Genomic DNA, 46,057 nt, shown 5'->3' with positions numbered 1-46,057 from the left:
TCAGGGAATATGTCAAAAGAAGAAAAATCAGCGGTACGACCCGGAGCGATTTAGGCCGCCAGTGTCGGGATACATTTCTCAGCCTCAAGAAAACCTGCCAGAAACATGGCCTCTCTTTCTGGGATTTCCTCTATGATCGGATCCATGACCTTGGAGCCATCTCCTGTCTGCCACGCCTTGTCGCTGACTCGATCCCTCGCTGAACCTGTTTCTCTGTTTCTATTCACGCTGCCCGGACTTTTGGAGTAGTTACAAGAAACTTCAGTAAGCCACCATAATTATAGCCTAAAATAATTATTAATGATTTTCCTTTCAGATTATCCACTGTTTTTGGAAGTGAGGCTTCATCTCCAAGCGTATAAACTTCAAGATAAATTTCAGCTAAAGGTTTCGGACTTACGATGGTTTTTCCCTCATATTCAGGGACTCCCAGTGTTCCCATAAGTACCTCAATTGTTCCGTCTCCTGCACTCACATAAAGTCTTCTGGGTGGATATCCCCGTAAAGTATATTCTATTCCTGCCTTTTCAAACATCATTTTAAGCATATCAACGTGAATACCACCGTTGACATGTGTGTGGTTTTCAAGGATGAAATATGGTGGAAAATTAAGTACTCCGATTTTAAGAGGAGCTGCATTAACAGAAACAGCAAAAAAAAGTAGAAAAACAGTAAAAATAATATAGATTTCTTTTTTCATAAGAGACTCCTTGGCTAGATGTGATTGTATTAACAGAAAAGAGGTCATACCTCTTTTCTGTTGTCGCTGATGGGCGGAGTATTTATGCAGCAGCTTCTGGAAGGGTGGTTAGGTTTTTTTGTCTTTTTTGTCCAATTTTGCTGCGGTGCGGAACAATGTTTTTTTATACCGCGCACATCCGAACCTGACAAGACGCGTTTCTATTTTCCGTAACTTTTCTTCTATCCGAATCAGTGTCCTGATATTCCATTCTGGGCTGATGTCGGCAGCAATATTAGTAGGTTAAAATATGGTTTCGGGCAGAAAAGGGGGCTGATTCCTCTGAAGGGGATCCTATGAACATCATCATCACCGCTCCGGAGTTTGGTATGGACGGCTCAGGGCGGGAGCATCGGCCCTGCTGCGGGGGCCATGGTGATGCAGTACAACGAGGGCCAGCCCGGAGACAGCAGGAGCAGCGGGCATATCGTCTTTGGGGAGAATGTCACCGTGACGGAAGGGGAGATGTTTCAGCTTAAAAACATGGGCTTTGACCTGAGGCAGGGGGGATAAATGGCCTTGCAGCGATGGGGCGGGGGGGTGCTCTCCTGTTTCGCCGGGGTATTACGCTGGACGGCGGACTCCCCCTTTCGCTGGCTGCGGGGGAGCCTTACTGTGGCCTCCACCCGGAACGAGGTGGCTGTGCTGGCTGATGGGCTTTTTCTGCTTTTCGGAGCGCATTTTAAAGCTTCAGGTTTTTCCCTGTGGCCAGTTCAGGAAAAGGTCAGCCCCGTTGATGGAAAAAAAGGGGGGCTGGTGTGATGGATATCCCATGCCCCCGGTGTTTCTTTCTAAAAATCTGTAACGGATGTTTTTTCTACAGAGGGGATATGTGACCTGACAAAGGATTCAATCGTACCGCAGGGAAGGAAGAATGATTTGTCTGTAATCTGGATGGTACAGGTTTGACCCGCTACGGAAAATGTGCCTGCAACTGTTCCGAATACGGGAACCGGAACAGAAAAGGCACCACCGGTAGGGCCACCCGAAATTGTTCCTTCATGCTGATGAATCAGTGCTGAAATTTTGACAAAAAGGTCATTGGCATTTCCGGAAAACGGAACAGAAAACGCTGAACATGAAGCCATAACATTCTCCTTTAACATATGGGTGGGATAGATATAGAAAAGGGATTACCCCTTGTTCTCAATTATTTGCACTTTGGTTTCAGCATAACGCCATCCTGTCCGTTCACGACTTCTACAGAACATTCTTTTGGACACGACGCATTCCCCAATGGTGCTATGGATGCCTTGTCATTACTGAGCTTACAATCCACATGGTAATAATAATTGTTGGTAGGAGGCCCCATGGTCTGTAGCTGGTAGTGGCATTTCACGCCCTTTGCGTTTAAGGAAAAGCCCTTAGTGCTATCGTTTCTGAAAAGCACCCTGGCTGCAAAGTCGTAATAGAAATCCCCCCGAACATCCTGATCGCTGCCCTTATACGTACAGGAGCCGATGGTTTTATCTTTGCCATCATGTTTATACTTGACTTCAGGCGTACAGTTTTTGGTATTCATAACCTGCATACTGTTTTGATCAATCGTCCAGTTATCATCCGACAGATAGATCTGGGCCGACCCTTCAGCATTCAGGGTTCCTGCGTTTACATGCGGCAGGGTAAAAACAGCTATAATACCGATACAATACATTACGATCCTTCTGGTAGCCATTCTGTTCTCCTTTGAAATACAACCTGTTGGTTTTATAGGATAATGCTCTATATCTGGACAAAAGAATGCCCAGAATAAATTTTTTATAAACGGCGATACTATCGTAAAGTACCTTTGAATCTGCATGTTTCAACCAGAATAATCTGGCAAAAACAACAGATATCCATACTGAAATGAAAGCTTCGCCCCAAAAAGGCGCAGATCCGTATAGCACACATGAAACTCTGTTTGATTTTTGATAAGACGTTTTTGCTTATCATATGCTGATTATGAATTTCAAGTTTTTTTTATAGTCAGAAAAATAAATTGAAAAGGCAGAGGATGAAATGGGGAAAGAGAGGGGGGGGCTGATACCTTTACGTAAAAAATAAGGACAGACCGTGTGAAAAACGAATCATGATCTGTCCTTATCTGCTGGGCTTTTACCATGTTAAATGGCAATAAAACAGACTGATCGCCTTTTCCATGTTAAAAAATGTCGGCACTGTACGGATCCGCATTGCAGAAACCCTGGCAGACGGATTTTTATGCAAACTTACCTGCGGCTTGTTTTTTCTGCGAGACCCAGTATTCGTAATCCGTCTGGATGTTTTCTATCATTTCTGTCCAGTTTGCAGTCTGCTGGGTGATAAGAGCACTCCACTGCCCTATGATGTTGCACTCCTGTTCAACGTATTTGGAGAGGGTGTTTGCTTTTTTCATCTCCTGATATTCCTGGATGATTGCAGCATTTTCCGTGAACCAGCTTTTTTGATTCTCAAGGATGCGGTTGAAAACTGCCTGCTGACTGCTCATGGCTACACCTCCCTTTTTTTGTTATCCACCCAGGCACTCCAGCATTGAGTGGATTGCCTTTATCTGAATAGCATTTTTTGTGTAGTAGTCCGGCTGTTCGGGGTTCAGGCACGAATAGCCCCACCAGTCCCAGCAACCTTCCGGATTTTGTGTCACGCCATCATCTGTACCTTCGGCCTGAGGATAAAGAACGATGATATCATTCGTGTCTGCAATATGATTGTAGCCCGTGGTGGTAAAATACCGGTTGCCATAGGGCGGACAATTCTGAACATCCGCCTTCCCGTTGATATACTGTATGTAGTTATCCCCCTGTTTGCAGCCGTGAAGGGCAATGTCCTGGCAGGCGCTCCTTCTTTTTCTACAGAGTGGGGAATATGTGCATACCCGAAGCGGCTCATGCTGGCGCATTCTTCGTTATTGAAAAATTCTCTTTGGTCAAACCGGACGATGGATCCGCTCAGTTTCTTTGCAGGAGGTTTTAAATCGGGGTAGATATGGCGCAGGATATCATAGGGCTGTATGAAACCGCCCTGGTTGATATATGGGGGCTGATTGGACTCCAGAGGTAAGTCTTCGGGGTTATCCGTAATGATTGAGTGTCCCGCCGGTACGTCATCGTGATAGGCGATATTCTTTTGCTGGACACCGAGCAGTTCATAAAATTGTCTTGTCCGCAAGACCACATCCGAAAACACGACCTTGTCCCTGCTGCCCGTAAAGATATAAAGCCGGTCATCTGCAAGGTTCTCAACCGGATCGATTTTGCCTTCTTTCGCCGTTTTGACAGCAAGCTGGACGAGCTGGTCTGTCTTGGGCGTGGTCTCAGGGATCAGGGGACTCATGCAGATGAAAAGAGAATTCAGCACATTGGAATCTTCCTTCTCCATTGCCGCAGCCCTGTAGGATTCGGCGCACCGGTAACCGCAAAGCCGGAGGCGAGCTTTCTTGCAGAAGGATGTGTCTGCTGAATCCGTATGATAGCCGCATGATGACCGGCGCGGAGCACCTGGGATCAGGCTGCATAACACATGAACCCGTCGTTTGGATAAACGAGCTCTATGCCAGTCCAAAAATCTCAGGTTCTTTTCGGGTGCTGCAATTTTCATTTAACCAACTGGCAATATTTTTCATCGTGCTGTCTTCCCAATACCTTGAATCTGTGGGACAGCTTTTGATACAGGCACAGCAGCGAATGCATCGTTCAATCTGGGTGGCCACACTTCCGTTAATTGAAATGGCGGCTGTCGGACATACATCTGCACAGGTTCCGCAGAGTGTGCAGGAATCTTTATTTGTCAAAGGTGAAGCAGCCAGAGTCCGTACCCCGCCTTCATATGGAAATCTGCCGGGAATTTTTAAATCTGTCTGTGCCTCATCAGATGACTGCATCGCTTTAATCTTATCTTTAATTTTAACACCGAAATCTGTTGCTTTCTGAACATCCAGGCTGTCAGGCCGTCCGTTTGCAATGGGGACACTCTTTGTTGCAAAAGAATGTTCGGCGATGAATGCACCGCCTGCAACCGGAGTAAAGCCTAACTCAATTGCAAGATTTTTTAATTCCAGCAAAGCATCTTCAAATTCTCTGTTCCCGTATACCACTACAATAATTGCCAGAGTTTTTTCAGCTTTCAGTTGCCTGAACCGTTTGACAGCATCAGCAGGCAGACGTCCTCCGTAAACAGGCGCACCTAAAAAAACAATTTCATCTGAAAAAGGCGGAACTGTTTTTTGAACCCCTTCGGGAAGTGTCAGGTTGATATGCTCAATGTCTTCAGCACCCATGCCTCCGGCTATACTTTCCAGTACTTTCTGAGTGGTTCCGGTGGGTGAAAAATAGATCAGTTTTAACTTTTTAATTTCCATTGCTGTTTCCCTCTGGTTCAATTCAGTTTGAATTTTGGTATTCATTATTAAATCTGATTACCATTCCGACTCAGCCATGCCGTCACAGATTTACCTGTGTCAGCTTGCGCCTGCTGCTGGTTTAACCATATCAATATGGGCTATTCCGTCTTCATCATATGGCTTGCCCACTGGCTCAAAGCCCAGAGATTCATAGAATTTTTGCAAGTAAACCTGCGCACCAATCTTGATTCCCATATCTGGAAACTGGTGCTCTGTGAATCTGACAGCTTCACCCATCAAAGAGCGTCCAATTTTCAGTTTTCTGAATTTTACCAGGGTCATGACACGGCCAATGGAAGGGCGGTCATATTTAATACCCGGATCAACAACTCTGGCATAAGCGGCAAACTCACCCTTCAAAGAAACCGTCAGATGCCACGAATGGAGATCCATATCATCGGTTTCCTGATAGGGGCATTTTTGCTCAACAACGAAAACCGACTCACGGGCCCTGATGATTTCGTATAATTCTAAAGCCGTAAAAGTGTCCAGCCGTGACCACCTGAAATTCAGTTCCATTGCCTTTTTTCTGTTTTATGCAGTTAATCAGTATGAAGGGCTTTTATCCACAACACCTGTACGCAGGCCCCTGCGGAGCGTGGTTATGTGAATTACACTTTGACCAGATGATTTAATGGAGCCCACGCCAGTGCATCTGATTCACCGGACTTTCTGCACCAGATCCAGCCATTTAGCTCGTGCTCGCTGATTAAGGTTTCGCCTACAGTCAGGGTGTGTTCCTTTGCAACATAATCCTTAAGTACTGTTGCCTTACCTTCTCTGACAGAAAGTATTTGCTTTGGAATCCAGCCTTCTTTGCCCATACCCTTGCAGAATATCCAATTTGCCCAATCTCCGTCAGGGTCAGACTCTTCGATAAATTGCAGCACTTCACCTTTTGTAACTCTTATCGGTGATTCTGGCACATCTGTATAATCTTTGATTACCTTGTACATCATTGGGTATACTGCTCCATTCAGATAGCGTTACGTTACCCGGCGCAAAAGGGTAGGGGACGTAAAAGACCGGAAGCCTTTTGCGCCGGATTCAGCGAGTACTCAGGTTTATTCTGCACTGTATTGTTTTTTAAGTATAAGAAAATATTATGTTATATTTCCTCAATACATACTTCCAGTTTTGAATGTCTGTTTTCAGCAATAAAGTCTCTGATTTTTTCAAGTTCAGCATATGGATCTATGAGAGGAGATACATTTGTAAAAGAATCATCAATATCTGACGAATCATATAATTTTTCAATAAAGTTATTTACATCTGATTCTGTAAGCTCTTTTTTTCCTGGTATAAGCAGGCCTGTTGACTCCGTTCTGAATACTTCGCCCGTTTCAAGATTGATTAATTGATAAAAACAATTTTTATATTCAGATTTGGGAGAAGGATTAAAATCGGTCAGATTGTCCCAGTCAACATTTTCTTCTTCTGGATCATCTCCTCCCTCAATAAATGTACAGATATTATTGTCTGAATGGGTTTCAAGAAACTCTTTAAAGTCTTCAATTTCCTTTGTTATCAGGCTGATAGATTTTAATCCGCTGTAAATCCAGCCAAAGGTATAGAAATTTGCACCCCATTCTTCGTTATAAATGTGTTCAATTTCAGCATTAGCAACGCCAATATAGCCGGAATCGCCAATTTCGGGCCCCCTGGTATTTGATTTTACTGCAACTGTTATTGTAGAAATACTCAAAAGTTCCTCCAGTTAACTCAAAATAATTAACGGCGAATGCACCTGTGTGCGGACAGGAGCGTCATGTGAAGACTGGTAGGGTGATTTATTATCAGTGATATTATAGCCATATAGACCAGTCACCGTAATTGAATGTTCCGCTTCCATGGTGTAATTTCCCTTCTTTTTTTAACTCCTGAAGGGCATTACACATTCGTGGTAATATTTCTGGCTGAATATCAAGAGTGTGGTGTGCAGAAAAAACACGCTTTACTGGCAATGATGTTATTCGTTTCAGAGAGTTGAGATATGCTTCTGGGTCGGTTGATGGAAAATAGGCAAATAGTGTACCTTTATAAACCAGATCACCCGTAAAAAGAAAACCGCTTTCTTTTTCCCAGAAACACATATGCCCTGGAGAATGGCCAGGAGTATGCAGCACCTGAATACTGCGTCCTCCTATATGAATACTTTCGTTGTCTTTTAACAGTTTTTCAGGTGTACCCTGAAAGAATTTATATTCTTCAACATTGTAGCCTTCCGGCAGATCACAGCGATCGACAACCATTTCTTTTATTTGATGAATCGTTAACGGGAATTCTCCTTTAAGCCAGTTTACTTCAGCTTCATGAGCATAAAAATTTGGAAAATACTCATGTCCGCCAATGTGATCCCAATGAATGTGAGTGGCTACAGCGATGATTGGTTTGTCTGTCAGTTTGATGATTTCATTGTAGATATTGCAAATTCCAAGACCTGTATCGATTAGTAGGCTGTATTCATCACCATTCAAAAGGTAGCAGTGGTTTTCTTCCCAGTGTCGATATTCACTGACAATATATGTGTCTTTATTGATTTGATCTATTGTAAACCAGTCACTCATTTTTAATGGCTTTCTGTCTTTTTAAGCCAGGTTTTTCATTTTTATAAGCATTAAAAGACTCTGATGATGAACAAAAAGAGCGATCATAAATTAAAAAATGGATCGCAATATCAATGCATTCTAAGTTAAGATTACAGCCACAAACACTTTCTCTTTGTTCTGCAAGAAAAAGAGTATCATCAATGTCTTTAACTTTATTTCTGTCTCTGATTTTAAGATCACAACTTTTGCAAAAAAAATTAATAAGTAAGTTAAATTTTGTAACAAATTTTTATTGTAAAAACCCAGCCCCTCTGCTCTTACTGGCATATTTCACTATATGCGCCATTCACCAGCCTGACTAAATCGTTTGGATCCAGCTCAATTTCTAAGCCCCGGCGTCCTGCGCTGACAAAGACAGACTGAAAGTTTTTAGCGGAAGAATCAATTACAGTCTTTAACCGCTTTTTCTGACCCAACGGGCTTATACCACCAAGCACATATCCTGTGGCTCTTTCAACGTCCTGTCTGGCTGCCATTTCAGCCTTTTTTGACCCCGTGGCTTTTGCCATGCTTTTCATATTCAGCCTGGATGAGACAGGTATCACCCCAACAGCCAGCTGCTTATCAGACAGCTCAACAACCAGTGTTTTAAATACGCGGTCCGCTTTTACTCCAAGCTTTTCAGCAGCCTCTGATCCATATGACTCAGCAGACGCATCATGCTGATATTCGTGTACCTGATACCATATTTTACTTTTCTTTGCTGCGTTGATAGCTGGAGTCATGTTATTTTCTCTTTACTGAAAAGTGGGGCAGGCCCGATCCTTTTTTCTTAATGTTCGCTAACATTAACTGCACACCGTTACCGGTGTGGACGAATCTGTCAAAGCTTTCAGCAGAACATTGAAAGCGCCTGTTACGTCCCGGTCTGCCCAAGACCCGTTGAGCAGGGGGATACGTTTTGCACCACCGATATTCCGGACTTCTCCGGTCTGCGGGTGGGTTTTACTGGTGTATTCTTCCGTGACATCCAGAACCGTCTTTCCACGCTGAGACGCTTTCCATTTCAGGAACATTTTAAAGCGGTAATGGGCAAAGGTCAGCATGGAACGCACAGTTTTGGAGCGGATTTTTCGCCTGGCCTTAGAAGCCATGTCCTTTGTTTCAAAGGTCGGAAGGAGGATGCAGTCAAAATTGTCCGTCAGGAAACGGGCTGTTTTGTGATGCAGCTCGTCAATGAGGTTTTTGATTTTCTGCTGCATTCTGCGGATGGCCTTGGTCAGACTGCGCTTCTTCTGGCTGTTGCTGGAGAGGCTACGTTTTGAGAACAGTTTGTCCAGGTGAAAGCACAGTCTCTGGATTCTGCCAAGGTCTCCTTCTCCGATCTTTCCGGAGAACTCGGGAGAGTAAAAGGCCATGAAGGTTCGGACTCCGGGGTCTAGGGCAACAATGCGTCCTTGGTTCTCGGATTGCGTTGTGCTGCACTTGTGCGGAGTCGAAAGCCACCAGGCGTTGAACCGCCAGATCAGGCGGGAGTCCATGGGGTTTTCCGGAAGGGGTTCTGTGAAACGAAGTCCTTTTCCGGAGATTCTTGGGTAAATGCCTTTTTCGGAAAGGGCGGATTTCGGGATGAAGCAGGATTGTTCCGGTGCTTTCCGGGAGCGGAATTTCGGCTCCTGGTTGTCCGCTGCCCAGAAGGCTCCGCAGGCCTCTTTCACGGCCATACCCTTGATCTGGAAGGGTACGACATCGCACCAGGCGGGTAGCTGTTTGAGCAGGTCTTTTTTGACATCCATCCAGGAGGGCGTGAAGTTCACGCAGGATCTGAGGTAGTCAAAGGTCTTGTTGAAGACATAGCGGCTCGCATCCGTCCAGGTCTTGAAGAGCTTCTTCTGTTCCGGGGATGGCTGGATCTTCTGCAATCTGGCTTCGGTATTTTCTAAGTCCGTGCATCCGGCAGGCGAAGACGTGCAGGATGGCTTGGAGATCCTGAGTAAGTTCCTGTTCGGGTGAGAGTTGAGTTTCGTCAAGAACCACGACTTCACCGCCGCCCGAACGGATAATCCACTCAATGAGATCGAATCCAAATCGGCATAGTCGGTCACGGTGGGCAGATACAACCGTGAGCTTATCTCCCCGCATTGCGCGTTCCAGAATGGAACGCAGACCTTTTCGTTTGAAATTGATTCCGCTTCCGATGTCTTTGATGATTTCCGCTTCGGGGTATTTTTTCTGCATGAACTCGACCTGTCTTTGCAGGTCGTTTTTTTGTTTCGGGCTGGAGACCCGGCAATAACAGATGGTTTCATGCTTTTCTCCTTCCCCGACAAAACCCCTGACATCGTAACGCCTCTGGCCTGATTCTGACTTGATGAACCGGATCTTGCCGCTGTCTGCCCATTTTCTCAAGGTGTTGGGATGAACTCCCAGCATCTTTGCAGCAATCCGGCTTGGGAAAAATTCCATTGCGCCTCTTTGTTTGTGTTTATAAATAAAACTAAACAAAGATTAGTATTCTAGGTACTATGTGTCAACCTTCCTGTTTTTACCTCTTTTGAAAAAATGATGTATTGTCCATATCTGATCCCGTTTCCCATGACAAGCCTTTTACTTCCGTTTACCGCATGAGATGGTTCCGGGGATTTTCCCAGAACCAATCATGCGGGCGCACGGGCGGCGCTGCGGACTGGGAAAGGATTCTGGAACAGGGGGGAGAGAAAGCGCAAGGGAAAAGGATCTGGTGGTGGAGAGGGGGAAGGCGGGGCAGGGGAGGGGTGAGGCGGAGCAGGGGGGCGGCTCCTGATGGAAGGATCCGGTTTTTTCATTCCTCAGCATAAAACCGGGAGAAGTCCGGGCTTACAGGCCATCGATGGAGACCCCGACAGCCTGATCCCTTTTATCTTAATTTTTGCCTTTAGTTTTTTGAATTTTCACAGTTCCTGACCATTTTGCCTTCACCCCGACTTAATCCAGTTTTCGAAACGTGCCCTGGATCGCTGGTATAAAATTTTATCGAAAATTTCCGTGTCGTACAGATAAAGGCAGTGCCGAATGGACGTGTAAGGACTGAATGTTCTGTTTGGATTGTTTGCCAGAAAATAATCACGGTATTTCTGGACGGTTTTCAAATATTCTGCCAGGCATTTGTGAAGATGCGACTTATGAAACCGACTGTCCAGTTTCAGGATATCTTGGACAAAATCGTCGACTTTACGGTCTTCAAATTCGAACCCCCTGAAGTAATGGCCCGCAACGCGCAGAAAACTGAATGCGTTAAGCGGTTTTTCACCGGCTCCGATAGCAGAGCGAGCAGGAAAAGTTGTGATTTCTTCCGTCGGTTCAATGGATGATGCCTCCGTTTCTTGTTGAATGAGCGCCTGTGTTGCATTGCGAATCTCTTTGAACTCGCGGTCGGCCAACTCAAACAAGGCGGACAGCGCATTAATACGCCTTTTCAGGTCGTTGGGAATTGATTTTTTATATTTGATTTGGTGATCAAGAACGCTCCAGGCATCCTGAATCAAGGTTCTGATCTGCACTTCGAAGGGAAAATTGGCATAAGGTTTTTCCGACAGGCTTCTCGTCCGGTCACTAATGGCAAGATCCATGTGAAGGCCTTTGTAACCGAATGCAGACTCCGTACTTTCCATTGCTGAAATTTTGTCTGTGACGTCTATAATTTCAAAGTGCTGTTTCAGTTCCTCGGATACTCGTTCGATCTGGTCTTCATAAAGGCAGATGACTCTGATGCCGAGCAGATCCGTGATATAATCCTTTATCTCGTATGCCTGTTCGCGCTCTTCGAGATCATTACGGTACTTGCGCCTGAATTTACGGAGGCACTCGTCTTTGTCTTTAACCCGTTCTTCTATTTTCCTGACAACACCGACATCGGATTTTTTTAGCAATGATCTTATGATGTTGCTGTAAGTCCTTAAGGTTTTTGATAAAAGTTCTTTGTTGCTATCGTAATAGTTCTCAAAGGCGCGCTTTTCTTTTTCAAAATCAAGCGAGGACAATTTGAACTCCTTTTATATAAACAACTCCCCGTTCACTTATTTTATTTTTCGAAATCATACAGTTAACGTTGAAGCTGACCGGCGCGCGGTTGTCTGCGCGTCCGTATTGAGCGTGTTGCTGGCATAATTATTCATTTTTAACAGCGACCTTGATAATGACTTTATGGATTTTGGCGGGTGAAAACATAGCCATATGTGCATCCTCCGGGAAAAAGATTGCATACGAATCTGGCTGGACGGAAATCCAGGTATCTGGATCATCTTTGAAAAATTGTGCATCATTTTCCTGGTCAAAATCACCCGTTGGGCGAACACATAGTTTCCTGGGTTTCCATCCCATTTCATCAGTACCTGACAAAACAAATTGTATGTCAATGTATCTGCGATGTACTTCCAGAAGCCCTTCTTCTTTTTTCTGGCCAAAATCATTTACAATTATGGCAAAAACATGTTCTCCGTCAATTTCATATTTTGCAGGCAGCAAATCTTTCAGATCTGGCCGGGTGAGAAAATCAAACGCTTTTTTGAAATTACTATTCAAGAAAAAATAGGAACTGAGTTTTTCAAGATTATCAAGAATCATAGATTCACCCCAAGATCGAACGATTTAACTGCAACTCTAATAAATGCCTGCTTCATCACAATCGGGGCCGTATGTACATTCAGCCCACCTGACTTTACCCTTTTTGGGTCCGTCTCCTTTATCGATTTGTTTGTCTTTTGCAATGCATTTGGTAGTTGGTTTTCGAGTATATAGAAGCGATTCAGAATGCTTCAGCCAAACGCCTGTGAAATCTTTTTCATTATTTACAATGACACAGTTTGAAATGCCAGATTTTGCAAAAAACTTTCCTCCTGTAAGAAAGAAGACCATTGCAAATGAGAATATAGCGATTGCCAATACCAATTTGAGTAACCTTTTAACCCACTTGTCAAGTTTCATTTCATCCTGTCAATGCTTGAGGTCTGACGGTGAGCCAAGCCTCGCCGCCGCTGCCTTGCTGGTGAAACCGGTGCGTGTCGGCGTCGGCTTGGGCGGCTTGTTGAACGCAGCCGCTTGGCAGCAGAAAAGAGTCAGGCAAGGTACACTCCTTCTATTGCAGCCCAACAGCGCGTTGGAGAAGGGGGGTACCATGAACCAGCAGGAACAGGAGCCATTCAGGGAGTGCCGCAGCGGAAGTTGCGGAGAGCTTTTTATCCAGTGTACCGACTGTGGACATCAGGAATGGCGGCTCCTTTCCTGTGGGCATCGGAATTGCCCCCAGTGCCAGCACCATGAAGCCAGTCAGTGGATCGAACGTCAACAGGAAAAACTGGTTCCGGTTGATTATTTCATGGTGACTTTCACACTTCCCTCACACTTCCCTATGAACTGAGAGAGCTTGCATACCGGCATCAGAAAACGGTGTACAGCCTCTTTTTTCATGTGTGTCCAGTGTACTGAAAGATTTTGGCCTTAATCCGGAAAACCCTGGAGCAGACATTGGCATGACCATGGTGCTTCATACCCATTCGAGAAAGCCTGAGTATCATCCCCACCTGCATGGGGTAATTCCAGGAGGGGGAATTGATAAAAACAGGAAACAGTGGAAGAAAAAAGAGCGGAAGTATCTTTTCACTGAAAAGGCCCTTGCAAAGGTTTTTCATGCCCGCTTCCCTGATGCTCTGAGCAAAGAAAGTCTGACGGTACCGACAGGGATCCGGCCGGAATGGGTGGTACACTGCACGCGGGTTGGGAAGGGCCTTCCCGCCATCCGATATCTCTCACGCTATCTCTGCCGGGGAGTGATAGCGGAAAAAAATATCCTTTCCAGCAAAGAGGGGAGGGGAACCTTCCGGTACACCGAAAACACGGGGAACATTCAGTACAGGACGCTGAAGGGTGAGGATTTTCTTCGTCTTATCCTTAAGCATGTACTGCCAAAGGGCTTTCGAAGGATCAGGGATTATGGATTTTTCCATAGCAATGCCAAAAAGCTCCTTTTTCTCGTTCAGCCTGTCCTGCATGTCCAGCTTGAGAGCTTGAAACCTGTACCAGGAGCTTCTTTCACCTGTCCCCGCTGCAAGGCTCCCATGAAGGTTCTTTTCTTCCTTCTGAAGCCCGGATGAAACAGGCATCAACTAAATAGAAGAGGTGGCAAAAACATGAAAATACAGTGCTTTTTTGAAGTCTTGTAACAGGCATTGCCCCTCTGCGTCCTCAGAAAATTTTTCATTTCAGACAGACCCCGGACACGCCACTTCCTCAAAAAGCTATTTTCTTATCATAGAGACCTGTCGGATGCCGCTGCGGGAGGCTGGTTCAACACGGGATGAGATCGTGGTTCGTTCCATACACGATCTATCCTTATTTGTTAGCTTTACAATGGTATAAGTTCATTGTGCTGTTTTAAAAACCTTTTCAAACTTTGTTTTACGATTATCTTATGAAAAGGTTTAACTGGAAAGAAATAGATTCTTCCCCACATATTATGAAATTGAACTATTGTTGTCATATAAACAGAATATATGTCTGAACCTTGACCGTTGTGCGCCAATAAAGAAACTCGAAATCTCAAATGTTTATCATTAAGCGCCATCACAATTTCTGATTCTGAACGATCAATCACAGGGAAAAAACCAATCTTATCACCTGGCATATACTGAGTTAACTCGCGTCTTGCCTTTTGGGAATCCGAAGACATACCTGTTTTTAAGCCGAAAATTCCAACAATGGAATCTCGCAAACGCGACAAAACCTTTTCCCATTTAGGTGGATCTGAAGATAGTATCATGTAGGCTAAATCATCAATTGATATGTCATTGGTCTTTATAATATCAAATTGATATGAATCGATATAGTGAACATCTCCGATCCAATCATCTAAAATTATTGAGTTGTCAGGCTGATTTGTATATTTATTAATTTTCATTAAAAACCTATAAACCTATGAAAGCTACGTGGCCTTCATCGGTGGCAATGGAGCGCAGCGGAATCGAATTGCCATCCGAGTGCAAGGCATGGTTGGCAGTCCTATTTCAACTCAACACCCAAGAACTTTCCCATTGCACGAAGAACGATCTCAGGTGACTCGTCAAATGCCACATGTTCAGCAAGAGGAACGTTCAAGAAGTTCACTTTTTCGGTCATGGATTTCAATCGTGCCATACTCTCAAGATTGGTAAGGAAGTCGTTGTCCCCGCGAATCACTAACATATCTGCGGCAATATCTCGCATGCTCTCCTCGGGATGCCCATTCGTAGACAGGTCTGTCCACATGGTGACAACACTCCTGGAAAACGTATCGAAATCTGGTTTAGGATTCAGATGCATATAGGTATCGTAGCTTGCTGGGAACATGCCCTTCCATGCCTCGCCGGTCATGCTGGAGATCATCTCCCAGCAGGGTTCGTTCTCGTTCATTTCCCAGCTTGCACCCACCGTTACTACTTTCTGGAGCCTATTATCCTTCCCTGCCGCATACCGATACGCCACCACGCCGCCGTCGCTGAATCCAAATATGCTAAATTTCTGAAGATCAAGAACATTGATTACCGCCATAAGATCATCTGTCAGCGTTTTGTAGGAAAGTTTGGTGCTTCCCAAGCTTGACCGTCCGTGTCCACGGCTGTCGATCCCGATCAGTCTGAAATGACGAGAAAGGGTGGGCGTAATAGTGTTGAAGTCCTCAATGGTTCCGAAACCCCCATGTAGCATGAGCAAGACGGGGCCATCGGAGTTCCCGATTTCCTCGACGTAAATCTCGGCGTCGGCGCTCATGACGAGGCGACCTGTTGTGTGGTTAAACGTGGTATGACTGTTCATTTCAGCATTCTCCTTGTGTACGATGCTTGCGCATCCAGCTAATATCAATGCGCATACTCCCATCAATACTTTTGCAAAACTTTTTCGGGTGTTCATTCCAATTCCTCCTGCCAACGTTTTAGCTGGAATAACCCGACTCCTCGTGCTGCTCATTTTCAGAACGCATATCTGCTTGCTTGTCCGTCAATTACCATCTCACTCCGCTGTAGCATCCACCACTTCCATGACCGCTTTCAAGAGATCGATCACGACAAATTTCGGAGCAAAAGTAATTTCACGATTCACGAGATCCGTACCCCGAAGAAGATATGCCAGCACTTCCGATGCGAGAAGGGCTCCTGATAGAGCTCCCCCGATACTTGTAGTAGCCATCTTACCCATTGTTGCAGCGTTCTCTATCCGCTTTATGATATTGGGCTCGAACTTATCCATAATGAAGGACGGAAAAAGCCCTTCTCCGTCAGATTTCTTCTTCAAAAGCCCCCAGAATTCATCAGGCATCATGCTTTTAGGGTGATGGGCAACCAAGAGGGCGCCGAATCCAAACGCCCCGGCCGTAAAAAGGGGGATGTTAAACCGTCTGAGCAACTCCGGAGTCATGGCTTTAACATCGGCGCCCTTTTCGACGTCAATCACACCCACATGGACATCACAGCCGTTGAGGAATCGCTCAAGATTATCGACCAGTGTTCCTTCGGGAAACAACTCGAGCTCAACATCTGGATTGATCTCGCGAGCAAGCCGTTCGTAGACTGTTATTTTGGGCTGGCCGAGGGTAGAGGCGAAAGCTGCCGCCTGCCTATTCATATCGGGTGGATCAAAGACGCCGTTTTCAGACAATCGAAACCGCTTCACCCCACAGCGGACTAAATTCAAAAAAGCGCCTCCGCCGACCCCACCGAGTCCGGCAAAGGCGATCAGAGGGCTCGAAAGCGCATCGATTCCTTCCTGTCCCAATATTGGTAGTGTCCGATCAAGAAATGTTTGCATGGTTGCGTTTCCTTCTCAGCTAACGCCTAAAATCAGGGGCGCGGCTTTTTGCGTCCCCTGCATTTTTTTGTTAGCGCGAGGCGCTGGCTGACGAAACACTTCGCAGTCCGTTTGCCCCGTCTTTTTTTATTGGCAAAGGTCTTAGTCATACTGATATTTATACCTATTCAACAGGTTAGAAGTTTCATAAGGGTTTCCTGTCTGAGTTCTGCGGCCATATTCCGAAAACAAATATAATTTCTCCTTGGCTCTGGAAGCGATTACATAGAGCATTTTTGATTCTGCATCATGGCCAATTTGAACTGGTTGATTAATGATATCGCTCCAGTGAGGAATGAAGCCTTTGAGTAGACCAAAGGCTATAACAGTTTTATATTCCTCACCTTTAACACCGTGACAAGAGTTAACAACAATCCCTGTCGACTCCTTAAAGAAGCTTTTTAATGCGACTATAGTGTTTTCATACTGACCACTGTTATTTTCAATATTTGAAGTAGATTTTTCGAAAAATATTTCAAATTGTTCTTGAAGTAATTTATCGTCATCTAAATCAATGTTCAACTCGTCCAACATAAACTCAAAACATTCTTTTAGATATTCAGTTCCAACCAATGTATCACTTTGAAATGAGTTGATAATTCTAAGAAGCTTTTTAGGTGATATTTCAGTAATTTTATGATGAGCATCCGATAAGTAACCTAATATTTCACTTGCCCATCTAATTCGGACACTAAGCAATCGTCCTGACGGTTCAGTTAAAGCTATCTTTGAAACAATTAGCCAAAAATTATCTTGCTGACCATAAAAGGGGGATAAAGCTGGGGCGTCAAACATTACATTTGGAAGAAGCGTAATAAGCTTTTTAGTCATTGACCTTATTGGTGCCCACTGAGGTGCAATTACACAAATATCACTTTCACTTGAGCCATCGTTTAACTCGTTCCTTATTAAGTTCGCTATCTCTTGTGCTAAGTTATCTTTATCAACGTTTTGGTTGTAAAAACTAATTATCCCTAGGTCATTTTTGTGTGGTGCTTTTGAAACACCACCATGAACACCTCGAAAAGCAGAGAAGTAGTCTATAAGCCGCTGTGTTGAACGATAATTATCACTGAATGTATAGTGATTAATGTTGCCACCTATAAATTCACTGTTTAACTCCACAAGAGATAGTGATTTTCCTCCAATTCCTCCGTAGATAGCTTGGTTAGAGTCACCAACGATAAACAACTTAGGTTTGTGTTGAGCTCCGTTGAATATTTTAGACAAAATCGCATACTGAAGGTCTTGGGTATCTTGAACTTCATCAACACAAATCAGCTTAAATATAGCACTTAGTGTTTTTGCGATTTCAGGGTTAGAATCCAATAACTGAAAGGCAAAATATAGCGACTGGTCAAAATCAATTTTCTTCTGGGAACTGAGTATCTTTCGGTATTCTTTCACTACTTCTTTTGCACGTGTATCGGTGTTTTCAACTACACCTTGGCGATTATAAGCAGTATTTATGTTATCGAATATTCTTAACCCTTTGTCTGCTTTGAGCTTATTTAGAATTTTTCGAGTTTCATACGCGTCTGCAATTGAGTATCCAGGATTCAAAGCCGGTAAGTAGGCTGCATATGGTTTAATGATCCACTCTAAAGCAAATGAATGTATTGTCCCAGCCCATACACTCCCACTTTCAATGGTGTAATTTTCTTCAAGTCTTGCTTCAATCTCAGCAGCAGCTCTGTTTGTGAAGGTTACGGCAAGTACTTTGTTGTTACGATGCTGTAATTCCTGAACACCTTTCGCTACACGTGCCGTTAGTGCCATAGTTTTTCCACTTCCAGGGCAGGCCGTTATGTAAGCATTTCCATTACAGTTCACAGCCGCTTGCTGTTCGACGCTTAATTTCATATCTACCTGTCCAATAAACAAATTAGATGGGATAAATCATCGTCAGGACATTGTTTTGTAAATTCAGCAATACAAGCGTTAATATCAGTATGATTATCAGTAAAAAATTGTATAGGCTTATCTTTATCATCAAATACTGGCATTGGATTAGCAAGCCTATAAGTGCACATTTTATATAGGACTTGAGGGCTGAGTTTGTGACCACACGAAAATGCTATTGCATCTAGTATGTATCTGGGAATGAAAGTTTCGGAAGAAACACACTCAGAAACCAACAGTGCTAACCAACCTTTGCCTACCTTGCTTGCAAGTCGAAGAATTTCCTTTCCATAAACTTCAACATTCGCGTCTTTTAACAATGCAGTTGACTTATCTATATAAGCCTGTTTGTCGTATATTGAATTAAGAACTTCTATTGCTTCAACGAAATTATCTGCGATTAAAAAATCCACTTCAAAAGTATGTTTTGCATAAAAAACTTCAATACAGTCATTATTCTTAATATGCTTATCGAGTTTATTTTTCCTTATAACTCCGGATTCTTGAGAATTTCTGCAAGAGCGTAAGTATTCATTGTCTTCTGCTTTGTCTGCTGGAAGCTTAGCTATGGAGGTATCTAAGTCTGTAATTATTGAACAGTTTTTACATATTCTGTCCGGGTGAAACAAGTTAGATATGTGCTCAAAAAAAGCACTATCCATGCTTATTAAGCTTATGCCCAATTCATCCAATGAAACACCTAAAACCCTTTTGACCAATGCTGGAATGAGTATAAGCTCAGCATCCCCTTCGACTAAAATTACCCCCTTAGCAAAAAGAAGTGTTGAACGAGTTGCATTTAAGTATCTTTCTATGCGGCCACATTCTATATAGTTTAGGTTGGTCGCTGGCTGGAAAACGTCAACTCGGTTTTCATTTAATCCGAGTATATTCATTTCGGATATTTTTGCCACAGATGAAATGTGAGTCGAGTGCGTAGATAAGAAAACCTGCGTTTTGTTGATAGCATGGTTTTCAAATAGTGTTTTTTGAATGTGAGTGTGTATATGTGCTTCCGGCTCTTCTATTACTAAAAACTGTGCTGCTTTATCAGCCTCTTGTTTACGCTCATATTCAAGAAGCTTAAGTGCAACATAGATTAAATTTGCACCACCAAGGCTGAGTTCATTTAGATCACCGCTATACCCGTCAACATAGTTGTCACCAACGGTTAATGATAGCTTTTGCAAAAGCTTATCCAGCTCACTTGGAAGCGATGATTCAATGTCAATGATTGGGGAGAATGTGTAACCCACCGTTTTATGTAAAGTATTTTGAATACCACTGGATACTTGTTTGATTTCATCTAGTTCAGAAATAGCGTTATTAATATCAGATACGAGCGTTGTGATATTTTCGGATTCGTCGTCGGATATTTCTGATTTTAGCCCTTTTAGCAACGCTATTAGAGGACTTTTTCGATAATTTTTAAGGTCTGAAACAACGTCTCGTAAAGCTTTAACAAAGGTGAAAGAAACCTCTTCATGAAGAGGGGAAAGCTTTACCCCATACGCCTTAAAATCTTTGTCGCTTGGATCTGGGAATACAAAGTTTTCAAAATCACCAACTAACTTGGTATATGTATCATTACAAAGAAAATCAGCGTTGGCTCTTCCTGTAAATACTGGCTCATAGTCGTCAATGCTAATTTCATCGATAACCTGCTGTGCTAAAGCTGTGTCACCGCTAGCTTCGAATAAGGACTGCCTAACTTTCAAGCATGGCCGGAAATAATAAGTTAATGTGCCTTTTTCGCTGTCATCCATGTGCCCAGCATCGTGTTTCAACATTTGACAACCCTCATGAGATGACAGATCATCAAAGTCAATGGCGGTTACAATCCAGTGACCTCTCCAATCAGTTAGGTTTCGGCAGAAGTCGCTTTCTCGTAACTTGATAATGTTTCGAGGCAAAGATTCATCAAGCAATAACCTTAAGGCGAAAAGAGCATTAGTTTTTCCTGAGCCGTTTTCACCTAAAATAGTGTTGACTCCTTTCGTGAATGAGAATTTTGAGCTTAAGAAATTTCGAAAATTCCTTATTCTCAAAGAACTGATATACATTCTACCACCTCAAATTTTTTTACGTATATGTTGAATTGCACATGACCGCTAACAGTGCAATAAGTGGAAATTTTCCATGTTATCCGTCCCTATATCTGGAAAAATTTCCGTTTATTCTCGTATTAAAGGGGAAAAGTGGAATCTGTCACCACGGTTTCGTCCGTTTATCACAGGTAAACCCCTATTTTCCATTTATCCCGCTATTAAAGCCCAAAACATGGAAAATCGGCAAAACGCTTTCCTCTCAGGGGTGGACACCCAAAACTTCAGCAAGGCCAGTGTTCTGTCATGCCCGTCCCTTCTGAAAAAACGATGCATTTTCCATATCTGATCCCGTTTCCCATGGCAAGCCTTTTACTGCTGCCACCGCAATTCTTTCCTTTTCGCTATCATCCGCACCAGCATCTTGACATTCCATTCCAGGCTGGGTATCGTTTTCATGCTGCGGCAAAAAACCACAGCCGGGCTTGACATCCCGAAACATCACGGCGTTCAGCGCCCATCATACAGAGAAAAGCTAGGCGCTTTTTTTGCGCCCCTGCTTACCCTTATGGCGGGGCTATACGTGGGCTTCTTCGGAAGCGCCGGGAGCCGTGAGTCCGGTATGTCAACCCGTATAGCCCCGCCTACCCTATTTTGACATGTAGGATGGCGGAAAAACCCTACTCACGGAGGTTTGCCATGAAAAACAATCAGCCCACCATCGATTTTGATTTCCAAAACCACACAATCAGAACAGTAACGGAGGCTGGGGAAACGTGGTTTGTGGCCAAAGACGTTTTTGCCGCCCTGGATATTTCTTGGACAGGAAGCCAATCATTAACGGCTATTCCTGAAAACTGGAGGGTGGTCAGGAGTTTCCTGACCACCCTCAAAAACCAGCACGGTGAATACGGAGAGCAGGAAAAAGAGTTCATTCTCATCAACGAACCCGCCCTCTACAAGCTGGCCTTTCGTTCGAATAAACCCGCCGCCGAAGAGTTCACCAACTGGGTGGCCTCGGAAGTGCTCCCCGCCATCCGCAAAACAGGCCGCTACGGTGCTGTCGTTCCCGCAGCCATCCTCCATGGCCATGACGATCAGATCCTCCTTGCACGGCACCTTGTCCGGGAAGTGAATGATCTGCTGGCAAGCCTTGGTACCTTAAGCCAGCTTCATCAGGATATGGTGGTTTCCGTGAACAATGTCCTCAGAACAGTCTGTGTGCTGAACCCGGAAGTTCATCACGAAGCCTTTGTCCAGTCCCTCAGGCAGCAGAAGTGATAAGGCAGTATAGAGGCCGTTTTTGTTTTTGATAGTACCCTGATAGTACCCCAGAAAAACGGTTTTATTTTTTTTAGTAAAATTATATAGATAGGGATCACTTCAAAAGCAGGTGGGCCCACCAGAATTTAAGAAAAAGCTCCCGAAAGGGAGCTTTTTTTGTGCCTGATTTTCCAGTAACGAAGCGGCTTTCGGCAAAGAAGTCCTGCCTTGAAGCTGCCTGAAAAAATCAGGCTTCAGGTGACATCTATCTTGATATTTACCGGGGCTTTTTACTTAAAATCTGATGGATATGTGAAATTAGCTGCCGTATATTTATCGTATATTTTTTTAATTTTTCCTTGTTCTAAAAGTTCAGAAAATCTTTTATCAAAAATTTCAGCGAGTTTTTTTCCTTTGTCATTATCACTAAAGACAACATAAAGTTTGAGTTCTAATACCGTTTTTCTTGTGTAGTCTACTGGGTTATAGCTAGGGTTTTTATCCAAAAAATGACTTAAATCACTTAAAGCATCTAAGTAAAAATCAATTTGATTTTTACTTAGCAGGCGAAAGGCCGCTTCCCTGTTCTTAAGCGTTCTTATTTGGAAATTTTGGCTTATATCCTTGGGCAAATAGTCATCATATGAATATCCTTCTATCCACCCAACCTTCTTTCCCTTAAGTGTTTCTGCTCCATTCCACTCGTAGTTAGCACTATTTTGATATATCGCCTGAACAATATCCACAGCAAAATGATTTTTGGGATACACCCCATTTTCTATTTCATCAATATATGCGCCTACCATGACATCAACTTTCTTTTCTTTCAGAAGATTGATTGATCCCACATAAGATCTTATCTGAGGTTTAATCTTGTATCCTTCAGGTTCATAAACTGCCCTGAAAATATCCCAGTATAACCCTGTTCCATCTTTATTCGTGGCATATTCCCATTCTTCGGTAGAAATAATGATGGTGGTATCTTCTGCATATGCAGCCATAATGGAAAAATACAGTGCGAAAACCAGTGTGACAGCGATAACCACTTTTTTCATTTTAATCTCCTTATCAAGGACTTTCTGAAAATATCTCAGTGAAAAAGCGAGAACTCCTCCCTGCCTTTTCTGCTACGGCCTTTGATAAAAAACAATGCTGAAGTCATAGTCCACTATCCCAGCCGGTGCAAGCCTTTACTGCCGTACAGAAAAAAGGAGTCTGCCTACTTTTTCAGGAGGAGCTGCCTTTTTTATCTCTGTTTTCTTTTCCCTATCAGTTCCGTTTGAAGAGGATTGTTGGGGTTGACGTGCAACTCACACAAGCCTTCCGGCGAGATAGCTCCGGCCAGAAATTGGGACACACCAGTTTCTGTAACGAACGACCGCCAGTATATTGGCGTAACGAGGTAGGTACAGCCATCAAGTTCAAATTCACAGAGGATTTGGAAGCACCAGGTCTTGCCCCTGTTTGGAGCGGGGGCATAAACCTGCCGTATTTCCTGATCGATGCACTTCGCCTGGATGCGTTTCCAATTCCGTCGGATCCATCTGGCTTTGAGCAGTAGTGCAAGCAGACCAATCAGAAAGCCAGCCCCGCCAAAAAACAACCATAACTGTTTCTTATACAGGAAAAACAGTACGATACCAGAAATAAAACATAGCGATCCACCAACAGCCCACCAGTTCGTTTCCATGGGTTGAAACGGATCTCTGTACGGAATTGCTTTAATCCTCCAGCCTGTACTTGTCTTTTCCTGCTTCATTTTGTGAAAACCCCGCATGGTAAAAAAGTTGCCGGATAAGAGTAAAAGAGGGCAGTCCATTTACTCGTTTTATTTTTTGATTTTTCAGGGTATGTTCATAAAATAAAATTTTCAAGGGTATGACCGTGGTATTGTAAGAGGACTGGTAATTCAAATGCCGGGGGTCAGGCCTAAAAAAAGGAGGGGATGTGATGACCCGTAGCTGGATGATAAAACTGGTAAGGAGCATTCTGGTCGGCCTGATTGTTCTTTTGATGAGTACCCCATCCGGGATATGGGCAGAAGGATCTGTATGCTATTGTACTTGCATGGAAATGTATCATGACGACACGAATTGCTTTCTTTTATGCGGCGGCCCCACTGGCTGTTCATGGCTCCAGCCTCCGGAGTCTCCGAAGAAGCAAAGCGACTGCGATATGTTTTACCAGATGTGCATTGAAAGGCTTGGAAACGATTCCACTGGACAGGCGATATGCCAACCCAAAAATGAACTTTGTCAAAAAAGGTTAAGTAAATCCCTTCTCAGAAGGTAGGTTTTTTCGAATTTTCTGCCTGTGGCGGTGAGGGATTTCAGTTGAATGGGGGAAGAGGGCCTGCCCCTTATTTCTTGCACCGTTTCCGGGCTTCATGGCACATGCATTCAGTCTCGGGGCGATAAGACGCTTATGATCAGAAACAAACAAAGCAAGGGCAGAGACCTGCGGCACTCTCCCATGCAGCAATCCACAGGGATAAGCACTTTTTCCGGACTGATGACAAGCCTTTTTATTGTTGTTATCAGCCTCTCTCTGCTCTTCACAGCAATTCTGATTGAAACCCGAAAAAAAGATGGCATCGCAAAGGCAGACAGCAGCCTTCTTGTTGCAGCAGAGTTTTTACGGGAAACACTGGGGCCAGACTACCACAACAGGCTTTTCGACGAGACATCCATATCATCGGAAACGTACCAAGGTATTACAGAAAGAAACAATGACCTCTGCCGACGCCTTGGGCTGCAATCTCTCTGGAGCGTGCTTGTGCTGGACGAAAACCGGATTGTTTTCACCTCGGCCACAAGTCCGGATCTGAGTGATCCTCTGTCACGGAGTGCCGGTTTTTTTGACATTCACCAGGATCCGGAAGTCTTTTCACCAGTACTTAAATCCGGCATGCAACCGGTCTTTTCATCCTTTGACAATGAATGGGGAACGGGCCGCATGGTGCTGATACCCCGCAGGGACATCCAGAACAGAATCTACATGTTCGGGGCCAGTCTGCAGATGGGGGATTCTGACACCCTGATCAGACAATCCGTAATAACCGCTTCCGTGGCAGGCCTTGCGGTGTTGTTCATGGGAAGCCTCCTTGCCTTTTTCTTTTCTCGCATCTTTTCAGCCAGTGCAGCCCGCCTTTCCAAAGCTGCGGAAAGAATGGCATCGGGAGACCTTCAGGCCCCGCTGCTCCCATCCGGCATAAAGGAACTTGGTTCCCTCAGCCTTGCCTTTGATACCATGCGAAAAAACCTGTCCCTGCAAATGGAAACGATGAAAGAGGAAAGGAATCTTTTTTCAGCAGGACCTGTTTTTACCATTGTATGGGGTGCTGAGGAAAACTGGCCCATATATCGGGTTTCAGACAACGTGAAAGACATCCTCGGATATTCTGCGGAAGAGCTTACCCGCCCAGGCTTCAGATTTGCCTCCCTGATCCATCCCGAAGACGTTGAACGGATTTCATGCGAGGTCTCCGGGAATATCAAAAATCATAGGGATGTCTATGAACAGTCCTACCGCCTGCGTGTCAAAAACGGAGAGTATCGCTGGTTTTATGATTTCACCAACCTTATCCGGAACGAAAAGGGCGAAGTAACCCTGATCCGTGGATACATGTTTGACCAGACCCGGCTGAAAGAAATGGAAGAAACCCTCATTAAGGAACAGCGCCGCCTTTCAGCCATCATAGAAGGCACCAATGTGGGAACCTGGGAATGGAATGTACAGACCGGTGAAACCGTATTCAACGAGAGATGGGCCGAAATCGTAGGCTTTACACTGAAAGAAATATCTCCCACAACCATTGAAACCTGGATGCGCTTCGCCCATCCCGAAGACCTTGAAGCAAGCGAAACAGCGCTGCAAGGCCATTTCAGCGGCAAACTTCCCTATTATAAAATTGAATCCAGAATGCAGCACCGGGCCGGGCACTGGGTCTGGGTACTGGACAGGGGCAAGGTCTCCGTATGGACGGATGATGGTCAGCCTCTGATGATGCAGGGTACCCATCAGGACATCACAGAACGCAAAAACAATGAAGAAGAACTGCTGGATATGAACAGAAAGCTGGAAGAAGCCATAGAAAGGGCCAACGATATGGCCCTCAAGGCAGAACTCGCCAGTTTATCCAAATCCCAGTTTCTGGCCAACATGAGCCATGAAATCCGCACCCCCATGAATGGTGTCATCGGCATGGCCGGTCTCCTGATGGATACAAACCTTGACGGAAATCAGCGACGCTATGCCGAAACCATACAGTCCAGCGGCAAAGCACTGCTGGATATTATCAACGATATACTGGATTTTTCCAAAATCGAAGCCGGCAAACTGACACTGGAAACCATGGCCTTTGATCTTCAGACCCTGATGGATGATTTTGTGGACAGCATCGCCCTCAAAGCCAGCCAGCAAGGCCTTGAGTTCATTGTCTTTCTTGAGGCGGATGTCCCTTTTCACATCCTTGGGGATCCCGGCAGGCTGCGTCAGATACTGATCAACCTTACGGGCAATGCGCTGAAATTCACGGAGAAGGGAGAGATTCTGATCCATATTTCTATGGAAAACATGGATAAAGATGAGGTGCAGCTCCGTTTTCAGATCAGGGATACGGGCATCGGTATTCCGGAAGACAGAAAGAATATGCTCTTTAATGCCTTCAGCCAGATCGATGCATCCGTCAGCAGAAAATTCGGCGGTACAGGACTCGGGCTTGCCATATGCAGACAGCTTGCCGCCATGATGGATGGCGAAACAGGGGTGGAAAGTGTGGAGGGTGAAGGCTCAACCTTCTGGTTTACAGCCCGGTTTGGTCTCGACTCAGAGAACAATGAAAGCAGACCAGAGATTTCTGAAACCCTTAAAGGACGTCATGTCCTTGTGGTGGACGATAATGCCAGCAGCCGGAAGTTTCTTTCAAAACAACTGAAAAATATAGGTTTTCAACCGGAAACGGCAGCAGATGGTAAAGAAGCCTTTGCTTTGCTAAACGCATTCCACGATAGAAAACCCCCTTTTTCCCTTGCCCTCATTGACAGGGATATGCCGGATACGGATGGCATGGTTCTTGGTAAAAAAATAAAAGAAGATAGCCGTTTTAAGGATCTTTCCCTTGTGCTGCTCAGCCCCCTTGACCAGCCATGCAGCACCGAGGAAGAACAGTCAGGTTTTTCAGCCTGCATCAGCAAACCCCTGCGCCAGTCGGATCTTTTCCATGTGCTTCCATCTGTTATCGCAGGTGGAAACAGGCTTTCCTTTCAACCTTCGGTGAAAAAGACCGAAGACCCGGCACGATCAGAACTGCCTCAGTTTTCCGGCCGCATTCTCCTTGCGGAAGACAATACCACCAATCAGGAAGTGGCCCTTGGTCTTCTGCAGAAACTCGGCCTTGGTGCAGACATTGCCGATACCGGCCATAAAGCCATCCGTGCCTTTGAAAGCAATGCCTACGACCTGATTTTCATGGACGTCATGATGCCGGAAATGGATGGGCTTCAAGCCACAGAAAAAATCCGGATACTTGAGGCTGACCGTCTGGCTTTTACTGAAAATACAAGAGAAAAAACATCCGCAACAAGCTTGCCGCACAAGCTTCCCATCATCGCCATGACCGCCGCAGCCATGCAGCAGGACAGGGATCGCTGCCTTGAAGCAGGCATGGATGATTTCATCTCAAAACCTGTGGAGCTGATGGATCTGGCCCGGATACTGAAAAAATGGCTTCCCTTAAGTAATGGCAAAGAAAAAAGGTCTTTACATACACAGCATACCGTAAAGTTACCGGAAGAGATTGCCAGTACCACGGATACAGATCCTTTGATTTTTGATTATGGGGCATTCCTGAAACGGTTCATGAATGACCGGGCAATCGTTCATAAAATTTTATCCCTCTGTATGGAAAGCCTTCCCCAGCGCATGGAAGATCTGAAAACAGCGCTGGATGTCAATGATCTTCCCAATGTGCACCTCTTGACCCATACCCTCAAGGGGAAAACTGCCAACATCCATGCAGCATCCTTTTCTTCCCTGGCAGGTGACATGGAAAAACATGCCGGATCCGGAAGTCTGGATGCGGTAAAAGGGCTGATGCCGGATCTTGAACATGCCTGGGAAGAGCTTAAAAAGGCTGTGGATCAGGTATTTTCTCTGGACAGTAAAAAGTGAGAAACCCGTGTAAGGGGCCAGCCCTTGTGCCTGTCCTTCCCCTTTCTTCCCACCATGAAAGAGCACACCATGCGCATACTCATAGCCGATGATGACAATGTCTCCAGAACCATCCTTACTGCTGTTCTGGAAAAGCATGGCTACGACGTTCTTGTTACGCGGGATGGAACGGAAGCCCTGGATGCGCTCCGGAAGCCGGATTCTCCCTGTCTTGCCGTTCTGGACTGGATGATGCCCGGCCTGAGCGGCCTTGAGGTTGTCAAGGAAATCCGTAAAAACCCCACGGATCGTCCTGTCTACATCCTCATGCTGACATCCAGAAACGATGCGGAAAGCCTGGTGCAGGGCCTTGAAAGCGGCGCCGATGATTATCTCTCAAAGCCTTATGGCCCTCAGGAGCTTCTGGCCAGAATCCGTGTAGGAGAACGCATGCTGCGGATGCAGAAGGCTCTTGCAGGTCATGCACGGGAAATGGAGGCTCTGGCCGAAGCCAGGGCCAGGCAGCTGATTCATGCCGACCGCATGGCCACGCTCGGTGTTCTTTCAGCGGGCATGGCCCACGAAATCAACAATCCGGCCACCTTCATTTCCGGCAATGCCCAGACCCTGCAACGGGCGTGGGAAATTCTGATCCAGAATCTGAAAGCAAGGAATGTCCTCCCGGAAGACGATCCCCAGATTGCCTTCATTCTGGAGGAAACCCCGGCCATGCTCGGGGGGATTCTCAAAGGGGTCAGCCGGATCACCCAGATTGTTAAAGGCCTGAAGCTTTACGCCCATCGGGGGACAGGAGAGAAAACGGTCTGCCGTATCCAGGATATCCTGGAGCAGTCCCTGGAATTTTGCCGGAACATCATGAAGCCCCACATCATGATCCATGTGGAGGTTCCGGATACCCTTCCCGAAGTTTTTGTCCACAGCCAGCAGATCGAGCAGGTTTTCATCAATCTCATCACCAATGCCATTCATGCCATGGGGGAATCCTCTTCCGGTGAAATCCGGATACGGGCTTCCGTAAAGGGGAATATGGTGCAGGTTGACATCAAAGACAGGGGGCCGGGTATTCCTGAGGATCTGCTTCCGAAGATTTTCAAGCCCTTTTTTACCACCAAAAAAGCAGGAGAAGGTACGGGCCTTGGCCTTACCATCATCAAGGACATCCTTGAGGAACATGGCGGCGGACTCCATGCCGCCAACGCTGCGGAGGGTGGCGCTGTGTTTACCTTTCATCTGCCCCTGAATCCAGCCAGCCCCCAGACCAGCCCCTTCATTTAAGGAGAAGACCATGAGAGGAAACCTTCTGATCGTTGATGACGAAAAGGAAATCCGGGACATGCTGAGCCGTCATTTCCGTTTGATCGGGTATGAGGTGCTCACTGCGGAGCATGGGCTGGATGCCCTGGCGGTTTTGCAGAAAAAGCGGGTGGATGTGGTGGTAAGCGACATCATGATGCCGGAAATGGATGGGGTCTCCCTTCTCCGGGAAATCCGCAGGCAGTATCCCATGGTGCGTATCATCATGATTACGGGCTACGTGACCCTGGAAAATGCCCTGGCCTGTATGCGCAATCAGGCGGATACCTGTATCTTTAAGCCCCTCAATGATCTCGGTGAGCTGGAGGATGCCGTTCAGACAGCCATCGCCGCTCAGGCCCGCTGGGTGCGGAAATTCAGAGAACTTACGGGCATGAAATCCGCCAGCTCTGGAGGTCGGTCATGAATTTTTCAGAAATGGGCATTGATCCGGAACTGCATGCGGAATTCATTGATGAGGCCCTGGATGCCATGGGGCAGATCTCCGATCTTTTTGTGCGCCTTGAGGCGGATCCGGACAATCAGGACATCATGGGGGCCATTTTCAGGCCCATCCATTCCATCAAGGGCAATGCCGCCTTTTTCGGCCTGATGCAGACCAAGGTGCTGGCCCATGAACTGGAAACCCTTCTCGACCGTATCCGTAAAGGCGGGGTTGCCGTCACTGCGGGGATCACGGATGTTCTGCTCCGGGGCTCCGACGGCCTGATATCTATGCTGAAACGGGCGCGAAGGGGTGAAGGAGAAGTTCAGGACGGCTCTTCCTTTGAAGCTCTTGTCCATGCCGTTCTCCGTGCAGCCGAAGGCGAAGAAGCCAGTGAAAGCATGCTGTGGCGAAAACTCATGGATCAGCTTGATGGTCATCCCTCTGCCATGGAAACGGCAAGAGAGCTTGCGGGATTCAGCTCCGCAGGCAGGGCTGTGCTGGACAAGGGGACAGCCAGGGCTGCTGCGGACAGTCCCCAGGTGGTGGGGGATGCGGCAGACAGCAATCCTCCCACGGTTATCCATGAAATTAAGGGCATGCTGGAAAACAGCCATGAAGAGCCGGATGGCGAAAAGCTTTTCGCGCTTTTTACGGCCTGTCTGGAGAATGCAGATAATGAAGAGGCAAAGGCCCATATAGGGAAGGCACTGGATGAAATTCCCCTGCTGGTTCGCAGTATTGGCCTTGGAGACCCCATCTCGAGGGAATCCCTTCTGGGCCACCTTGAGGACATGGAAGCCGCTTGTATCCGGATGGATGAAAGACCTGCAAATCCCATCGAAAAAAAACCGGAGAAAGCGGAAAAATCAGCAGAAGAGGGTCTGGAACCTCTGGATCCAGGCCAGCCCCGGACATCCCCTTCGTCTCCTTCGGATGCATCGGGTAAAACCATGCGTATTCCGGAAGAACGCATTGATGCCTTTTTATCCTATGTGGGGGATCTTGTGACCCTGGGGGAGATGTACCGTCACCTTCAGTCCAGAATTACGGCCATTCCTGCGGCCCATGGGGCGGCCATGGAACTGCGCCGTACCAATGAGTCCTTCGGTAACCTTTCCATGGCCCTTCAGAACAGCATCATGGCCATCCGCAAGGTGCCCATGAAAACGCTTTTGCAGCGTACCCCCCGTCTTGTCCGGGATGTGGCCACGGCCAGCGGAAAAAATATTGAAACCCTGGTGCTGGGTGGAGAGATTCTGGTGGACAAGAGTCTCATTGACACCTTTGAGGCCCCTTTGACCCATATGGTACGCAATGCCGCAGACCATGGTATTGAAAAACCCGAAGAGAGGCTTCTGAAGGGAAAGCCTGAAAAGGGCGTGATCCGTATCGAAGCTTCCGAAGCCGGAGAAGATGTGCTGCTGACGGTAAAGGATGACGGCAGGGGCTTAAACCTTGATGCCCTGAGACTGAAATCTCTGGAGCTTGGGCTGATCTCTCCCGATGAAACGCTTTCGGAAGAGGCCCTGGTGTCCCTTCTGTTCCGCTCCGGGGTTTCCACGGCGGAGGAGGTGACGGATATTTCCGGCCGGGGTGTGGGCATGGATGTGGTTAAAACCGCCATTGAACAGATGGGGGGCCGTATTTCCGTAACAACGGAAAAAGACCGGGGATCTGTTTTTGAAATCCGTCTTCCGAGAACGGTGAACACCCAGATCCTTACCGGCTTCATTGTGGTGATTGAAGGTACCCGTTATATCTTTCCCATGGAAAGCATTGTCCGCTGTTTTTCTCCGGTTCCCGGTGAGGTGGTTATTATTCCCCGTCGGGGCCGTTGTGTGCAGGACAGGGGGAACTGGCTGCGGGTGCGCAGGCTCACGGAATGTTTTCATCCGGAGGAAGAAGAAAACAGGGAGGCGGATCTTCCCGAAGGCATTGTTGTGGTGGTGGAAAGCGAAGGCGGCAGGATTGCCGTGCATGTGGATGCCATCGAAGGGGTGCAGAAAATGGTGCTGAAGGAGATTCAGGGTCTGCATATGAACCGGAATTATTTTGCAGGGGGTGCCCTCATGGGAGACGGGTCTGTGGCCATGATTGTGCAGGTTTCCGGCATCATGTCCGGCAGATGAACCGTCTTGCAGTTTAGCGGCGCAGCATTGCATCTTCGTTCCTGCGCTGGAACAAGAGGGTAATCAGAAAAAGGGTAGGAGGAAAGCCCATGAAAGAGTTGGATTGCCGGAGACAGAGCTGTCCCCAGCCCGTGTTGATGACCCGGAATTTTCTTGCGGAAGGGGGGGGGCAGGACGGGTTCTGCGTGTTGGTGGACAACATGACGGCAGCGGAGAATGTACGCAGATTTCTGGAGAATGCGGGGTTTTCCTGTACCCTGACGGGCAGGGCGCCGGATCTCCGTATCTGCACGGAAGACCAGAGGGCAGACCTGAAGCCTGTGGCTGACGGGGAAAGGTCAGGGGAGGTGGCGGGCCGGAAGATTCTGGTGATGCTGGCCAATGACCGCATTGGCAGGGGGGATCCTGTGCTGGGTACGGGGCTGATGAAAAATTTCATCACGACCCTTCTGGAAATGGGAGAATCCCTGTGGCGCATTGTCTGTGTGAATGAGGGCGTGGCCCTTACGGTGGAAGGTGCTGCGTCCCTGGAATCCCTCAAGGCTCTGGAATCCCGGGGGGTGGGGATTCTGGTCTGCGGTACCTGTCTTGCCCACTATGGCCTGACGGAGAAAAGGGCTGTGGGAACCAGCACCAACATGCTGGACATTGTTACCAGTCTGGAGGTGGCGGATCGGGTTATTACCTTCTGAGACCAGGGTTTCACCGGGTCAGAGGGGGGCAGAGGGTCAGGGGAGGTTTTTTGGTTCCTGAGGGATCAAGAAAGCCTCCCCGTTTTTTTTCAAAGCCCGAGATCCGCTATCATGCGGATCAGCTTTTCCCGCTGTATGGGCTTGGTGAGGTAGCCTTCGCACTGGGAGTTGAAGGCTTCGAGGATATTTTCCTTGTCGTCCAGAGCTGTGGTCATGATGATTTTGACTCCGGCAAGCCCGTAGATCCCCCAGTCGGTTTCCAGACGCCGGATTTCCTGAAGCAGGCTCTGGCCGTCCAGTTCAGGCATCATGATGTCCAGGGTGATGAGCTGGTAGGGCTGGCCTTCCTCGTGGGCTTTACAGAAGGCCTTGAGGCCCAGGGCGCCGTTTTCCGCAAGGTCACAGGTTCCGAAACGTTTGAGGTTTTTTTCCATAACCATAAGGCTGACGGGGTCATCTTCCACAATGAGAATGCGCATAGAAGGCTCCTTTATGACAGGGGATGGGGGGGAATGAAGATCAGTACAGCACCCGCGCCCCGGAACCGTCCCCCCAGGGGAGTGATGGTGAGTTCCGTAGCGTCCTCAGGCAGACTGAGGCTGTGGGGCTGATTTTTTTCCATGACCCAGGTGATGGCTTTGGTGATGGACTCCGGAAAGGAAAGGGCTGCGGGAGTACCGATGGCAAAGCCGGGTTTATGGGCAAAAAGACGTATGGCACTTTCGTTGGCAACGGCCACAAGCCCTTCACTGCTGATGCCGAGAACGGGGAAGGGCAGGGTTTCCAGCACGGCACGGGACAGGTCGAGGATATGGTTCTGGAGTTTCAGTTCCCGGGTGCGGTCGAGAACGGCCAGTTCCAGATTTTCATTGTAGCGTTTCAGGGCTTCGTTCTGTTCGAGAATGGTTTGCTGTAGTTCCCGGTTGGTACGGGCTAGGGCATACTGATCCAGGGCCTGACGGATTTCAAGGCGCAGGTTCTGGTCATTCCAGGGTTTCAGGATGAATTTATAGATATGACCCCGGTTGATGGCCTCGGTGATGCTGTCCACATCCGCGTATCCGGACAGGATGATGCGAAGGATATGGGGCCAGCGTTCCCGCACCCTGGAAAAGAGTTCCGTCCCATCCATGCCGGGCATGCGCTGGTCGCTGATGAGCACATGCACTTCTTCCTTTTCCAGAATATCCAGGGCTTCCGGTCCGCTTTCCGCCGTGAGGATACGATAGGGCTCCCGGCGCAGCAGGCGCTTGAGGGCCTGGAGAATATTGGTTTCATCATCCACGCAGAGGATGCAGGCATCTGTCATACCGGCTCTCCCAGAAAGAGTTTACAGGCTTCACCGGCCCGTTCCCAGAGGGGAGGAAACCATTTGTCGGGTTTTTCCAGGGAAGCCTGAAGTTTTTGCCAGGCCAGAGGGTGCATGGAGGAAGGGAGAAGTTCTCCATTGCCCATCAGCTCCGCGTGGGTATCCAGGATATTGGCCCCATGCACAAGGATGGCAAGGTCGGATACCGTATTGTCATCGGGAAAACGGTGGTGCAGGGCGATGGCCTGGCAGAGGCAGGGGGGCAGGTACCAGCGTTTTGCCATGAGTCCCCCCAGAGTGGCATGGGAAAAACCCGGTATCAGGCTTTCTTCCACAATGAAGAAAGGTTTTTGTTGTTTTTTCGTTTCGTCCAGAATCCTCTGAAAGAGATCCGGCATGGAACGGGCCAGCACCATAAGACCTATATCGTGGAGAAGTCCTGCGACAAAGGCATCATTCGGTCGGCAGAGTTTGGTTTCTATGGCCAGATATTCCGCACCCACCGCTGTGCGGATGGCATGGGGCCAGAGCCAGTCTCCCGGACTTTTCCGCAGGCTCCCCAGTGTTGTGATGACAGCAAGGGAAAGGGTGATGCGGTGCAGGGTATCAAAACCCAAAATGGAAACCGCATCGGGAATGTTGCCCACCTTTGAGCGCAGACCAAAAAAGGCGGAATTGACCAGCCGTAAAATGCGGGTGACCAGGGCCACATCCCTTTCAATCATACGGCTTAAATCCCGAGTATCCGTATCCGGATCCTGGAGCATGGCGTTGACCTGCATCACCACATTGGGAAGGGTGGGCAGGCTTTCCGCATTTTTCAGAAGCTTTTCCATAAAATTTTCCGGGAACTGGGACATGGGGAGCCTCATTTCGGGAGAATATAGACGGGTTCCTGTATGGCATCATTTTTATGAATCAGAAGAAGGCGTTGCAGGAGTTCTCGGGTGAGGACAGTATTATAGGGCAGCAGAAAGCGTCCCCTTGAGGTATGCAGGGGCCGGGCCAGGGTCATACCCGGCTCCAGATCCTTGATGGCAAGACTCTTTTGTTTACCACTGGCGATTCCCTGGTTTTTCAGAAGATCCAGAAGGGCCTTCACCACATCAGGATCGTGGCGGGAAAAGGCCCCCTGTTTGACACGGTTGGCTGCGGCCTGCCGTTTGAGGACATCGCCGCTGAGGTGATCCATTGTGCTGTCCTGCTGCCGGGACATCTGTTTGACTGCTTCTGCGGAAAGCTCCGGGATGCTCAGATAACGGTCATATTCATCGGCCACCGCCAGAATGCGGGCTCCCAGAGGGATTTCCTGCTCCGAAAGGCCGTCGGGAAAGCCCGATCCGTCGTATTGCTCATGGTGACAGCGGATGAGAAGCCCCACATGGTCGAGTCTTGGAATGAGCTGAAGCAGATCCTGCCCGTCTCCGGGATGCTGGCGGTAGCGGATGAAATCCTCCCGGCTGATGCCCTGCATGGTTCCCTTTAAAATGGCGGCGTTTCCGCCCACCTTGCCGATATCGTGGAGCAGTCCCGCCACTTCAATGTGCAGGATTTCTTCGGCATCGAGATCCATGTGCCGTGCCAGGGCAGCGGCCATTTCACTGACCCGTCTTCCATGGCCTGCCAGTTCCGGGGCCCCCATGTCGATAAGGGAGGCGAGGAGACGTACGGTGCTGTAGAAACTGTCTTCCATCATGCGGTTGACTCTGGCGAGGGCCGCATTTTTTCTTTCGATTTCTTCCGTTCTTTCCCGTACCCGGCTTTCAAGCTCCTGATTCTGTTTTCGGGTCAGGAGTTCCAGTCGCTTGTTTTCAAGAATGATTTCATACTGGTGCAGGGCTTCCATCACCGTTTGCAGCAAAATTTCTTCTTCCCAGGGTTTGGAGAGAAAGCGGTGAATACCGCCTTTATTGATGGCCCGGGTCAGGGCTTCCAGATCGGAGTAGCCTGTGAGCAGGATGCGGGAGGCGTAGGGAAAAAGGCTGCGGCTTTTTTCGAGAAAGGCAGCACCGTCCATGTCCGGCATACGCTGGTCTGACAGGATGAGGGAAAAGGTGGTTTTGCTTTCCGCAAGCAGTCTGAGGGCCTCTTCTCCGCCATTCGCCGTGTGCAGGGTGCAGTTGGAAAGTTTGCGCAGGTTTCTTGTCAGTGCTTTGAGAATGGACGGTTCATCATCCACAAGGAGAATGTGATGGGTGTAGCGCAGAACTTCAGAAGGGGTCATGGGTCTTTTCCTTGCAGGTAGTGTTCCCGTTTGCCGGACTTTCCAGGGGAAGGAGAATCTCAAAGGCAGAGCCTGTCCCCGGTATACTGTTCACCTCAATGTGGCCGCCGTGACGCTGGATCAGGGTGTAGCTGACATGCAGGCCCAGGCCTGTTCCCTGTCCTACGGGTCTGGTGGTGAAAAAGGGATCAAAGATACGGGGCAGGATTTCCGGTGTGATACCGCAACCCGTGTCCCGTATACACACAAGGAGCTGGTCTTCTTTCCGGGATGTTTCGATGTGAAGGGTTCCCTGTCCTGCCATGGACTGCATGGCGTTCATGAAAATATTGCAGAAGGCATGCTGGATCTGACCCTGGAAACACTGGATTCGGGGAAGCTCCTGAAAATTCCGTACAATACGGATGCCTTCGGCAAAGCGGTTCTGTACCATGGACAGGCTGGTTTCAATGCAGGTATGGATATCCACAAGTTCCATGACCATGGCATCGGGATGGGTAAAAATGCGCATATCTTCAATGATTTTCTGGATACGGGCGGCACCTTCTCCGGATTCGCTGATAAGGGCTTTCGCATCTTCCAGAATATAGGCCAGATCGTTTTTTTCTTCCAGAGCCCGGATTTCCCGGAGCAGGGGGGCAAGGGCATTTTCCTGGGTGTTCAGGAGGGGAGGCAGTTTCTGGTAAGCGGCAAGAATTTTTTCGATCCCCCCGTGATAGGAGGCAAGGGTTTTGATGTTGCTGATGAGAAAGCCCAGGGGGTTGTTGATTTCATGGGCCATTCCAGCGCTCAGTTGTCCCAGGGAGGCCATTTTTTCGGTGCGCATGAGATGGCGCAGGGTTTTTTCATGACGGTCTTCCAGGGCAAGGTGGCGCAGGCCGACCCGGATACGGGCCATCAGTTCATCGGGGTTGACGGGTTTGGCAATATAATCGTCTGCCCCGGCCTCAAAGCCGGCCAGGATATCGGCAGTGGCGTCCTTGGCGGTCAGGAGGATCAGATACACATAGGGGACGGACAGTTTTTCCCGTACCCTGCGGCAGAGGGCCAGTCCGTCAAGCCTTGGCATCATCCAGTCCGTGAGCAGCATACGGGCCTTGTGGCGGAGAAGAAATTCCCAGGCTTCTTCCCCATCTGCTGCCAGATGAACGGTGTGGCCCGTTTTTTTGATGATTTTTTCCAGAAGCTTGGCGGATACGGGATGGTCTTCGGCAACGATGATATCCATGGCAGAATCCTTATGGGTTGAAAAATATCCTCAAGGCTCAGACTTCCCGCAAGGGGATACGGACGCTGAAGGTACTGCCTGCACCGGGAGTGCTGACAACGGTGATGTCCCCCCCAAGCTGGTGCATGATGCTGTAGGAAATATTGAGTCCCAGACCCGTTCCCTTGCCCACAGGCTTTGTGGTGAAAAAGGGGTCAAAGATTTTTGGCAGAATTTCCGGTGCGATACCGCAGCCCGTATCCTGGATTTCAACGACGATGTCCTTTTCTTCCACGCGGGAATGCAGGGTGATGACTCCGTGTTTTTCGATGGCATGGGCTGCGTTGACCAGAAGATTCATGAAGACCTGTCCCAGTTTCTGGGGGGAGCAGAGAACCTGGGGAAGGGGGTGGAAATTTCGAATGACCTCCGCCTTGTATTTGATCTCGTTCCATACAATATTTAATGTGGATTCAAGGCATTGCAGGATATCCGTTGGTTCCAGATTCTGAACACCCCCGCGGGAAAAATTCTTGAGATCGGATACGATCCGTGCCACCCGCTGCATTCCTTCCAGGGATTCGGTGATGACGGCCCTGTGATCTTCCAGAATGAAGGGAAGATCAATGGCGGCACGGGTTTTTCGGATGTTTTCAAGAGCCGTTTCTGCATCTTTTCCTGTTTCCAGGGCTTTTTCCAGATCTTCTCCCGCCTGGATGAGGGAAAGCAGATCCTGAAAATAATCCCGTATGGTGCCGAGATTGCTTTTTACAAAACCGACGGGGTTGTTGATTTCATGGGCCACACCTGCGGCAAGCTGACCCAGAGAGGCCATTTTTTCCGACTGGATGAGCTGGGCCTGGGTGTTTTGCAGACGATCCAGGGTCTGGCGCAGATCCCGGGTCTGTTTTTCCACCATGCGCTCCAGGTTCTGGTTGTAATCCCGGAGCTGGCTTTCACTTTCTTCCAGAGCCTTTCTTGCGGCAGCGGCCTCTTTTTCACTTTCCCCCATGGCGGAAATACTGGTTTGCAGATCCCCTGCCATCTGGGCGATGGCAGTGGCAAGCAGGCCGATTTCTCCCGGAGCATTCAGGGGAAGCTGCGTGTGAAAATTCCCTCTGGCAAGGGCAGGAACGGCTTTCCTCAGCCGGTCCAGGGGGCGGATGATGGCCCGAAGGGAGAATATGAGAAAAAAGGTCATGCACAAAAAGGCGAGGATTCCTGCCGTAAAGGGCAGGCCCAGCGAAAAGGGAGCTTTGTGGTAGGCCTTGTTTTCAAGGCGCATGGAAAGAAGCAGGTAGTGCCGGGAAAGATCCATAAGCCCTGGAATGGGAATTTTTCGTATGAAAAAGGGGCTGTCTTCCAGAGTATGGCTTCCCGGAGACAGGTGGGGGATGGTGGTGTCGGAAAGAGGGAGATCCATGCAGTTCCCCGCACAGCTGCGTTTTTCACCAAAGGCAACCAGCATACTGTCCTCCGATCCCCTTTCCAGTTGCATGGGGCGGGTGAGGAGAAGCAGGCGTCCGGCTTCCAGACCGATTATGGCAAGGCAGACAATATCCTTTGTTTTTTCTACAGGCAGAAAGAGGGTCTTGTTTTTTTCTTTTCGTGCCGTATCCATGAGATTTTCTATTGTTTTCTGATCCAGGACTGTCAGGGGATCTGTCCCGGAAAAGGCAATGGGGCGGTCATTGGAGGCGGCAAGGAGAACACCGGAGAGACTGTTTTTTTCGAGAAGATCCTGAAGGGCCTGCTGTACTTCCGGCGCATGATCCGGTATCTGGTGAAAGGCTTGGTTCAGGCGGCCTGCCAGTTGATGTCCCAGAAGGGAAAGCTGAAGCTTTTTTTCTTCAAGGGAATGCAGCAGGGCCTGTTCGTCCGCCACAAGGCGTATATCGGCGTCATGACGGATCTGCTCCTGGACAAAGGCATGGTAAAACCACAGCGCCCAGGCCAGAAAAATGGCAGGCAGCAGCAGCGCCGGAAAGAGAATACGTACAAAGAGGCTCTGGGAAAAGGGAACGGGGTTCATGGTAAGCCGTTGTCTTGGGTTTTGGGATCAGAAAAAGCAATGTTTTCATGCACCATAACGGAGCCGGAAAGCTTTGTCCATAAGCCAGACGGGGACAGGGCGGGCTTCTGTCGTTTTCGCGTCCTGATCTGTCTGGACGCTGGCAGGGGACTTTGAGGATCTTTTATCTGAAAAAAAATGAAGGAGTCGGTCATGGGAACCATGGATGAGCAGATTCTGCGTACCACCAAAGAGGTTGTGGTGAAGTTTATTGAAGTGGGGCGGGTATCCCCAACGGGTTTTGAGGAAATTTTCAAAGGGGTGTATCGGGCTGTCTGTGAGGCGGTAAGGGAAAATCCCATGCCGCAGGATAAGAAAAACGGTTGAGAGGATCGGGACGGAGATCCGTTCGAAGGCCAGCAAGGTATTTTTTCGTGTTTTGTCATGCAATATTTTAGTGATTACTACCTTGTTTCATAAAGCGTTCCCGTGCTCCAGCATGGGAACGATGGGTTCAATTTTCGGGTGAATGTGGGAACAGCCGACATGGTTGCTGTCAGATTTTAAACCGTGAAACCATGAGATCCAGGGTGGTGGCGAGGGACGCGATTTTTTCCGCACATGTTCTCAGATCCGATCCCGCTTCCGAAACTTCCGTCATGGCCTGGGTGACTCCGGAAATGTCACCGGCCACCCCATGAAAAATTTCGGCATTTTTACCCATGCTGTGGTTGATATCTCCGATACCCGTTGCAATATGTTCCATGTTGCTGGAAATTTCCGAAGTCATGTCGGTCTGCTGGTGTACGGCTTCGGAAATTACACGGACAATGGCACGGATGTCATGCACAACGGTTCGGATGGCATCGATTTCCTCAACGGTTTTGTGGGATGCCTGCTGAATGGCCTGGATACGCTCCTTGATGTCATGGGAGGCCTCCGCCGTCTGATGGGCAAGGGTTTTGACTTCACTGGCGACAACGGCAAAACCCTTGCCTGCTTCTCCGGCACGGGCGGCTTCGATGGTGGCATTGAGCGCCAGCAGGTTGACCTGCCCTGAAATATCGGTGATCGACTGGATGACTTTGCCGATCTCCACTGCCGCCCGGCCCAGGGCGTTCACTTCTTCCGAGGCAAGCTGAACCCGTCCGACAGCTTTTTCCGTAATTCCTTCCGCACTGCCCGTATGTCTGCCGATTTCCTGGATGGTCATCTGCATCTGTTCCGCAGCCGATGCCACATGCTGGACACTGGATGAGGCTTCCTCCGTAGCCAGAGTAACGGCATTCATGTTGTTTTCCATGGTCTGACTGGAAAGGCTCAGTGCCTGGGTTCTGCCTTCTGCGGCCTGACTGCTGCCCGCCATTTTTTCGGAGATATTCACAAGGAGCCCGGAAGCCTCCCGCACGCCTGCGGCATTGAGCAGGATTTCTGCGATCATCCCCCGTGTTTTTTCCGAAAAAGTGTTGAATCCATGGGCCAGATCCCCGATTTCATCCCGGTTTCTGACGGGCATGCGTTTGGTGAGGTCTCCTTTGCCCTTTGCGATTTCAAGGAGGGTCTGCTTCATGTCATCCAGGGGTTTTAAGATTTTCCGGAGCATGAAATAGGGCAGGGCAGCCGCACCGGCCAGTACAAGGAGCATCAGTGCAATCCGGATTCCCCTCAGTTTCTGGATCTGTCTGTATTCATCGGTGAAGTTTTTGAAAATCCAGAACCGTCCGCTGTCGCTGGCTTTGGTAAACGGTATGGTATGGGTGAGGAAGGTATGTTCCCCCAGGTGGGTCAGCCCTCCCCTGCGATTCTGGAGGGTCGGAAGGCCATCCGTACCGATGGCCTGTAAAAAGGTATCATCGGAGGTCGCCAGCCGGTTTTTGCCCTCTTCTTCCATGAGGATATGGGCCACAAGCTCCCTGCCCAGGGAACGCGCCAGAACAGAAAGTGGTAAAAAGCTCAGAAGATAGCCGGAGAGTTCATCGTCTTCATTTACAATGGCCGTTGCCAGAATAAAGAAACTGGTTTCCCCCATGGAAACCATGGAGCCTTCCACCGCCCAGGAATCTGCGGCCTTTTTGCAGAGGGAACGGATCCCTACATCCCGTACTCCTTCGGCAGGAAAGGGGCGGGATGTGGGACTCGCCTCATTGATAAGGACTCGGAACTCCTTGTCCAGAAGCATGAGCCTCACGATATCACTTTTCCCCTGCATGGAAAGATACAGCCCCTTCACCACATCGATGAACTGGCGTTCCTGGCTGCCGTCAGCGACCTGAATGACCGCTTCCTGGAGGGCCATGGTCTGCATGGCTTTTTCGCTGGCCTGGATGTGTTTTTTTTCATTGGCCCTGCGGATCTGATCATAGATGTCCACCATGATGGCATCGCTGATACCTTCCCGGATCTGGCGTATCCGCAGATCCATGAGAATGTAGAGGCCAAGGCAGGCAAAGAGAATCAGGACAAAACCCAGGGTGAGTCTGTGTTTCACTTGCATGGCGACACCTTTGCTGCGGATGGGGGTGGGGTAACCGTCTGCTGTTCAGAGGTGGGTTTCCGTATGAAATGTTATTTCAGGATATCACCCTGAAGAAAAATTTCTTTGCGCCGTTTGAGTTTCGGATCTTCCATGACGGCCTTTTCCAGGTGGGGATATCCATCGCGGAACCAGACAACCTTGTCCGGGGAAAGGCCGTATACCTGCGCGGACTGGAGGGCTGCATTGTAGCTGCGGTGGCATTCCGGGCCCTGGCAGAAATAGACCACCGTCACTTTGGAGGGATCGGGATCAAGAGCCTTCATGGCCTGGGTTAATTTTTCGAGGGTGAGGGCCGGGCCGTGGTTTTCTTCGGGTACTTTTACCCCTTCCTGGTCATAGACAAGGAGAACCGCATTTTTTACCGTCCCCATTTTGAAAAAGGATTTTGGCCTTGTATCGACCCAGAGGATGTTCGTTTCCCCCTTGCGCAGCTGGGGAATGGCCTCTTCCACATCCCAGATGTGGATACCTGAGGGCAGCTGCTTGACATGTTTTGCGAGGAACTGTTCCGGGATCATTCCCTTGGCGACTTCCTTGCAGTCAGGGCAGTCCGCCTGGGCCGACAGAACAAGGCTGAACAGTAGAATGAGGATAAAAGAAAGGGATTTTGCGTGCAGAGGATTCATGGCCGGTCTCCTTGGAGTGAGAGGACTGTGGAAAAGCTGCTTGAGGAACCCGTTGTATCTTCTATGTCTGTGCAGGTGGTGATTTTTTTTAATATAAAGAGATGCGTTTTTTTCTGCAAGGATGCAGTAAGGGAGAAAGTTTTAACCCATCGTTCCCACGCTCCAGCATGGGAATGCATCTAAAGACGCTCCAGCGTCTTAAAACCACGAAAGTTGTCATGGCCCCCAAAAAGGTATGGCCTCCAGAAATAGGTACGTGCCGTGTTCTGATCTGGATCGTCCCGGCGCTTCGATGATACCCCTTTCCCAGAAAAAGGAGTGCCCAGGATACTGGCCATGGGCGCAGGAGCGTCCGGTATTGCGTTCCCACGCTGGAGCATGGGAACGATAGCTGAATGATAGCTGGAGCAAGATGGTAATCAGAAAGTTTTTGGGCGGTATCAGGCAGTTTTGAACTGTCCGACCCGTCCCTTCAGCTCTGCTGCCAGCCGGGACAGATCCCCGGCCTGGAGGCGTACCGCGTCACCTCCGGAGCGGATGTCCTCTGCCGAGGTGTTCACCGCAGCAATATCCTTTGCCATGGTTCTGGAGACAGATGCGGTCTGGGATACCCGGGCATTGGCTTCCTGTATCCCCGCCGAGGCCTGGGCGATGTTGCCCGCCACATCCCGGGTAACGGCGGCCTGCTCTTCAATGGCTGCTGCAATGCTTGCGATGATCTGGCCCATCTCCTCAACAACACCGGTGATTTTTCCCGTGTCCCGGATGGCGTTTCTGACGGAATCCTGTACCCCGTCAATTTTCGCCTTGATATTCTCCGTGGCACTGGCCGTCTGTCTGGCGAGTTCCTTGATTTCTGTGGCCACCACGGTGAATCCCTTGCCCGATTCACCGGCCCTTGCGGCTTCTATGGTGGCGTTTAAGGCCAGGAGGTTGGTCTGGGAGGAAATATCACTGATGGCCTCTGTCACCTGACCGATTTCCTGGGCGGCGGCTCCCAGCTGCTGCATGAGGGTGGAAATGGAGCTGGCCTGCTGACTGGCATCACTGCTGATCCCCCGGGCCTTTTCGGAGCTGGAGGCGATTTCTGCAATGGTGGCGGTCATTTCTTCCGTGGCACTGGCAACGGAGTTGAGGTTGGTGGTGGCCTGTTCCATGCTGACGGCAACGGAGCTGGTGCTGCTGCTGGATTCTTCTGCGGCTCTGGCTGTGCTGGCGGTTTTTTCAGACAGGGACTGTACACTCCGGGCCGTATCCGTACTTACGCCGGAAAGTTCCGTTGCCGAGTTGGCCACGGTGGTCACGCCTTCTCCCATATGCCTCAAAAGCTGCCGGATACTGTGTACCATGGTGTGGAAAGCCCGGGCCAGATCCCCGATTTCATCGCTGCGTTTCTGGAAGGTTTCTGGAACGTCCTGTGAAAAATCCCCTTTGGCCATGAGCCCCGTAAAGACCACACAGCTTTTGATGGGAGAGACCAGGCTGCGGCTGAACAGAATGCCAAGACCCACGCCGAGAAGGGTCAGGGTAAGGAGGGTAAAGCCCAGGACACGGGTGATCATGCGGACATCCTTGTGGGCAATATTCTCAATCCCCATTGCGATTTCAAATACTTCTGATCTGGGTGCCTGGGTTGCCACAGCGTAATGGCTGTCTCCCAGAACAAGGGGAGTGAAACCCATGTAAGCGTTTTTCTGTCCATCGGTGTAGGGCGCTGCTCCTTCCTCCCCCTTCAGTATCCGGCTTTTCACCAGATTGGCCAGGGCTGTGAATTTCGGATCGGTCAGGTTGACAGCGTCCTGAGGGCTGTACTCCGGATGGGCAAGCACGAAGCCTTCGGAATCAAGGATAAAGGCATAACCGCTTTGGGCAAAAGCATTGTCCGAGAGCAGATCCCAGGCCAGCTCCCAGTCCGTATTAATAACAACCACACCGTGCAGGCTTTGTTCCCGGTAAACGGGGGCTGCGACCCGGAGTACGGATCTGCCGCTGGTACGGGACAGGGAAACAGGGGCGATATGAACCTGGCCTTCGGGCAGTTTTTTCGCTTCCTCAAACCAGAGCACATCCGCCTCACTTTTAAAATCATGGAGCAGTTTCCCATCCTGAACAGCGATGAGTTCCATCCCCTGGGGATCCAGCAGGCGGATCTGGGAATAAGGGGGTTTTTCTCCGCCAGGGGTGTGCACCACGGTGAGACGGGCCATGTTCAGCATATCTTCCTGAAGGAGGGAGAGGGATTCCTTTGCCGCACTTTCCGACATCTCATCCAGGTAGCCGCTGGCACAGACAACCCAGTCCCAGGGTTCAAAATATCCATAGGAAATATATTTCAGGCGTCCGTCCGGATGCCTGTAGGTGAGCCAGCCGACCTCATCCTGCCTTCGCTTGTCCAGAACTTCCTGGAAATCCCTGACCTTCAGATCGTTTATAACATTTTTACCGACCCATTCACTGCGGGGATGCACCAGCAGGGTGCTTTTTGAATCCATAACAAAGGGATAGCCCGTTCTGCCGAGTCGGATGGTGGTGATGGACTGGGCCAGGGTGGCATTCAGCTCCTTTTCCGGAAGCCCCGTAAACAGGGCGCCACTGAGCCTGCCCGTCATGTCCCAGATGGGCTGGTAGGCCGTAAGGTACCATTCATTGACCACAAAGGCCCGACCCGTAAAGGTTTCTCCCTTGAGAAGGGTGGCAATGACCGCATTGGGGGTACCGTCGGGCTGGAGTGCCGGGATATAGGTTCCGATGGCCCGTTTTCCTTCATTGTCCAGAACGGAGGTGGCAATGCGGAGCATGTCGCCCTCTTCGTTCATTCTCTGGAAAAGTGTGGCGGCCCCACCGATGCGGGAGAGAATGGCATCCACAAGGGGGGTGGGGACAACGGGTTCCCTGTTCTGGGGAATGGGTGTATCTCCCAGCCGAACTTCCGGCAGGGTGAGGGTCTGGGTTTCCTGACTGAACTGGTTGATGGCATTCCAGCTGACCGTTTTCCGGGTCTGGGTAAAGGGGCCGTAGCCCTGCATGAGGGTATTGCCCAGCGCCAGAGCCACCCGCAGGGTCTGTTCGCTGGCACTGTTGCGAACCCGGACGGCTTCGAGGATACCCTTCATAACGGTTTCGCTGTGGTTGCGGGTGGCCTGTTTCCAGGTCTCATTTTCTCCGCGTTGGGCCATCAGATAGGCGGAGAGGGTACTGGAGGTGGCCAGCCTCAGGGTATCGCCTTTGGCCATGTTGACAAACCCTGTCACTTCATCCCGCGCAGCTCTGGCTCCGGCAATGAGCTGACGCTCCGCATCTGCCGTGAGACGTTCATTGGCCATGGAGGTGACATCTTGGCTGAAGTCCAGGAGGGCGTAAAGGCTGAATCCGCCGATGGCGAGGAGGGGGAGAACCACCAGGGCGGAGCACAGGGCGTTCAGTTTGAATCCAATGGTGATTTTCATGAAGCGTTCTCCTTCGGGGATCTGGGGTGGATCGGATCAAACAGGCGCATGATCGGGAAAGGAAATACTTTCAGGGAATCGGTACGGAGTCTAGCAAAAAGTCCCGGAGTCTGGAAAGGAGAATTTATGTTCAGGAACAAGGTTTAGCTTTACAGCATGAAGCCATTATTCCCACGCTTCAGCGTGGGAATGCATCTTAACCCAACTTTGTCATTTTTTTTGAAAAACACCCG

The 46,057-nt window shown here is 48.6% G+C and carries 42 protein-coding genes and 2 pseudogenes; 11 read left to right on the top strand and 33 right to left on the bottom strand.

Annotated features, from left to right (window positions below; translation table 11 throughout):
- A pseudogene (locus BR04_RS15155) lies at positions 1 to 203 on the top strand (IS66 family transposase); the annotation flags it as partial.
- Between the two features lie 20 nt (positions 204 to 223).
- Here the strand turns inward: BR04_RS15155 and BR04_RS15150 are convergent.
- Positions 224 to 700 (bottom strand): transporter substrate-binding domain-containing protein, encoded by a 477-nt coding sequence (locus tag BR04_RS15150; RefSeq protein ID WP_496356866.1) that lies wholly within the window; start codon positions 698 to 700, stop codon positions 224 to 226.
- A 363-nt stretch (positions 701 to 1,063) separates the two neighbouring features.
- Between BR04_RS15150 and BR04_RS15145 the strand changes: the two genes are divergently transcribed.
- Entirely contained in the window at positions 1,064 to 1,252 is a 189-nt protein-coding gene (locus BR04_RS15145) for a hypothetical protein (protein WP_496356865.1), read from the top strand.
- Positions 1,253 to 1,501 carry a hypothetical protein gene (locus tag BR04_RS15140; RefSeq protein ID WP_496356864.1) on the top strand — a complete coding sequence of 83 codons (249 nt, stop codon included), beginning with the start codon at positions 1,253 to 1,255 and terminating at the stop codon, positions 1,499 to 1,501.
- 29 nt (positions 1,502 to 1,530) lie between these two features.
- On the opposite strand, the gene BR04_RS15135 is transcribed toward BR04_RS15140, so the two are convergent.
- The 15 genes from BR04_RS15135 to BR04_RS15065 all read right to left on the bottom strand — a co-directional run bounded on the left by BR04_RS15135 (position 1,531) and on the right by BR04_RS15065 (position 12,631).
- The gene (locus tag BR04_RS15135; RefSeq protein ID WP_496356863.1) at positions 1,531 to 1,827 is read right to left on the bottom strand and encodes a hypothetical protein; all 297 of its coding nucleotides are present in this window, start codon (positions 1,825 to 1,827) and stop codon (positions 1,531 to 1,533) included.
- 62 nt (positions 1,828 to 1,889) lie between these two features.
- A complete protein-coding gene (locus BR04_RS15130; protein WP_496356862.1) occupies positions 1,890 to 2,414 on the bottom strand; it encodes a hypothetical protein in 525 nt (174 codons plus the stop codon).
- A 525-nt stretch (positions 2,415 to 2,939) separates the two neighbouring features.
- On the bottom strand, positions 2,940 to 3,209 hold the full coding sequence (locus BR04_RS15125) for a hypothetical protein (RefSeq protein ID WP_496356861.1): 270 nt from the start codon (positions 3,207 to 3,209) through the stop codon (positions 2,940 to 2,942).
- 152 nt (positions 3,210 to 3,361) lie between these two features.
- Complete coding sequence (locus tag BR04_RS15120) at positions 3,362 to 4,099, bottom strand: hypothetical protein (RefSeq protein ID WP_496356860.1); 738 nt, start codon at positions 4,097 to 4,099, stop codon at positions 3,362 to 3,364.
- A gap of 169 nt (positions 4,100 to 4,268) precedes the next feature.
- Positions 4,269 to 5,078, bottom strand: coding sequence for an EFR1 family ferrodoxin (locus BR04_RS15115; protein ID WP_496356859.1), 810 nt, complete (start codon positions 5,076 to 5,078; stop codon positions 4,269 to 4,271).
- A 99-nt stretch (positions 5,079 to 5,177) separates the two neighbouring features.
- Positions 5,178 to 5,639 carry a GNAT family N-acetyltransferase gene (locus BR04_RS15110; RefSeq protein ID WP_496356858.1) on the bottom strand — a complete coding sequence of 154 codons (462 nt, stop codon included), beginning with the start codon at positions 5,637 to 5,639 and terminating at the stop codon, positions 5,178 to 5,180.
- A gap of 92 nt (positions 5,640 to 5,731) precedes the next feature.
- Complete coding sequence (locus BR04_RS15105) at positions 5,732 to 6,079, bottom strand: SH3 domain-containing protein (RefSeq protein WP_496356857.1); 348 nt, start codon at positions 6,077 to 6,079, stop codon at positions 5,732 to 5,734.
- Between the two features lie 149 nt (positions 6,080 to 6,228).
- Positions 6,229 to 6,825: a hypothetical protein gene (locus BR04_RS15100; RefSeq protein WP_496356856.1), complete on the bottom strand. Its 597-nt coding sequence runs from the start codon at positions 6,823 to 6,825 to the stop codon at positions 6,229 to 6,231.
- Between the two features lie 100 nt (positions 6,826 to 6,925).
- A complete protein-coding gene (locus tag BR04_RS15095) occupies positions 6,926 to 7,687 on the bottom strand; it encodes an MBL fold metallo-hydrolase (protein WP_496356855.1) in 762 nt (253 codons plus the stop codon).
- A 299-nt stretch (positions 7,688 to 7,986) separates the two neighbouring features.
- Positions 7,987 to 8,454 carry a Cys-tRNA(Pro) deacylase gene (gene ybaK, locus BR04_RS15090; protein WP_496356854.1) on the bottom strand — a complete coding sequence of 156 codons (468 nt, stop codon included), beginning with the start codon at positions 8,452 to 8,454 and terminating at the stop codon, positions 7,987 to 7,989.
- 63 nt (positions 8,455 to 8,517) lie between these two features.
- Positions 8,518 to 9,591 carry an RNA-guided endonuclease InsQ/TnpB family protein gene (locus BR04_RS15085; RefSeq protein WP_496356853.1) on the bottom strand — a complete coding sequence of 358 codons (1,074 nt, stop codon included), beginning with the start codon at positions 9,589 to 9,591 and terminating at the stop codon, positions 8,518 to 8,520.
- Positions 9,503 to 10,135 (bottom strand): IS607 family transposase, encoded by a 633-nt coding sequence (locus BR04_RS15080; RefSeq protein WP_496356852.1) that lies wholly within the window; start codon positions 10,133 to 10,135, stop codon positions 9,503 to 9,505. The genes BR04_RS15085 and BR04_RS15080 overlap by 89 nt, the downstream gene beginning before the upstream one ends.
- A gap of 488 nt (positions 10,136 to 10,623) precedes the next feature.
- Complete coding sequence (locus BR04_RS15075; RefSeq protein WP_496356851.1) at positions 10,624 to 11,688, bottom strand: GTP pyrophosphokinase; 1,065 nt, start codon at positions 11,686 to 11,688, stop codon at positions 10,624 to 10,626.
- Between the two features lie 127 nt (positions 11,689 to 11,815).
- Complete coding sequence (locus tag BR04_RS15070) at positions 11,816 to 12,271, bottom strand: NanQ anomerase/TabA/YiaL family protein (RefSeq protein WP_496356850.1); 456 nt, start codon at positions 12,269 to 12,271, stop codon at positions 11,816 to 11,818.
- A 36-nt stretch (positions 12,272 to 12,307) separates the two neighbouring features.
- Positions 12,308 to 12,631, bottom strand: coding sequence for a hypothetical protein (locus BR04_RS15065; protein WP_496356867.1), 324 nt, complete (start codon positions 12,629 to 12,631; stop codon positions 12,308 to 12,310).
- Between the two features lie 223 nt (positions 12,632 to 12,854).
- Between BR04_RS15065 and BR04_RS15060 the strand changes: the two are divergent.
- A pseudogene (locus BR04_RS15060) lies at positions 12,855 to 13,797 on the top strand (IS91 family transposase); the annotation flags it as partial.
- Positions 13,798 to 14,048: 251 nt separating this feature from the next.
- On the opposite strand, the gene BR04_RS15055 reads toward BR04_RS15060, so the two are convergent.
- The 6 genes from BR04_RS15055 to BR04_RS15030 form a co-directional block, all read right to left on the bottom strand.
- Positions 14,049 to 14,600, bottom strand: coding sequence for a DUF2867 domain-containing protein (locus tag BR04_RS15055; protein ID WP_496356849.1), 552 nt, complete (start codon positions 14,598 to 14,600; stop codon positions 14,049 to 14,051).
- A gap of 101 nt (positions 14,601 to 14,701) precedes the next feature.
- Complete coding sequence (locus BR04_RS15050; RefSeq protein ID WP_496356848.1) at positions 14,702 to 15,589, bottom strand: alpha/beta fold hydrolase; 888 nt, start codon at positions 15,587 to 15,589, stop codon at positions 14,702 to 14,704.
- Positions 15,590 to 15,688: 99 nt separating this feature from the next.
- The gene (locus BR04_RS15045; RefSeq protein ID WP_496356847.1) at positions 15,689 to 16,483 is read right to left on the bottom strand and encodes a ThiF family adenylyltransferase; all 795 of its coding nucleotides are present in this window, start codon (positions 16,481 to 16,483) and stop codon (positions 15,689 to 15,691) included.
- 141 nt (positions 16,484 to 16,624) lie between these two features.
- Positions 16,625 to 18,385, bottom strand: coding sequence for a UvrD-helicase domain-containing protein (locus BR04_RS15040; RefSeq protein WP_496356846.1), 1,761 nt, complete (start codon positions 18,383 to 18,385; stop codon positions 16,625 to 16,627).
- A gap of 2 nt (positions 18,386 to 18,387) precedes the next feature.
- A complete protein-coding gene (locus BR04_RS15035) occupies positions 18,388 to 20,487 on the bottom strand; it encodes an ATP-dependent nuclease (protein ID WP_496356845.1) in 2,100 nt (699 codons plus the stop codon).
- Positions 20,488 to 20,773: 286 nt separating this feature from the next.
- Positions 20,774 to 20,971 carry a hypothetical protein gene (locus BR04_RS15030; protein ID WP_496356844.1) on the bottom strand — a complete coding sequence of 66 codons (198 nt, stop codon included), beginning with the start codon at positions 20,969 to 20,971 and terminating at the stop codon, positions 20,774 to 20,776.
- Positions 20,972 to 21,168: 197 nt separating this feature from the next.
- Between BR04_RS15030 and BR04_RS15025 the strand changes: the two genes are divergently transcribed.
- Positions 21,169 to 21,750: a BRO-N domain-containing protein gene (locus BR04_RS15025; protein WP_496356843.1), complete on the top strand. Its 582-nt coding sequence runs from the start codon at positions 21,169 to 21,171 to the stop codon at positions 21,748 to 21,750.
- Positions 21,751 to 22,022: 272 nt separating this feature from the next.
- Here BR04_RS15025 and BR04_RS15020 read toward each other — a convergent pair whose 3' ends face one another.
- Both BR04_RS15020 and BR04_RS15015 read right to left on the bottom strand, forming a co-directional pair.
- Positions 22,023 to 22,787, bottom strand: a complete 765-nt coding sequence (locus tag BR04_RS15020; protein WP_496356842.1) for a substrate-binding periplasmic protein — start codon at positions 22,785 to 22,787, stop codon at positions 22,023 to 22,025.
- Between the two features lie 191 nt (positions 22,788 to 22,978).
- The gene (locus tag BR04_RS15015; protein ID WP_496356841.1) at positions 22,979 to 23,491 is read right to left on the bottom strand and encodes a hypothetical protein; all 513 of its coding nucleotides are present in this window, start codon (positions 23,489 to 23,491) and stop codon (positions 22,979 to 22,981) included.
- A 665-nt stretch (positions 23,492 to 24,156) separates the two neighbouring features.
- Here BR04_RS15015 and BR04_RS15010 point away from each other — a divergent pair.
- The 5 genes from BR04_RS15010 to yedF all read left to right on the top strand — a co-directional run bounded on the left by BR04_RS15010 (position 24,157) and on the right by yedF (position 32,465).
- Positions 24,157 to 27,903: a PAS domain-containing protein gene (locus tag BR04_RS15010; RefSeq protein ID WP_496356840.1), complete on the top strand. Its 3,747-nt coding sequence runs from the start codon at positions 24,157 to 24,159 to the stop codon at positions 27,901 to 27,903.
- A 69-nt stretch (positions 27,904 to 27,972) separates the two neighbouring features.
- Positions 27,973 to 29,178 carry an ATP-binding protein gene (locus tag BR04_RS15005; RefSeq protein ID WP_496356839.1) on the top strand — a complete coding sequence of 402 codons (1,206 nt, stop codon included), beginning with the start codon at positions 27,973 to 27,975 and terminating at the stop codon, positions 29,176 to 29,178.
- A 10-nt stretch (positions 29,179 to 29,188) separates the two neighbouring features.
- The gene (locus BR04_RS15000; protein ID WP_496356838.1) at positions 29,189 to 29,623 is read left to right on the top strand and encodes a response regulator; all 435 of its coding nucleotides are present in this window, start codon (positions 29,189 to 29,191) and stop codon (positions 29,621 to 29,623) included.
- The gene (locus BR04_RS14995) at positions 29,620 to 31,773 is read left to right on the top strand and encodes a chemotaxis protein CheA (protein ID WP_496356837.1); all 2,154 of its coding nucleotides are present in this window, start codon (positions 29,620 to 29,622) and stop codon (positions 31,771 to 31,773) included. Before BR04_RS15000 ends, BR04_RS14995 begins: the two co-directional genes overlap by 4 nt.
- Before the next feature lie 89 nt (positions 31,774 to 31,862).
- The gene (gene yedF / locus BR04_RS14990; protein ID WP_496356836.1) at positions 31,863 to 32,465 is read left to right on the top strand and encodes a sulfurtransferase-like selenium metabolism protein YedF; all 603 of its coding nucleotides are present in this window, start codon (positions 31,863 to 31,865) and stop codon (positions 32,463 to 32,465) included.
- Between the two features lie 89 nt (positions 32,466 to 32,554).
- Here the strand turns inward: yedF and BR04_RS14985 are convergent, their stop codons facing one another.
- Genes BR04_RS14985 through BR04_RS14960 form a run of 6 tightly spaced genes read right to left on the bottom strand, consistent with a single transcriptional unit; the run spans position 32,555 to position 39,237 of the window.
- A complete protein-coding gene (locus BR04_RS14985) occupies positions 32,555 to 32,944 on the bottom strand; it encodes a response regulator (protein WP_496356835.1) in 390 nt (129 codons plus the stop codon).
- Between the two features lie 11 nt (positions 32,945 to 32,955).
- Positions 32,956 to 33,774, bottom strand: a complete 819-nt coding sequence (locus BR04_RS14980; protein ID WP_496356834.1) for a response regulator — start codon at positions 33,772 to 33,774, stop codon at positions 32,956 to 32,958.
- Positions 33,771 to 34,634, bottom strand: coding sequence for an HDOD domain-containing protein (locus tag BR04_RS14975; RefSeq protein ID WP_496356833.1), 864 nt, complete (start codon positions 34,632 to 34,634; stop codon positions 33,771 to 33,773). The genes BR04_RS14980 and BR04_RS14975 overlap by 4 nt, the downstream gene beginning before the upstream one ends.
- Before the next feature lie 8 nt (positions 34,635 to 34,642).
- Positions 34,643 to 35,998, bottom strand: coding sequence for an HD domain-containing phosphohydrolase (locus tag BR04_RS14970; protein ID WP_496356832.1), 1,356 nt, complete (start codon positions 35,996 to 35,998; stop codon positions 34,643 to 34,645).
- Positions 35,985 to 37,226, bottom strand: coding sequence for a hybrid sensor histidine kinase/response regulator (locus BR04_RS14965; RefSeq protein WP_496356831.1), 1,242 nt, complete (start codon positions 37,224 to 37,226; stop codon positions 35,985 to 35,987). The genes BR04_RS14970 and BR04_RS14965 overlap by 14 nt, the downstream gene beginning before the upstream one ends.
- 37 nt (positions 37,227 to 37,263) lie before the next feature.
- The gene (locus tag BR04_RS14960; RefSeq protein WP_496356830.1) at positions 37,264 to 39,237 is read right to left on the bottom strand and encodes a sensor histidine kinase; all 1,974 of its coding nucleotides are present in this window, start codon (positions 39,235 to 39,237) and stop codon (positions 37,264 to 37,266) included.
- Positions 39,238 to 39,429: 192 nt separating this feature from the next.
- Here BR04_RS14960 and BR04_RS14955 point away from each other — a divergent pair, with 192 nt between their 5' ends.
- Positions 39,430 to 39,603, top strand: a complete 174-nt coding sequence (locus tag BR04_RS14955) for a hypothetical protein (RefSeq protein WP_496356829.1) — start codon at positions 39,430 to 39,432, stop codon at positions 39,601 to 39,603.
- Between the two features lie 169 nt (positions 39,604 to 39,772).
- Here the strand turns inward: BR04_RS14955 and BR04_RS14950 are convergent, their stop codons facing one another.
- The 3 genes from BR04_RS14950 to BR04_RS14940 form a co-directional block, all read right to left on the bottom strand.
- Complete coding sequence (locus BR04_RS14950; protein ID WP_496356828.1) at positions 39,773 to 41,710, bottom strand: methyl-accepting chemotaxis protein; 1,938 nt, start codon at positions 41,708 to 41,710, stop codon at positions 39,773 to 39,775.
- Between the two features lie 71 nt (positions 41,711 to 41,781).
- Complete coding sequence (locus BR04_RS14945; protein WP_496356827.1) at positions 41,782 to 42,378, bottom strand: rhodanese-like domain-containing protein; 597 nt, start codon at positions 42,376 to 42,378, stop codon at positions 41,782 to 41,784.
- A gap of 440 nt (positions 42,379 to 42,818) precedes the next feature.
- Positions 42,819 to 45,824: a Cache 3/Cache 2 fusion domain-containing protein gene (locus BR04_RS14940; RefSeq protein ID WP_496356826.1), complete on the bottom strand. Its 3,006-nt coding sequence runs from the start codon at positions 45,822 to 45,824 to the stop codon at positions 42,819 to 42,821.
- Between the last annotated feature and the right edge of the window lie 233 nt (positions 45,825 to 46,057).

It is taken from the genome of Desulfobotulus sapovorans DSM 2055, assembly GCF_059569355.1.
This window is presented reverse-complemented; position numbering and strand designations above follow the sequence as displayed.

What these genes read in the sequence shown, in the direction of transcription:
- BR04_RS15150 (WP_496356866.1), bottom strand. Translation starts at nt 700, where the DNA reads ATGAAAAAAGAAATCTATATTATTTTTACTGTTTTTCTACTTTTTTTT.
- BR04_RS15140 (WP_496356864.1), top strand. Translation starts at nt 1,253, where the DNA reads ATGGCCTTGCAGCGATGGGGCGGGGGGGTGCTCTCCTGTTTCGCCGGG.
- BR04_RS15135 (WP_496356863.1), bottom strand. Translation starts at nt 1,827, where the DNA reads ATGGCTTCATGTTCAGCGTTTTCTGTTCCGTTTTCCGGAAATGCCAAT.
- BR04_RS15130 (WP_496356862.1), bottom strand. Translation starts at nt 2,414, where the DNA reads ATGGCTACCAGAAGGATCGTAATGTATTGTATCGGTATTATAGCTGTT.
- BR04_RS15125 (WP_496356861.1), bottom strand. Translation starts at nt 3,209, where the DNA reads ATGAGCAGTCAGCAGGCAGTTTTCAACCGCATCCTTGAGAATCAAAAA.
- BR04_RS15120 (WP_496356860.1), bottom strand. Translation starts at nt 4,099, where the DNA reads ATGGAGAAGGAAGATTCCAATGTGCTGAATTCTCTTTTCATCTGCATG.
- BR04_RS15115 (WP_496356859.1), bottom strand. Translation starts at nt 5,078, where the DNA reads ATGGAAATTAAAAAGTTAAAACTGATCTATTTTTCACCCACCGGAACC.
- BR04_RS15110 (WP_496356858.1), bottom strand. Translation starts at nt 5,639, where the DNA reads ATGGAACTGAATTTCAGGTGGTCACGGCTGGACACTTTTACGGCTTTA.
- BR04_RS15105 (WP_496356857.1), bottom strand. Translation starts at nt 6,079, where the DNA reads ATGATGTACAAGGTAATCAAAGATTATACAGATGTGCCAGAATCACCG.
- BR04_RS15095 (WP_496356855.1), bottom strand. Translation starts at nt 7,687, where the DNA reads ATGAGTGACTGGTTTACAATAGATCAAATCAATAAAGACACATATATT.
- ybaK (WP_496356854.1), bottom strand. Translation starts at nt 8,454, where the DNA reads ATGACTCCAGCTATCAACGCAGCAAAGAAAAGTAAAATATGGTATCAG.
- BR04_RS15080 (WP_496356852.1), bottom strand. Translation starts at nt 10,135, where the DNA reads ATGGAATTTTTCCCAAGCCGGATTGCTGCAAAGATGCTGGGAGTTCAT.
- BR04_RS15070 (WP_496356850.1), bottom strand. Translation starts at nt 12,271, where the DNA reads ATGATTCTTGATAATCTTGAAAAACTCAGTTCCTATTTTTTCTTGAAT.
- BR04_RS15065 (WP_496356867.1), bottom strand. Translation starts at nt 12,631, where the DNA reads ATGAAACTTGACAAGTGGGTTAAAAGGTTACTCAAATTGGTATTGGCA.
- BR04_RS15055 (WP_496356849.1), bottom strand. Translation starts at nt 14,600, where the DNA reads ATGAAAATTAATAAATATACAAATCAGCCTGACAACTCAATAATTTTA.
- BR04_RS15050 (WP_496356848.1), bottom strand. Translation starts at nt 15,589, where the DNA reads ATGAACACCCGAAAAAGTTTTGCAAAAGTATTGATGGGAGTATGCGCA.
- BR04_RS15045 (WP_496356847.1), bottom strand. Translation starts at nt 16,483, where the DNA reads ATGCAAACATTTCTTGATCGGACACTACCAATATTGGGACAGGAAGGA.
- BR04_RS15040 (WP_496356846.1), bottom strand. Translation starts at nt 18,385, where the DNA reads ATGAAATTAAGCGTCGAACAGCAAGCGGCTGTGAACTGTAATGGAAAT.
- BR04_RS15035 (WP_496356845.1), bottom strand. Translation starts at nt 20,487, where the DNA reads ATGTATATCAGTTCTTTGAGAATAAGGAATTTTCGAAATTTCTTAAGC.
- BR04_RS15030 (WP_496356844.1), bottom strand. Translation starts at nt 20,971, where the DNA reads ATGTTTCGGGATGTCAAGCCCGGCTGTGGTTTTTTGCCGCAGCATGAA.
- BR04_RS15025 (WP_496356843.1), top strand. Translation starts at nt 21,169, where the DNA reads ATGAAAAACAATCAGCCCACCATCGATTTTGATTTCCAAAACCACACA.
- BR04_RS15020 (WP_496356842.1), bottom strand. Translation starts at nt 22,787, where the DNA reads ATGAAAAAAGTGGTTATCGCTGTCACACTGGTTTTCGCACTGTATTTT.
- BR04_RS15015 (WP_496356841.1), bottom strand. Translation starts at nt 23,491, where the DNA reads ATGAAGCAGGAAAAGACAAGTACAGGCTGGAGGATTAAAGCAATTCCG.
- BR04_RS15010 (WP_496356840.1), top strand. Translation starts at nt 24,157, where the DNA reads ATGATCAGAAACAAACAAAGCAAGGGCAGAGACCTGCGGCACTCTCCC.
- BR04_RS15005 (WP_496356839.1), top strand. Translation starts at nt 27,973, where the DNA reads ATGCGCATACTCATAGCCGATGATGACAATGTCTCCAGAACCATCCTT.
- BR04_RS15000 (WP_496356838.1), top strand. Translation starts at nt 29,189, where the DNA reads ATGAGAGGAAACCTTCTGATCGTTGATGACGAAAAGGAAATCCGGGAC.
- BR04_RS14995 (WP_496356837.1), top strand. Translation starts at nt 29,620, where the DNA reads ATGAATTTTTCAGAAATGGGCATTGATCCGGAACTGCATGCGGAATTC.
- yedF (WP_496356836.1), top strand. Translation starts at nt 31,863, where the DNA reads ATGAAAGAGTTGGATTGCCGGAGACAGAGCTGTCCCCAGCCCGTGTTG.
- BR04_RS14985 (WP_496356835.1), bottom strand. Translation starts at nt 32,944, where the DNA reads ATGCGCATTCTCATTGTGGAAGATGACCCCGTCAGCCTTATGGTTATG.
- BR04_RS14980 (WP_496356834.1), bottom strand. Translation starts at nt 33,774, where the DNA reads ATGACAGATGCCTGCATCCTCTGCGTGGATGATGAAACCAATATTCTC.
- BR04_RS14975 (WP_496356833.1), bottom strand. Translation starts at nt 34,634, where the DNA reads ATGTCCCAGTTCCCGGAAAATTTTATGGAAAAGCTTCTGAAAAATGCG.
- BR04_RS14970 (WP_496356832.1), bottom strand. Translation starts at nt 35,998, where the DNA reads ATGACCCCTTCTGAAGTTCTGCGCTACACCCATCACATTCTCCTTGTG.
- BR04_RS14965 (WP_496356831.1), bottom strand. Translation starts at nt 37,226, where the DNA reads ATGGATATCATCGTTGCCGAAGACCATCCCGTATCCGCCAAGCTTCTG.
- BR04_RS14960 (WP_496356830.1), bottom strand. Translation starts at nt 39,237, where the DNA reads ATGAACCCCGTTCCCTTTTCCCAGAGCCTCTTTGTACGTATTCTCTTT.
- BR04_RS14955 (WP_496356829.1), top strand. Translation starts at nt 39,430, where the DNA reads ATGGGAACCATGGATGAGCAGATTCTGCGTACCACCAAAGAGGTTGTG.
- BR04_RS14950 (WP_496356828.1), bottom strand. Translation starts at nt 41,710, where the DNA reads ATGCAAGTGAAACACAGACTCACCCTGGGTTTTGTCCTGATTCTCTTT.
- BR04_RS14945 (WP_496356827.1), bottom strand. Translation starts at nt 42,378, where the DNA reads ATGAATCCTCTGCACGCAAAATCCCTTTCTTTTATCCTCATTCTACTG.
- BR04_RS14940 (WP_496356826.1), bottom strand. Translation starts at nt 45,824, where the DNA reads ATGAAAATCACCATTGGATTCAAACTGAACGCCCTGTGCTCCGCCCTG.